Annotated in this window: 38 protein-coding genes and 1 pseudogene (1 of these 39 running past the window's edge); 19 read left to right on the plus strand and 20 right to left on the minus strand. The window is 71.3% G+C overall.

The genetic code is table 11. The annotated features are described in order from the left end of the window. Positions 1 to 69: 69 nt before the first annotated feature. The 11 genes from ACFWP5_RS08035 to ACFWP5_RS08085 are packed head-to-tail and all read right to left on the minus strand — an operon-like array spanning position 70 to position 21,384. Positions 70 to 3,798, minus strand: a complete 3,729-nt coding sequence (locus tag ACFWP5_RS08035; protein ID WP_384152009.1) for an amino acid adenylation domain-containing protein — start codon at positions 3,796 to 3,798, stop codon at positions 70 to 72. 36 nt (positions 3,799 to 3,834) lie between these two features. Further along, positions 3,835 to 5,190 (minus strand): cytochrome P450, encoded by a 1,356-nt coding sequence (locus ACFWP5_RS08040; RefSeq protein WP_384152012.1) that lies wholly within the window; start codon positions 5,188 to 5,190, stop codon positions 3,835 to 3,837. After that, positions 5,187 to 5,420, minus strand: coding sequence for an MbtH family protein (locus ACFWP5_RS08045; protein WP_384152015.1), 234 nt, complete (start codon positions 5,418 to 5,420; stop codon positions 5,187 to 5,189). The genes ACFWP5_RS08040 and ACFWP5_RS08045 overlap by 4 nt, the downstream gene beginning before the upstream one ends. Before the next feature lie 13 nt (positions 5,421 to 5,433). Further along, positions 5,434 to 6,210, minus strand: coding sequence for a thioesterase II family protein (locus ACFWP5_RS08050; RefSeq protein ID WP_384152018.1), 777 nt, complete (start codon positions 6,208 to 6,210; stop codon positions 5,434 to 5,436). 4 nt (positions 6,211 to 6,214) lie between these two features. Beyond that, complete coding sequence (locus ACFWP5_RS08055; protein WP_384152021.1) at positions 6,215 to 7,522, minus strand: MFS transporter; 1,308 nt, start codon at positions 7,520 to 7,522, stop codon at positions 6,215 to 6,217. Positions 7,523 to 7,574: 52 nt separating this feature from the next. Continuing rightward, entirely contained in the window at positions 7,575 to 8,540 is a 966-nt protein-coding gene (locus tag ACFWP5_RS08060) for a 3-oxoacyl-ACP synthase (RefSeq protein ID WP_384152269.1), read from the minus strand. Beyond that, positions 8,540 to 12,097: a beta-ketoacyl synthase N-terminal-like domain-containing protein gene (locus ACFWP5_RS08065; protein ID WP_384152024.1), complete on the minus strand. Its 3,558-nt coding sequence runs from the start codon at positions 12,095 to 12,097 to the stop codon at positions 8,540 to 8,542. The genes ACFWP5_RS08060 and ACFWP5_RS08065 overlap by 1 nt, the downstream gene beginning before the upstream one ends. Next, a complete protein-coding gene (locus ACFWP5_RS08070) occupies positions 12,094 to 17,202 on the minus strand; it encodes an amino acid adenylation domain-containing protein (protein ID WP_384152027.1) in 5,109 nt (1,702 codons plus the stop codon). Before ACFWP5_RS08070 ends, ACFWP5_RS08065 begins: the two co-directional genes overlap by 4 nt. Then, positions 17,199 to 18,110 carry a sugar phosphate isomerase/epimerase family protein gene (locus tag ACFWP5_RS08075; protein WP_384152030.1) on the minus strand — a complete coding sequence of 304 codons (912 nt, stop codon included), beginning with the start codon at positions 18,108 to 18,110 and terminating at the stop codon, positions 17,199 to 17,201. The genes ACFWP5_RS08070 and ACFWP5_RS08075 overlap by 4 nt, the downstream gene beginning before the upstream one ends. After that, positions 18,107 to 19,561, minus strand: coding sequence for a condensation domain-containing protein (locus tag ACFWP5_RS08080; protein WP_384152033.1), 1,455 nt, complete (start codon positions 19,559 to 19,561; stop codon positions 18,107 to 18,109). The genes ACFWP5_RS08075 and ACFWP5_RS08080 overlap by 4 nt, the downstream gene beginning before the upstream one ends. Then, positions 19,558 to 21,384: a non-ribosomal peptide synthetase gene (locus ACFWP5_RS08085; protein WP_384152036.1), complete on the minus strand. Its 1,827-nt coding sequence runs from the start codon at positions 21,382 to 21,384 to the stop codon at positions 19,558 to 19,560. The genes ACFWP5_RS08080 and ACFWP5_RS08085 overlap by 4 nt, the downstream gene beginning before the upstream one ends. A 344-nt stretch (positions 21,385 to 21,728) precedes the next feature. Between ACFWP5_RS08085 and ACFWP5_RS08090 the strand changes: the two genes are divergently transcribed. From ACFWP5_RS08090 to ACFWP5_RS08100, 3 genes are all read left to right on the plus strand, one after another. Beyond that, positions 21,729 to 22,226, plus strand: a complete 498-nt coding sequence (locus ACFWP5_RS08090) for a cobalamin B12-binding domain-containing protein (RefSeq protein WP_384152039.1) — start codon at positions 21,729 to 21,731, stop codon at positions 22,224 to 22,226. Continuing rightward, complete coding sequence (locus ACFWP5_RS08095) at positions 22,226 to 23,644, plus strand: methylaspartate mutase (protein ID WP_384152041.1); 1,419 nt, start codon at positions 22,226 to 22,228, stop codon at positions 23,642 to 23,644. The genes ACFWP5_RS08090 and ACFWP5_RS08095 overlap by 1 nt, the downstream gene beginning before the upstream one ends. Positions 23,645 to 23,953: 309 nt before the next feature. Beyond that, complete coding sequence (locus tag ACFWP5_RS08100) at positions 23,954 to 25,204, plus strand: ATP-binding protein (RefSeq protein WP_384152044.1); 1,251 nt, start codon at positions 23,954 to 23,956, stop codon at positions 25,202 to 25,204. A 136-nt stretch (positions 25,205 to 25,340) separates the two neighbouring features. On the opposite strand, the gene ACFWP5_RS08105 is transcribed toward ACFWP5_RS08100, so the two are convergent. Next, entirely contained in the window at positions 25,341 to 25,799 is a 459-nt protein-coding gene (locus ACFWP5_RS08105) for an integrase core domain-containing protein (protein WP_384152047.1), read from the minus strand. 93 nt (positions 25,800 to 25,892) lie between these two features. Between ACFWP5_RS08105 and ACFWP5_RS08110 the strand changes: the two are divergent. Further along, positions 25,893 to 26,303 (plus strand): annotated as a pseudogene (locus ACFWP5_RS08110) (radical SAM protein); the annotation flags it as partial. Between the two features lie 593 nt (positions 26,304 to 26,896). Here ACFWP5_RS08110 and ACFWP5_RS08115 read toward each other — a convergent pair. After that, the gene (locus ACFWP5_RS08115; protein WP_384152050.1) at positions 26,897 to 27,376 is read right to left on the minus strand and encodes a recombinase family protein; all 480 of its coding nucleotides are present in this window, start codon (positions 27,374 to 27,376) and stop codon (positions 26,897 to 26,899) included. A 65-nt stretch (positions 27,377 to 27,441) separates the two neighbouring features. Between ACFWP5_RS08115 and ACFWP5_RS08120 the strand changes: the two genes are divergently transcribed. The 4 genes from ACFWP5_RS08120 to ACFWP5_RS08135 all read left to right on the plus strand — a co-directional run bounded on the left by ACFWP5_RS08120 (position 27,442) and on the right by ACFWP5_RS08135 (position 33,955). Further along, a complete protein-coding gene (locus tag ACFWP5_RS08120; protein ID WP_384152053.1) occupies positions 27,442 to 29,115 on the plus strand; it encodes an FAD-dependent oxidoreductase in 1,674 nt (557 codons plus the stop codon). Beyond that, positions 29,112 to 30,569: an ATP-binding protein gene (locus tag ACFWP5_RS08125; RefSeq protein ID WP_384152056.1), complete on the plus strand. Its 1,458-nt coding sequence runs from the start codon at positions 29,112 to 29,114 to the stop codon at positions 30,567 to 30,569. The genes ACFWP5_RS08120 and ACFWP5_RS08125 overlap by 4 nt, the downstream gene beginning before the upstream one ends. Next, positions 30,566 to 30,916: a UBP-type zinc finger domain-containing protein gene (locus ACFWP5_RS08130; protein ID WP_384152059.1), complete on the plus strand. Its 351-nt coding sequence runs from the start codon at positions 30,566 to 30,568 to the stop codon at positions 30,914 to 30,916. The genes ACFWP5_RS08125 and ACFWP5_RS08130 overlap by 4 nt, the downstream gene beginning before the upstream one ends. Positions 30,917 to 30,991: 75 nt before the next feature. Then, a complete protein-coding gene (locus ACFWP5_RS08135; RefSeq protein WP_384152062.1) occupies positions 30,992 to 33,955 on the plus strand; it encodes an AAA family ATPase in 2,964 nt (987 codons plus the stop codon). A 3-nt stretch (positions 33,956 to 33,958) separates the two neighbouring features. On the opposite strand, the gene ACFWP5_RS08140 is transcribed toward ACFWP5_RS08135, so the two are convergent. The 4 genes from ACFWP5_RS08140 to ACFWP5_RS08155 are packed head-to-tail and all read right to left on the minus strand — an operon-like array spanning position 33,959 to position 40,599. Next, positions 33,959 to 35,185: an SGNH/GDSL hydrolase family protein gene (locus ACFWP5_RS08140; RefSeq protein WP_384152065.1), complete on the minus strand. Its 1,227-nt coding sequence runs from the start codon at positions 35,183 to 35,185 to the stop codon at positions 33,959 to 33,961. Continuing rightward, positions 35,182 to 37,548, minus strand: a complete 2,367-nt coding sequence (locus ACFWP5_RS08145) for a glycoside hydrolase N-terminal domain-containing protein (RefSeq protein ID WP_384152068.1) — start codon at positions 37,546 to 37,548, stop codon at positions 35,182 to 35,184. The genes ACFWP5_RS08140 and ACFWP5_RS08145 overlap by 4 nt, the downstream gene beginning before the upstream one ends. A 22-nt stretch (positions 37,549 to 37,570) precedes the next feature. Next, a complete protein-coding gene (locus ACFWP5_RS08150; protein ID WP_384152071.1) occupies positions 37,571 to 39,370 on the minus strand; it encodes an alpha-galactosidase D in 1,800 nt (599 codons plus the stop codon). A 56-nt stretch (positions 39,371 to 39,426) separates the two neighbouring features. Next, positions 39,427 to 40,599, minus strand: a complete 1,173-nt coding sequence (locus ACFWP5_RS08155; protein WP_384152074.1) for an ROK family protein — start codon at positions 40,597 to 40,599, stop codon at positions 39,427 to 39,429. A gap of 135 nt (positions 40,600 to 40,734) precedes the next feature. On the opposite strand from ACFWP5_RS08155, the gene ACFWP5_RS08160 reads away from it, so the two are divergent. Next, the gene (locus ACFWP5_RS08160) at positions 40,735 to 41,475 is read left to right on the plus strand and encodes a hypothetical protein (protein WP_384152077.1); all 741 of its coding nucleotides are present in this window, start codon (positions 40,735 to 40,737) and stop codon (positions 41,473 to 41,475) included. Positions 41,476 to 41,548: 73 nt separating this feature from the next. On the opposite strand, the gene ACFWP5_RS08165 is transcribed toward ACFWP5_RS08160, so the two are convergent. Beyond that, positions 41,549 to 43,351 (minus strand): M4 family metallopeptidase, encoded by a 1,803-nt coding sequence (locus ACFWP5_RS08165; protein ID WP_384152080.1) that lies wholly within the window; start codon positions 43,349 to 43,351, stop codon positions 41,549 to 41,551. A 321-nt stretch (positions 43,352 to 43,672) separates the two neighbouring features. Between ACFWP5_RS08165 and ACFWP5_RS08170 the strand changes: the two genes are divergently transcribed. The 9 genes from ACFWP5_RS08170 to ACFWP5_RS08210 all read left to right on the plus strand — a co-directional run bounded on the left by ACFWP5_RS08170 (position 43,673) and on the right by ACFWP5_RS08210 (position 54,541). Then, positions 43,673 to 44,956, plus strand: coding sequence for a serine hydrolase domain-containing protein (locus tag ACFWP5_RS08170; RefSeq protein ID WP_384152271.1), 1,284 nt, complete (start codon positions 43,673 to 43,675; stop codon positions 44,954 to 44,956). Between the two features lie 153 nt (positions 44,957 to 45,109). Further along, positions 45,110 to 46,570: a CAP domain-containing protein gene (locus ACFWP5_RS08175; RefSeq protein WP_384152083.1), complete on the plus strand. Its 1,461-nt coding sequence runs from the start codon at positions 45,110 to 45,112 to the stop codon at positions 46,568 to 46,570. Positions 46,571 to 46,636: 66 nt separating this feature from the next. Further along, the gene (locus ACFWP5_RS08180; protein ID WP_384152086.1) at positions 46,637 to 47,314 is read left to right on the plus strand and encodes an AIM24 family protein; all 678 of its coding nucleotides are present in this window, start codon (positions 46,637 to 46,639) and stop codon (positions 47,312 to 47,314) included. 201 nt (positions 47,315 to 47,515) lie between these two features. Beyond that, positions 47,516 to 48,562, plus strand: a complete 1,047-nt coding sequence (locus ACFWP5_RS08185; RefSeq protein WP_384152089.1) for a tetratricopeptide repeat protein — start codon at positions 47,516 to 47,518, stop codon at positions 48,560 to 48,562. Next, the gene (locus ACFWP5_RS08190) at positions 48,559 to 49,587 is read left to right on the plus strand and encodes a polyprenyl synthetase family protein (protein WP_384152092.1); all 1,029 of its coding nucleotides are present in this window, start codon (positions 48,559 to 48,561) and stop codon (positions 49,585 to 49,587) included. The genes ACFWP5_RS08185 and ACFWP5_RS08190 overlap by 4 nt, the downstream gene beginning before the upstream one ends. Before the next feature lie 82 nt (positions 49,588 to 49,669). Further along, entirely contained in the window at positions 49,670 to 50,629 is a 960-nt protein-coding gene (locus ACFWP5_RS08195; RefSeq protein WP_384152095.1) for a threonine/serine dehydratase, read from the plus strand. A 340-nt stretch (positions 50,630 to 50,969) separates the two neighbouring features. Next, positions 50,970 to 52,622, plus strand: a complete 1,653-nt coding sequence (locus ACFWP5_RS08200) for a protein kinase (protein WP_384152099.1) — start codon at positions 50,970 to 50,972, stop codon at positions 52,620 to 52,622. A gap of 137 nt (positions 52,623 to 52,759) precedes the next feature. Next, entirely contained in the window at positions 52,760 to 53,782 is a 1,023-nt protein-coding gene (locus ACFWP5_RS08205; protein WP_384152274.1) for a hypothetical protein, read from the plus strand. A 111-nt stretch (positions 53,783 to 53,893) separates the two neighbouring features. Continuing rightward, on the plus strand, positions 53,894 to 54,541 hold the full coding sequence (locus tag ACFWP5_RS08210; protein ID WP_384152277.1) for a DUF2238 domain-containing protein: 648 nt from the start codon (positions 53,894 to 53,896) through the stop codon (positions 54,539 to 54,541). On the opposite strand, the gene ACFWP5_RS08215 is transcribed toward ACFWP5_RS08210, so the two are convergent. Beyond that, a complete protein-coding gene (locus tag ACFWP5_RS08215; protein ID WP_384152102.1) occupies positions 54,474 to 54,959 on the minus strand; it encodes a DUF6328 family protein in 486 nt (161 codons plus the stop codon). The two genes, ACFWP5_RS08210 and ACFWP5_RS08215, sit on opposite strands and share 68 nt — an antisense overlap. A gap of 46 nt (positions 54,960 to 55,005) precedes the next feature. Continuing rightward, positions 55,006 to 55,989 (minus strand): aldo/keto reductase, encoded by a 984-nt coding sequence (locus tag ACFWP5_RS08220; RefSeq protein ID WP_384152105.1) that lies wholly within the window; start codon positions 55,987 to 55,989, stop codon positions 55,006 to 55,008. 136 nt (positions 55,990 to 56,125) lie between these two features. On the opposite strand from ACFWP5_RS08220, the gene ACFWP5_RS08225 reads away from it, so the two are divergent. Then, positions 56,126 to 57,671: the 5' portion of a cholesterol oxidase substrate-binding domain-containing protein gene (locus ACFWP5_RS08225; protein WP_384152108.1), read on the plus strand. 188 nt of this gene lie beyond the right edge of the window; only the first 1,546 of its 1,734 coding nucleotides appear in the window; the start codon lies at positions 56,126 to 56,128; the stop codon falls past the right edge of the window.

The following is a 57,671-nucleotide window of genomic DNA, read 5'->3' on the forward strand; positions in this document are numbered from 1 at the left end:
TGGCCGACATGGCGGACGGTCATGTCGACAACGACGAGTTGATCGCCGGGATGTTCACCGAAGTGAAGGTCACGAAGTCGGACGGTGCCGGGGTCCGCCGGCCGGATCGGCGAAGTGCGCGACGACGTCGCCGAGCAGAACGCGCAGGGAAAACCCGTCCATCACCAGGTGGTGCCAGACGAAGAACAGCAGGCGCCGCTCGCGGCTCACGGTGATCAGCACGCAGCGGAACAGCGGCCCGTCGGGCACCTGGATCCCGGCCTCGATCTGCTCCTCGACGAGGGCGGCGAGACCAACCGGGCCCGGCGGACTGTCGCAGAGCAGGTGCTCGACCCTGATGGTGTGCCGGCCCGGCAGCAGCGCCGGAGCGCCGCCGCCGACGGCCAGCGCCGCGCCGATGCCCGGATGGTCAGCCAGCGCGCGTTCCACGGCCCGGCCGAGGTCCGCGCTGTCCACCGGTCCCCGGATCTCGTAGCCGATGTGCTCCCGGTAGAGCGTCGGATCTCCGGTGATCTGCTGTTGGGTCCAGATCGCCCGCTGCATCGGCGTCAGCGGCACGCCGTCCTCGGATGCGGAGAGCCGCACCGCGCTGGACGGATCGGCGACCAGCGCCACCAAGGCATCGTGGTGGTGACCCCACAAGCGGGTCAGCTCGACCTGGTCCCAGACACCGGCGTCGCCGGCCAGGTCCAGCCGCAGCTCGCGGGACGCCGCGTCGGCGATCACCTCGACCAGCAGCGGTTGGCTGGACTTATCCCACATGCGGGAACCGCCGATCCGCAGGCCGGTGTCGGCGAGCCGGTTGCGGACATGGAAGTGGACGTAGTTGAGGACGGTGTCGAACAGCGGCCGTCCGGCCATCTGGCGCAGCGCAGGATACGGGTAGCGCCGATGCGGGAGCATCGCCGTCTCGGCCTCGAAGAGTCTGCGGGCCAGCACAGCCCAGCTCGGCGCATCCAGGTCCGCGTCCATCGGCATGACGTTGAGGAACAGGCCCATCAGCCGATCGCTGTCGGCGGTCTCCGGGCGGCCGTTGAGCACGATCCCGGTCACCGGCCGCGCGGTGTCCCGATGCCGGCCGAGCGCCGCCAGGTGGGCGGCCAGCACCAGCGACTTCACCGGCAGGCGGAACTCGGCCGCGACCGCTTCGAGCCGCGAGCGCAGGCCGGCGGGCAGTTCCGCGCCGGCCCGGACCCGCTCGACGCTCCGCGAGTGCGGCTGCGCCGACGGCGGGGAGTCCGATCCGATCCGCGCCAGGCGCCCGCGCCAGAACTCGCGGCTGTCCTCCGACTCCGTGACGGCGGCCTGGAGCCGGGCGAACTCGGCATGCCGTCCGCCGTCCGCCCACGCGGGTCGCTGAGGCGGCGGGGCGCCGTCGCGAGCGCGGGCATAGGCGGTGAGCAGGTCGACCAGGAAGACGGACTCGCTCCAGCCGTCGATGATCGCGTGGTGGAAGCCGTAGACGAGCCAGAAGGACGCGTCGTCGACCACTGCCGCGTACACCCGCATCATCGGTCCGGCCTCGACGTCGAAGGGCCGGCCCGCCTCGGCGGCCAGTTCCTCCAACGCCGCGGTGAGCGTCGCGTCGGCGCGGTCGCGCCAGTCGAGCACGGTCAGCGGCAGCCGCGGTTCGCGTTCGACGAGCTGGCGGGGACCGGCCGGGTCGGCCAGATCCAGGCGGGTGCGCAGCGTCGGATGTGCCGCGGCGACGTGATGCAGTGCGGTCCGCAGCGCCTCCGGGTCCAGGGCGGTCTCGACGCGGTACGCGGCCACGTCGTGGTAGAGCGACTGATCCGGGCTGCCGGCGGCCTCGTAGACCAGGCCGAGTTGCAGGAGTGTCGCGGGATAGCTGCGCTCGACGTCGGCCGGCAGGTCGACGGACGGCTCAACGGCTGACGCGGCGCCGGCGGAGGCGGCGGCGAGGCCGTCGGATGCGATATCCCGGCGCCCGCCGCCGTCCGTGGCCGTGTCATCAGAGGCGCTGCCGGTCTCCGGGCCCCTGGGGCCGGCACCGCCCGAGCCCGGACACAGATCCCGGACGGTCGGCGTGGCGAACATGTCGGTCAGCGAGATCTCCAGACCGCGGTCTTCGGAGTCCGCGATCGCCCGGATCGCCAGGATGGAATCGCCGCCGAGGCCGAAGAAGTCGTCGTCCAGGCCGACTTCGGGCACGTCCAGGACCTGGGCCCAGATCTCGGCGAGCAGCCGCTGGTCCGCCGTCGGACCGGAGGCGGGCGCGACGGGAGCGGCAGTCGGTCCCGGCTTGGCGCCCGCGGCCAGGGCGGTACGGTCGATCTTCCCAGAGGGGCTCAGCGGCAACGCGTCCATCAGCGCGACCTTGGCCGGGATCTGGTGCGCGGGCAGGACGTCTGCCAGCAGCGTCCTGATCCGCTCCACCGTCAGCCCGCTTCCGGATCGCGGCACGGCGAACGCCGACAGGCGCTTGGCACCGTCCGCGTCGGAGACCACCACGACTGCGGCGTCGGCGACGTCGGCCAGAGACAGCAGCGCGTGCTCGGTCTCCCGCGGCTCGACCCGGAAGCCCCGGATCTTGACCTGGTCGTCCTGGCGGCCGAGGAACTCGACGGTTCCGTCGGGCCGCAGGCGGCCAAGGTCACCGGAGCGGTACATCCGGGCGCCCGGCGGGGCCGGCTCGGGCTCGGGCAGGAAGCTGCGCGCGGTCCGGGCGGGCCGGCCCAGATAGCCACGGGACACCCCGTCGCCGGCGATCCAGAGGGCGCCGACCTGGCCGGGTCCGACCGGCCGCAGCCGGTCGTCCAGCAGATGGATCCGGACGTTCCGCAGCGGAGTGCCGATCGGGACCGGGCCGCCCTCGGCGGGCGCGGTGCGGACCTGGTGGGTCAGTGCGAACGTGGTCGTCTCGGTGGGACCGTACCCATTGACCAGCACCGGTCCCCCGGTCCGGGCCGCGTACTCCAGGAACTGGGCCCCGCGCGCCGGAGACAGCACATCACCGCCGACGACCACCTCGGCCAGGCCGTCGAAGATGTCGGTCCGGCCGCGGACCAGCTCGTGGAAGAGCGCCGGGGTCAGGAACAGGGTGCTGACGCCGAACTCCTTGATCGTCGCGCCGAGTTCGTCGACGGCCTGATAGCTCGGAGCGGCGACCACGAGCCGGGCGCCGTGCAGCAGCGCACCCCAGATCTCGAACGTCGAGGCGTCGAAGGCCGTCGGCGACATCTGAAGGACGGTTTTGGCCGGGCCGAAGGCGACGTAGTCCTGGTCCAGCACCAGGTTCAGAACGCCCCGGTGGGTGACGACGACACCCTTGGGCCGCCCCGTCGAACCCGAGGTGTACATGACGTATGCGGCCGACAGCGGCCCGGCGGCGCCGGTCGCTGAGGCCGGTGCCGACGCCGAGCCCCGCGGCGGACCGTCGACCGCGACCGCGGCCAGCCCGGCCAGCGCCGGGTCGCGCCGGAGCCCGTCGGAGGTGAGGACCAGCGACGCGCCGCTGTCCGCCAGCAGAAGGCGAACGCGCTCGGCCGGGTACTCCGGCGAGACCGGCACGTACATCCCGCCGGCCTTCAGCACCGCCAGCATCGCGACGATCAGGTCGACCGAGCGTGGAAGGAACAGCGCGACCCGGGTCTCCGGCGCCAGGTCACGGTCGAACGATGCCGCCAGCACCTCGGCCCGCCGCCGTAACTCGACGTAGGTGACGCTCTCGTCGCGGTCCTGGAGCGCGACGCAGTCGGCGTGCGCGGCGGCGACCGCGTCGAAGCGGGCGGTGATCGTCGAGTGGACCGGGATACGGGCCATGTCCGATATATCCATGGGTAACCCTCGCAAGGCTCGATGGCGACAGCGCGCTCAGCCGGCTCGGCCGGCGGCGGATCGCAAGGCGGCGGCGCTGGGTGTCAGGCGGACCGGCAGTGCGGAATACCCGGCGACGAAGGCCGAATACACCGGCTGCGGCGGACCGTCGGGCGTCATCTGCTCGACCGCGTAGCGCATGCCCTCCAGCACCGCCGTCACCTCGATCCGGGCCAGGTGCGCGCCCAGACAGAAGTGCGGCCCGAACCCGAACGTCAGGTGCCGGTTGGGGCGGCGCGCCGGATCGAAGTGCCCGGGGTCGGCGAACTCGCGCTCGTCCCGGTTCGCCGACCGCGGCCACAGGGTGACGATGTCTCCGGGCCGGATTCGCCGACCGTGCAGGTCGATCTCGGCGACGGCGGTGCGCGCCAGGTGGACCACCGGCGTGGTCCAGCGCAGAACCTCCTCGACCGTGGACCCGATCTCGACCTCGCCGTCCCGCACCCCTTTCCACAGCGCTGGATCGGAGGCCAGCGCGAGGACCCCGCCGACGATCGACATCCGGGTCGTCACGTCGCCGCCGAGGATGAGGCTGTAGCAGTTGAGGACAATTTCGTCGCGGGTCAGTGGGACGCCGTCCAGCGCTCCCTCGGTCAGCACCCGCAGCATGCCGCTCGGCTCGTTCCGGGCCAGCCGCGAGAAGTACAGGAGGATTTCGGCCTGCGCCAGCCGCGACGCGTCCCGCACGGGTGTGGCCAGGTCCGAGCCGAGCGCTGCCGTGGTCCGTTCGCCCACGTGTTCACGGTCCGTCTCCGGGACCCCGAGCAGGTCGCAGATCGCCGCCAGCGGGATCTTCGCGGCGATGTCCGCCGCCACGTCGCAGTGTCCGTCCAGTGCGGCCCGGATCCACAGGTCACGTGCGACCCGACGGATCCGCTCGGCGAGGGACTCGAGCGCGGCCGGCATGAACCCGGACTTCATGAGACCGCGCAGCGCGGCGTGGCGCGGCGGGTCGCTGACCACGAGCATGCGGTCCCCGCCGGGATCGCCACCGTCCAGCAGTGTCTCCAGCATGTTGCCGCGCGCCGAGGACAGCCGGGCCGTGTCCCGGGCCAGGGCCGCGACGTCGGCGTGCCGGCCAGCCACCCAGAAGCCCTGTCCGCCGGCGCCGGGCGGCTCGTGCCAGGCCAGCGGACGATCCCGACGCAACTCGGCGAAGTAGGGGTCCAGCTCGCCGGTGACGAAGGCACGCGGCTGTGTCAGGTCGAGCCCCGCGCCGGTTCCAGATTCCGCGGCGGATGCGACGGCCGCAGCCGAACCGGACCCGACGGTCGCGGCGACCTGGTCCGCGCCGACCGTCTCTCCCGCCGCGGCTGACCCGCCTGCCCCGGCCGCCCCGTGTGCGATGGTCATACCGTCCCCGTGGTTCCTGTCCGCGTAGCCGCGATCGCCTCCCGGACGGACCGCGGCCGGATGTCCGGCCAGTGCTCCTCGACCCAGCGCTCGCAGGCGTCGACGCCGCCGACGAACCCCGTCTCCCGCCAGCCGGCCGGGGCCCGGAAGTCCTCGGGGACGATGGCGTGCTGTTCCTCGTCGTTGACCAGGACCCGCATCCGCTGATCGTCGGTCCGTGTGTCGGTCATCGTTCTCCAATCGTCAGGTCGACAGGTCGGCGAGGATCCCGCGCAGACCGACCGGGGCCTGCTGCTGGAGGAAGTGGCCGCCGGGCAGGGAGACGGCCTGGAAGGCGCCTGTGGTCCAGTCGGCCCAGGCCGCCGATTCGGCCGCGCTCACCTGCCGGTCGCCGATGCCGTGCACCGCGAGCACCGGACAGCGGACGCGGTGCGGCTTGGCGTACGCGATGTGGTCGTCACCGATCGCGAGATCCGCCCGCACGATCGGCAACAGGGCCTCCCGCAGCGCCGGATGCTCGAACACCTCCAGGTCGGCGCCGCCGAGCTCGTGCAGCCGGGCGAGCAGATCGTCGTCCGACTGCTGGTGCCACCAGTCCCGGCCGGGCTGGCCGGCGACCGCATCCGGCGGACCACCGATGTCGCCCAGCGCCCGTACCGACACCACGACCAGCGCCCGAGGCGTGATCCCGGCTGCCTCCAGGGCCGCGGTGAACTCCTGGGCCACGTAGCCGCCCAGGCTCTGCCCCAACACCAGCGGCGGTCGTCCGTCGTCCACGGCGAGGAAGTCGGCGAACGCGGCGGCGGCCAGGTCGGCCACCGAGGCGGCGAACGGCTCCCGCGAGCGCGATCCCCGGCCCGGGTACTGCATGACCAACGGCCGCCACTCGGGCTCGAGTTCCGCGATCCACTCCCGCATCGAGTGCGCCGCGCCGCCGGCGAAGGGGAACATCAGCACACGGGGCTGGTCCGGCGCGGCCACGTCGTCCGGACTCCACCAGTTCGTGGTGATCATCGCCATCGGGTCAGCCCCCCGCCTTGGCGCCGCGGGCCCCGCCCAGCCGACGCAGCGGCCGCCATGTGACCGCCGCGAGCAGCAGCAGCGCGGTCCCGCTGACCACGAACGGCGTCCAGACCTCGGTCTGCCCGGCGACCAGGCCGGCGCAGACCGCGCCCAGCGGCGCGCCCCCGGTGCCGATCAGCCGGTAGACACCGTTGATGCGGCCGATCACCTCTCGCGCGACCGTCGTCTGGCGGAACGCGACGGTGAGCGCCTGGTACACCACCGCGGCCAGGTTGAGGGCGAAGAAGCCCGCCACCCCGGCCACCAGGTTGTGCACCAGGCCCATGAGCAGACAGGCTGCGCCGAGCGCGGCCAGGGCCGTGGACACCACCGGGAACGTCCCGAACCGCTCCCGCAGCCGGGAGGCGGTCAGCCCGCCGACCAGCCCGCCGAGCGCGGCGACGGCGAGGAAGAACCCGTACGCCGTCTCGCCCAGGTCCAGGACTTCCAGGACGTAGAGCACAAGGATCGCGCTGACCCCCGCGAAGAAGAAGTTGAGCCACCCGAGCATCACGGCCAGCAGCATCAGCAGCCGGTCGCCGCGCAGGTAGCGGAATCCGTCCCGGACCATCTCGCCCCAGCCCGGCGGCTTCGGGGCCGAGCCGGTGCCGGTGCCGTCTGCAGGTTTCGCCGCGGGCTTCGCGGCGGTAGCGGACAGCGAGTGCACGGTCAGCAGGACCATGACGCCGATCGCGAACGACGCGGCGTCCAGGAGGAACGGCAGCGCCGCGGACACCGCGAACAACAGACCGCCCAGTGGCTGCCCGACGGTGTCCAGGAAGATCAGTTGCACGGCCTGGAGCCGGCCGTTGGCCGATGTCAGCCGCGCCTCGGGCACCACCTCCGGCAGGTAGGCCTGCGCGGTGATGCCGAACGCTGTCTCGCCGACGCCCAGCAGGAAGGCAGCCGCGTACAGCACGGCCAGGTCGGCGGACTCGGTCCAGATCAGGAGGGTGAGCAGCCCGACGATCACCGCGCGCCCCACGTCCAGCCACACCATCAGGGCCCGGCGCGGCCAGCGGTCGGCGGCCACCCCGGCCAGCGGCGACAGCAGCATCGGCACGGTGCCGGCCACGGTGACCAGCGCGAGCAGCACAGGCTTGGTGGTGTAAGTGACCGCCAGCAGCGGTAACGCGGTGGCCCGCAGGCCGTCGCCCAGCGCTGACACGCCCGCTGCCGTGATCAGCCGGTTTCCGCCGCCCCAACCGCGCGCCTGTTCCAGCACGACAGTGTCCGCGGGCGAACCCGCCGCGTCGCCCACCTTGCTCACCGCGTCCTCCTCGGCAGTCTCCGGACCGTCACTGGGGCGGCATCTGGCCGCATCAGACCTCCCAAAGGGTCACGGCCCAAGCCGCCACCTGACTGTTATTGAGGACCAGCACGAGGTCGCCCCGCGCCAGGTCGCCGCCCGCGAGCAGATCGCGCAGGTTGAGCACCACATCCATGGCTCCGAGGTGGCCATAGCGACGCAGGTTCGCGCGGCAGACGTCGTGGATGTCCAGGGAGAGCAGGCTTTCATAGAAGTCGAAGGCGCCCGCCGTGACGTTCTGCATCAAGGTCGCCGCGACCCGGTCGGCGTCGACGCCGGCGTCGACGAGGACCTGGTCGACCAGCCGCTTGAGTCTGTCCCGGCTGTGCAGCGCGAGCTTGAACTGGTACTCGTCGACGTTGTCGCAGACCTCGCGCCACTCGTAGGCCGGGCCGGCCTTGTAGTCCACCCGGAACAGGTCGTGGAACTGCCCGTCCATCTCGGCGCGGTGCGCCCGCAACACCGGGCGCTCGCCGGGCACGAGCGTCATCGCGCACGCGCCGTCGCCGACGACGGTGACCGGGAAGCGGACCCGGTCCGGTCCGGTCGGCCTGCTGGCGTGCGCGATCACCACCGACGATCGGGAAGGGTCGGCGCGCAGCAGGTCGGCGCCCAGCGCCCAGGCCGCACTGGACCCGACGCAGCCCAGGCCGTCGACCGTGAAGCCGAAGGCGCGGCGCAGTCCCGCGGCGGCCTGTACGGCGGCGACGTCGGATCCCAGCAGCACATCCGGTGACCTCGGTGCGGCCAGCACCAGCACGTCCGGGTCGGCCCCGGTGTCCGCGACCAGCGTCCGGACCGCCCGGGCAGCCAGGACGCGGGCCTCCTCGTCCAGCACGCCGACGGTCTGGATGCCCGTGCGCTCCACGAACTCCCGCTGGCCGCTGTCCAGTTGCTCGGCCTCGGCCAGTTCGGCGGGGGTGACGAAGCGGTCAGGCAGCAGAATGCCGATCTCGCCGATGCCGATGGGGGTGTCCATCACACGACCTTCCTTCCGAGCGCCGCACCGACGGCGTGGCGCGGGAAGTCCTCGTGCCCGATGACGCCCGCCAGCACTTCCCGGTACGTCCCGCCCTCGGTGTCGGCCAGCCACCGGATGCTGCGGGCCAGCGCCGGGCCGTCCACGGCGGAGCTCAGTCCGCTTCGGGTCAGCCAGCCCTTCCACGCCTCCGCCTCGACCCGGACCAGGTCGCCCAGTTCCTCAGTGAAGCCGAGCAGCGCGACCGGGGCGAGTACGTCGTCGCCGGCGTCCAGTGCCCGCTCGCGGACCAGTTGCTGCCACCGTGCGGGCGGAAGCGGCGCGGTCTGCAGCCCCGCTGCGGACAACTCCGCGAAGAGGCCACGTATGGACAACGGCTCGTGGTGGACCAGGTGTTGGGCCCGGCCCACGGCGCCGGGCTCGGTCAGCCCGGCCACGATCGCCTTGGCCACCACGTCCACCGGGGCCGAGTACAGCAGCCGGTCGTCGGCCGGGTGCGCGCCGACGGCCAGGCTGGCGACGATCAGCCGCCACGTCATGTCCTTGGGATTGCAGGCACCGCTGCGCGAGTCGCCGAGGATCAGCCCCGGTCGCCAGATCCGGATCCGCATCCCGTCCCGTTCGGCGCGCTCGGCCAGCCGTTCGCTGACCCATTTGCCGGTGCCGTATCCGCCGGCCCGGTCGGCCAGCGGCTGTGCGCGGGTCTCGGCGATCGACATGTCGGGGCCGGTCGGCGAGCACGCCGCCAGCGAAGAGATGTAGCCGAAGTCCTGGACCCCGTTCTCCCGGGCCCACCGCAGCAGGTCGGCGGTGGCCACCGCGTTGCCGGCGCGCAACGTCCGGTAGGTCTCGGTGAAGACGACGCTCGCCGCGCAGTGCAGGATCTGGCCGACGGCCTGCCCGAGCCCGCCGTCGGACCCGCGGCCAGGCCTGTCCAGTGCCCGCCGAACGTCGGTCAGGTCACCGGGCACCATCCGGACCTGCTCCGGGTCCGGCGCGGGCAGGCCGTAGGCGGCGGCCGCGGCCCGGACCCGCTGCCAGGCGTGTGCCTCGTCGCGGGCGCGCACCAGGCAGCGGATGTCGTCGTGGCCTGCGAACTGCGCTTCGTGCAGAAGAAAGGCGCCGACGTAGCCGGTCGCACCGGTCAGCAGCACCGCGCGGCGCGGATCCGGCCGGGTCGGGCGCGCCGTGCCCAGCGGCAGGTCGAGGTCGGCGTCGACCAGTGCGCCCTCGGCGTCGGCGGAGCCGTAGGCGGCGGAGCCGAGCCCGCGCGCGCGAAGTACGGAGGCGATGCGACGCACCGTCGTCCGGGTTCCGCCGACGCGGTGCAGGTTCACCTGGAAGCCGTCGTGGCGCTGCGCGATCTCCAGCGCCATCCGGGTCGCGGTGAGGGAGGTCCCGCCGAGAGCGGAAAACTCGTCCGTCACGCCCACCGGGGCGAAGCCGAACATCTCCTGCCACAGCCCGACCAGATCGGCTTCGACATCGTCGGCCGCGGGCACGGCGGACGGCAGGTGTTCGGGGCGGGTTCCGTCCGCTGCGGCCGGGGCGCCTTCGACAGAGCTGCGGGGCACAGGCGCCCCGCCGGCGGCGAAGACGTGCCGGATGCGGTCGAGGGCCCAGAACCGACGCCTCTGGAACGGATAGGTCGGCAGCGGCACGCGCCGGGCACCGGCCACAGCCGGTGTCGACGTCGCCCAGTCGACGTCGACGCCGTCGAGCCTCGCGGCGGTCAGGGCCGCGTCGACGAGGTCGGCGATCTCGTCGTCGTTCGCGTCGGCCGCCGACTGGGTGACGTGGCAGTGTGCGGCGGCCGCGCCGGGGCCGACGACGATCACGAACGCGCGCTCGGAAGGCGGCATCTGCTCGGCGGCCTCGACCGCGACGGTCGCCGGACATCCCAGCGCCCGGGCCACGGCGTCGGCGATCAGCGTCGGCCGAGTGCCGTCGGCGGTCCGGACGACCAGGGCCGAGTGCGGTTCGACCAGCGCGGTCCGCGCCGCAGGCGGCCGGGGGACGCGGAGCGCGGCGACGAGTGCCGGCCGGTCGCCGTGCACCACCCGGCGATGCGCGAAGTGCCGCCGCCCTACGCGCAGGGTGTGTGCGACGTCCCGGAGCCGGTGCCGGCCGGCCGCCAACTCGTCCGCCAGCTCGCGGGAGGCCGCGTCCAGGGCGGCCCGGGTGCGCGCCGACAGGATCAGCCGAACCGGTGGCTCGACCGTATCGGCCGCGTCCGACGGGTCGGTCCGGACCGCCCCTGGCGCCGGCTCCAGCACCACGGCGACGTTGGTGCCCCCCTGCCCCATCGAGTGGACCAGCACGGCCCTGTCGCCGACCGCGTTCCGCCGGGCCACGGTGTCCAGGACGAACGGGCTCTCGGCCAGCAGGCCCGGATCGCGAGGGGTGCGCAGGTGTGGAAGCGGCGGGATCTCGCCGGTCTGCACGATGTGCAAGGCCTTGATCATGCTGACGATCCCGGCCGCCGAGCCGCAGTGGCCGATGTTCGCCTTGACCGAGCCCAGGCCGCAGAACCCGGTGCGCGCGGTGGTCTGGCGCAGCCCGCGGGTCAGGCCGAGGAGTTCCACCTGGTCACCCAGCGGCGTGCCGGAACCATGCGCCTCGACGTAGATCAGGCGGTCGGCCGGGACGTCGGCGGTGCGCAGCGCGGTCGACACCACGTCGGCCACCCCGGCCGGACTGGGCGCCGTGAACCCCGGCCGGTCGGGGCCGTCGTTGTTGACCGCGCTGCCCTTGACGACCGCGAGCACGGGGTCGCCGTCGGCGAGCGCGTCTGCCAATCGGCGGAGCACCACGACGCCCACCGCAGCGCCGGCCACGGTGCCGGTCGAGGCTGCGTCGAAGCTGCGGCACTGGCCGTCGTCCGACATGATCCCGGCCGGGTCGCGCCGGTGGCCGTCGGGCGGGTGCACCGTCGAGGTTCCGCCGGCCAGCGCCAGGTCGCAGTCCCCGGCGAGCAGCGCGTTCACCGCTTGGTGCACCGCGGTCAGCGACGACGAGCAGGCCGTCTGGACCGAGATCGCCGGGCCGCGCAGACCGAGGCGGTAGGCGACGGTTGCGGGGAGGAAGTCGGGGAGGCTCCCGCGGCGGATGTCCCCGTCGGAGAAGGCCGAGAACCCGGTCTTCATCGCCCGCGCGAGGTACTGGGCCATCGCGTAGGTGCTGAAACTCGCCCCGGCATAGACGCCGGTGACCAGTTGTTCGCGGCTCCGGCCGGCGTGCCCGGCTGCCTCCAGCGCCTCCCAGCAGGCTTCGAGGAACAGTCGCTGCTGTGGATCGGTGACCTCGGCCTCGGCCGGAGTGATGCCGAAGAAATCGGCCGCGAACAGGTCGTAGCCGGGCAGCGGCGTACCGGACCGGATGTAGTCCGGCGCGGCGATCATGTCCTCGCTCACTCCGGCCGTACGGAGTTCGTCGTCGTCGAGTTCCCGTACGGAGACCCGTCCTTCCTGGACGTTCTGCCAGAACCCCGCCGGCACCCAGGCGTCCGGGAACCGGCCCGCGACGCCGATCACGGCGATGTCGGTTGATGAAGTCATCGCTCTCGCACCCCGTTGTCTTGACTTGTCCCCGCTCGCACCCGGCTCCGCCGGGCCGCCAGGCTGTCGCGCCGCCCCATCGTGGTGGGTCGCCCACCGTCGGCCTGAAGGTCGCCCCGGGCCAGCAGGGCGGCCTGCGCCCGCACGGTGACGTGCGAGAACAAGTCACCGACGGCCACCTCCCGGGCACCCAGTCCGCGAAGCCGCTCCAGGAGCGCGATCAGCAACAGCGAGTTGCCACCGGCTTCGAAGAACGGCTGGTCGAGCCCTACATCCGTCCGGTCCAACAGTGCACACCAGATGGCGCGGACCCTTTGCTCCAGACCGGATTCACCGACGGCCGGGCCGCACACCCCGGCCGGCACGGATGTCCGGTGCTCTCCCACGGGCACCGCGCCCGGTCCGCCGGCCAGCAGGGCCCGCAGAGCCGCCCGGTCCACCTTGCCGGTCCGGGCCAGGGGCATTTTCGGGACGGGAACCAGGAGTTCGGGAACCAGGTGGCTGGGCTGTGCCGAGCGCAGCCGGTCGAGCACGTGCCGGCCGGCTGCGACGTCGGGCCCGCCGTCCGCCCCGGATCCCGGCTCGCCGGCCCGGCCGCCGTCCAGCACGGCGAAGGCGACCAACCGGCCCTCGTGGCCCAGCACTTCGGCCTGCCGTACCTCCGGCAGGGCCAGCAGCGCGGCGCGGACCTCGCCCGGCTCGACCCGGAAGCCCCGGATCTTGACCTGGTCGTCCACGCGTCCGTGCAGGCGGATGGTGCCGTCGGCCGACCGGACCGCCACGTCGCCGGTCCGGTACATGGGTCCGGCCCCGACGTCGGCGGCCAGGAGGCGGTAGGCACGCGCCGTCTCGGTGGGGCGGCGCAAGTAGCCGGCTGTCACCTGCGGGCCGCCGATCCAGAGCATCCCGGCTTCGCCGTCCGGCAGCGGACGCAGGGCCTCGTCCAGGACCAGGACCCTGACGTCCGGCAGCGGCCGGCCCACCGGAGGCGCCTCGGGAACGCGCGGGTCCAGCACGTGGGTCACGGCGCCGATGGTGGTTTCGGTCGGGCCGTAGTGGTTGATCGTCAGCGTGCCCGGCGGGCGCGCCGCGGCCAGCTCCCCGACCAGCGTGGCGGTGATCGGCTCGCCGCCGAGCACCAGCACGTCCGCATCGCGCAGCGCGGCGCCGAACGGGGTGTTGAGCAGCCGCGCCGCATGCGAGGGCGTGAGCTTGACGACCTCGATCCGCTGCCGTCGGACCAGGTCGGCCAGCAGGCGGCCGTCGAGGCACTCGGCGTCATCGGCGATGACCGTGGACCCGCCGGTGGCGATCGGGGCGAGTACCACGGTGCCGGAGAAGTCGGTGTCGGCGGTGCTGGCCAGCAGGTGCCGGGTGCCAACCAGGCGGGGGTACGTCCCGTGCATGGCCGCGATGTACGACGTCAGGTTTCCGTGGGTGACCACGACGCCCTTGGGGTTGCCGGTGGTTCCCGAGGTGAACAGGACCGCGGCCGGATCCGCCCCGGTGACCGACGGCGGCGCGAGCGCCGGCCCGCTCAGGCCGGTGATGTCGATGGCCGCCAGGCCGTCGACGGCGGCGCGGGCGCCGTCGTCGACGAGGACCACGCGGGCTCGGACCTCCTGGGCGATGTACGTCAGCCGGGGCGGCGGGACGTCGGCGGAGACCGGCGTGTAGGCGGCTCCGGCGCGCAGCACGCCCAGCCAGCCGGCCACCATCCCGGCACCGCGGGCGGCCACGACCGGTACCACGTCACCGGGGCCGATCCCGGCCGCCCGCAGCCGCGTGGCCACGCCCCAGGCCCAGGCGTCGAGCTCGGCGCGGGTGAGCTCGGTGTCGCGGTGGATCAGCACCGTGCCGTCCGGGGCCCCGGGCAGCGCGTCGAGCGCCACCGGCAGGGCCGGGCCGGTCTCGGGAAGCCCGAGCCCGGCGGTCGGGTCGGTGACCAGGTCGGTCAGCGCACCGCCGAGGTCGGTGGCGATCCGGGTGGCGGTGGCCGCGTCGAACAGCGCGGTCACGTAGCCCAGAGCGAGGTCCAGCCCGGCGCCGGTGGTCCGGGCGTCGACGACGAGTTCGTACTTGGCCCGTGCGAACCCGGTGGGCAGCCAGCGGGCCGAGACGTCGGGGCCGAGATCCATCGGCGGCAGGACGCCGTCGGACAGCGAGATCTCGACCGGGGTCAGCGGCGGCCGGCTCAGGTCCCGCTCCGGTTGGAGCCGGGCCACCACGTCGTCGAACGGCACGTCGGCGTGCCGGTACGCGGTCAGCGCCGAGGTCCGCACCCGGGCCAGGGCGTCGGTCCAGGTCTGCGCGCCCCTCAGGTCCGCCCGGATGGCCAGGGTGTTGACCAGCATCCCGATCGCCTCGGCGCGGTCCGCGTCCTCCCGGCCGGCCCAGGGCGAGGCGAGGAGGAAGTCGCGTTGTCCGGAGCGGCGCGCCAGGGCGACCGCCACCGCCGCCGTCAGCACCATGAACACGCTCACGTCGTGGTCGGCGGCAAAGCCCGCGATCCGGGCGGCCACCGCGGCGTCCAGCGGCACCGGACAGGAAGCAGCGGCGGTGTCGGCGGTCTGCGACCGCAGCCGGTCGTGCGGCAGCAGCACGTCGGTCGGCGCGCCGCGCAGCGACGCGACCAGGTCGTCGGTGCGCTCTCGGGTCGTCGCCGGCAGCGCCGGCAGCCGGGTCGGGGTCGGCGCCGCGTCCGGCGTACCGGACCGACGGGCCCGGTACGTGGCGGCGATCTCCCCGAGCAGCAAGCGATGCGACACCCCGTCCACGGCGATGTGGTGCGCGCACAGCACCAGGAGCGTCCGGGTCCCGTGGGTAATCACCTCGGCCCGCACCGGTGCCTGGTCGCGGAGGTCGAACGGGTCGCCGCACAAGACGTCGAGGTGGGCGGCGAGCGCCGCGTCATCCAGGCCGGCGGCATCGAGGCGGCCGACCTCGGGCGGGGGCCCGAGCCGGCCTTCGACGGCGCGGCCGTCGGCGGCCAGCCGGAAGCGGGCGCGCAGCATGGGATGCCGTTCCAGCACCCGCCGCACCACCGAGCACACCGTCTCCGGATCCACCGGTCCGGTCAGCTCCAGCACGCCGGGAATCAGGTACGCGGTCTGATAGGAGGGGACCTGGTTGAGGATCCAGAGCCGCCGCTGGGCGCTGCCGGCCGGGAATGTGTCACCGGCTGCGTCGGAGTGTCCGGCGTCCGGCGGAGCGGCCAGGGACGATGCGATTCCCGGTGCCGCGGCCTCGGGTGACGGGGACGCCGCGGCGGCCAGCACCTTGGCGAACCCGCCGACCGTCGGGTCGGCGAGGAAGTCGCGCAGTGCCAGAGCGGGGCGGTCCGGGGTCTGGGCCTCGGTGATCATCCGCGCGGCGACCATCGACGTGCCGCCGAGGGCGAAGAAGTCGGCGTCCGCAGCGAAGTCAGCGGTCTCCTCGTTCCGGCCCAGGGCTTGAGCGAAGAGCCGCACGGACAGACAGTGGTCGGCGGAGCGGTCCGCCGGGTCCGGCCCGTTCTCATCGGCCGCTGCGGCCAGTTCCTGCCACGGGGCCGAGCGCAGCGCAGCGACGTCGAGCTTCCCGTGCGCGGAGCGGGGCATGGTCGCGACGACCCGGACCGACGCGGGGACGACGGCAGCGGGCAGCCATCGGCGCAGGGCGGTGCGGATCTGCCCGGCGGTCGGTGGGGCGGACCCGTCGACCTCGACGTAGCCGACGAGCCGGTCGTGGTCGGCCTCGCGGTCGGCGAGCACCGCCGCGCTGCGCACGCCCGGCACCGCCTCCAGGATCGCCTGGACCTCGCCGAGTTCGACGCGGTTGCCGTTCACCTTGACCTGCTGGTCGGCACGGCCCCGGTATTCGAGGCCGCCGTCCGGCCGCAGGACCGCCAGGTCGCGGGTGGCGAACATGCGGGCGCCGGGGATCTCGGACCAGGGGTCGGGGAGAAAGCGCCGCGCCGTCAGGGAGGGGCTGCCGACGTATCCGCCGGCGACCCCGGCGCCGGCGATGTAGAGCTCACCGACGGCTCCGTCCGGCACCGGTTCCAGGTGCGGGCCGAGCAGGTAGACCCGCGTGTTGGGGACCGGCGTCCCGATGCCGGTCAGCTCCGGGTCGGTGTCCGGGTCGGCCGTGTGCGTCGTGGTGATCGCAGGGGCCTCGGTGACGCCCCAGACGTTGGTGACGCGGCAGCCGAGCTTGGCGCGGACCTCGCGGACCCGGCCGCCCGTGAGCACCTCGCCGCCCATGACGACGTGCCGCACCCGGCCGGAGGCGGGGGCGACATCGGCCAGCGCGGCATGCACGGCACTGGGGGTCCCGAACAGCGCGCTCACGCCGGGCTCGGCGGTCAGCAGCGGAGCCAGCAGTGCCGGGTCGCGGCGCTGCGCGTCGGTCGCCAGGACGAGGTCCGTGCCGGACACCAGCGCCGCGGCCACGTCGGCGTTGCCGGCGTCGAAGGACACGGAGGCAGCCGACAGGACGCGGTCGCCGCGCTCGAACGGGAACAGCCAGCACCAGCGCAGCGCCGCCTGGAGCAGGGTCCCGTGATCGATGACCACACCCTTGGGCCGACCGGTGCTGCCGGAGGTGTAGAGGACGCACGCCGGGTCGCGCTCGGTCAGCTCGGGGCCGGCGGCACACGTGTCGGCCGATCCGGTGCCCGCGGCGGGCTCCGGGTCCACCGACGGAACCGGCATCGGCAGATCGTCGATGCTGAGCACTGTCACGCTGGAGTGGAAGGCCGTCGTCAGCGCGCCCGGGGACGCGTCGACCAGCGCCACCCGCGCCTTGCTGTCGGCGGCCAGATAGGCGATCCGCTCGTCCGGCAGGTCGATGTCGATCGGCAGGTAGGCGGCCCCGGCGCGGAGCACGCCGAGCCAGCCGGCGACCATGGCGGCGCCCCGGCCGGACGCGACGGGCACGATGTCGCCGCGCCCGACGCCGACGTCTCGCAGAGCGTCGGCGACCTCCCGGGCCCAGACGTCGATCCGGCTGTAGGGCGTGAACCGGCCGTCGCAGGTGATGCCCGCGGTCGCCGGGGCGGTCGCCAGCTGCGCGACGATCAGTTCGAGCAGTTGCGTACGGGAGTCCGGTGCGCCTGGCGTCACAGACCCGTCCCGCCGCCGACCGGATCCAGGGGCACACCGAACAGCCGGCGAGTGGCGCCCAACGACGCGGCCACCTTCTCGTAGGCGTTCTCCGGGTCGGCGAACGGGCCGACCACCACCGCGACCAGCGCGTCGTCGGACCGCCGGGCGCTGCTCACCTCGGCGGCGAAGGCCGCCATGTCGCTAACCCCGGTGCCGGGCGGCAGGTGCTCGTGCCAGCGGCCGTTGGAGTCGGAGAAGTTGACGGTGTCCAGTCTGCCCTTCAGGAGTCTGATGCCACTCGGGTGGATCGCGCGGACCACCAGGTGAGAGGTGTCGACGTTCGCCGACAGTACCGGCGAGGCCACATCGTCCAGCATCTGCACGAGGGAGTACGTGTCGTTGATGTACGCGTTCTCCAGCGCCTCCGGCTCAAGGCTCACCATGATCGAGTACTGCTCCGCGTAGTCGCACAGGCGGCGCATGTTCTCGACGACCAGACTCCACTGCAGCTCGTTCGACCAGTTGCCCTTCCAGACCCACTCTCCCAGCAGGACCTTCACCCGGCGCGCGCCGACTCCTCGGGCGAAGTCCACCTGGGCCTTGGCCCATTCCAGGTTGAAGTCGCGGACCGCGTCGCGTGGGTCGGCCAGCCCGAAGGCGGGACAGGCGACCAGGTGGATCGGGATGCCGGCCTTGTCGGTATCGTCACGCAGTTGGCGGATCCTCTCCTCGGGGAGTCCGTACGCCTCTTCGACGACGCTGAGCCACTCCGCGCCGGCCTCCGCCGCCGCGCGCCACGCGTCGATACCGGTGTACGGCGAGCCCAGGTACGCCTGGTCGACGACCAGGCCCACGCTGGCCTTCCAGGGCTCGGCAATCACCTCGGGGACTGTCTCAGCACCCTGGTCGACGGTCTGCTCGGTCATCGGAGTCCTTCCTTCCCCGTGGCCGCCACGCGGCCACGAACCATGGTCACGAGATCCATCCGCGGCCCGATCAGCGTTCCCTGAGATCCGCCGTCGCGGCGGGGAGACAGCGGCAGCCGGGACACCGGAACACCCGGGTCGGCCAGGGCGGCATCCAACAGAGTGGTGAAGTCGTCATGCAGTGCCGCGACCGTCTGCCGCGGATAGACTGCCGGGTCGAACTCGATCACCCCGGTCGGTCGGCCGCTGCCCGCGGCGACCAGCACGGTGAGGTCGAACGCCGCCTTGCCGAGCGGCGGGACGGGCAACTCACGCCACGGGCCCACGGATTCGACCGGCCCGGTCGGCAGCACACTGAACGCGAGCTGCGTCAGCGGCCGGCCGACGCGGCTCACGGAAAGACCCCGGACCAGGCGGTCGAACGGCGTTGCCTGGCACCGCATGCCCTCGGTGAACTCCTCGCGGACCACGGCGCAGAGCTCCGCGAAACTCGCGGACGCCCGGACCCGGCAGCGCAGCGGCACCGTGTTCAGGAAGTAGCCGACGGTCCGGTCCAGTTCGGCGCCGGAGCGCTGGGTCAGCGTGGTGCCGATCAGGAACCGCTCCTGGCCGGACCAACGCCGCACAGTCTCCTGGAAGGCCGCAAACGCCAGGAGGAACGGCGTCACCCGCAGCTCCCGGGCCCGACGCGGCAACAGTTCGCCGACGCTCTGCGGGAACACCAGGTCGATCAGCCCGCGCTCGCTGTCCGGTCCGGTCGGCGCGGCGTCGCCGGGCGGCGGCGCGCCGAGCCGCAGCTGGTTCGGATAACGGCGCAGGTCCGCGATCCGCTCCGACTCCGTCCGGCGCGCCTGATCGGTGTCGAGCGCTTCCCTCTCCCAGGCCGCGAAGTCCGCGAACTGGAGCGGGACCTCGGGAAGCCGAACGTCGGCCCCGGCCTCGACGGCGTCGTAGGCCGTGGCCAGGTCCTCGACCAGAATCGCCAGGGACCACTGGTCGATGGCGATGTGGTGGACACAGAGCAGTACCGCGTCGCCGGAGGCCGGTCCCCGCCACAGGACGCAACGGAGCGGCGGCGCGTCCTCCAGGTCGAAGAAGGCGGCGGACCGGGCCCGGGCGTCGCGCAGTACGAAACTCTCGGCATCAGGGCGGTCGCGCACATCGACCACCTCGACGTCGATCGGGACGGGATCCCCGATCTGCTGTACCGGCCCGCCGTCCCGCACGGGGAAGGTGGTGCGGAGCATCTCGTGACGCGCTGCGACCGCGGTCAGGGCGGCGCGCAGGGTGCCGACGTCGATACCCTGCGGTCGCTGTATCAGCGTGGGTATGTGATAGGTCGTCGCCTCCGGATCGGCGGCCCGCAGGAACCACAGCGACTCCTGGGCCGACGACAGCGGCGCCGTCCTGGCCGCGCGACGCGTCGGTACCGGCCCGAACTCGCCCCTCACCGTGCGGCGTCGGTCGGGTCGAGGAGGCTTCGGCTCAGGTCTCTGAGACTGTCTGCGAACAGGATCTCCGCCGGGTTCAACAGGACGTCGGACACCAGTGCCTTGCGCAGCCGACTCGCCGCCTGCAACGCCAGGATGGAGGTGCCGCCGAGGTCGAGGAAGTTGTCCTCGGGCTTGACCTGCGGGAGGTGGAGCACGCCGGCCACGACCTCGCACAGGAGGGCGCAGAGTTCTGACTCCGGCTCGGTGAGATCTGTCGTGACGTCGGCTGCGGTCGCGATCGCGGACTCCGGGAGCTCGGCCAGCAGCCCGGTCCGGTCCACCTTCCCGGTGGAGTTGATCGGAAGCGTGGGGTACAGCCGCCACCGGTGGGGGACCATGTACTCGGGCAGGGTCTGACTCAAAGCCTTGATGAGACCGGCGATCAGATCGGTGGGACCGGCCTCGGCGGTGGGCGCCGCGAAGCCCACCAGGTGCGCCTCCGGTCCCTCGCCCACCCGCTCCACGACCACGGCTGCCACCAGACCGGTGCGCAGCGCGGCCGCCTCGACCTCGCCGAGTTCCACCCGGAAGCCGCGCACCTTGACCTGGCGGTCGACACGGCCCTGGAAGTCGAACGTGCCGTCCGGGAGCAACCGACCCAGGTCACCGGTCCGGTACACCCGCTCGCCGTCCGCCAGGACCACGAAGCGCTCCGCCGTCAGCTCCTGCAGGCCGAGGTAGCCCAGCGCGACCTGGGGCCCGCCGATGCAGATCTCGCCGACCTCGCCGGACGGCACCGGTCGCAGGTCCGCGTCACGCAGCGACAGTGTCGTCGACTGGACCGCCTTGCCGATCGGGACCCGCTGGGGGTCGCGCAACTCCTCGCCTCGGCACACGTGCGAACTGGCGAAGGTGGCCGTCTCCGTCGGGCCGTAGACGTGCACGAGCTCGCGCGGCGGCTCCGCCGCGCAGATCGCACGCAGCGCGCCTGGGTCCACGACGTCTCCGCCGAAGATCACCGACCTCACTGAGGCGAAGGCCCCGGGATTCTCCAGGACGATCATCTCCAGCAGCGCCGTGGTCAGGAACAGGACGTCGATCCGCTCCCCGGCCAGCACCTCGGCCCAGTCCGCGATCGGGATGTCGACGGCATCCGGCAGGACCACCGCGGTCCCGCCGCCGGCCAGGGTGGTCCAGACCTCGAAAAGGATGATGTCGAAGGCCGGATTCCCCAGGCACGCGACCCTCAGGCCCGGTTCGAAGCGGATGTAGTCCGGTGCGGTGGCGAACCTCTCGACGGCGCGGTGCGGAATCATGACGCCCTTCGGGCGGCCCGTCGAGCCCGAGGTGAAGCCGATGTAGAAGACGGATTCCGGGTCGGGGAAGGTGTCCGGGGCCGGGGTGCCCGGGTCCCGGTCCGGCAGACCGGTGACCACCGCTGTCCGTGTCGGGGGCAGAGCGGGCAGCGGATCCGGCGCGGCCAGGATCACGGCGGGCTCGGCATCGGCGAGGATGCCTTCCACCCGCTCGGGCGGGGCCATCGGGTCCAGCGGGACGTAGGCGGCTCCAGCACGGATCACACCGAGCACCGCGACCACGAAATCGACCGAGCGCCCGAGGGCCAGCGCGACACGGTCACCGGCACCGATCCCGCGGCTGGCCAGATCGCCGGCGAGCCACCCGGCCCGCTCCCAGAGTTCGGCATAGCTGAGAGCCGCGCCGGCGACGTCACAGACCGCCAGGGCGTCCGGATGGGCAGCCACCCGCTCCTGGATCAGAGTGCTGATCCCACGCGGAGACCAGAGGCCGCCGGACAGGTCAGAAGCATGAGCAGAAGTCATCGTTACCACTCCCCGTTGCCACTCCCCGCGCTGTGGGCCGGCTCCGCCGAGCAGCCTCCGAGCGCGTCGAGATCAGTGATTCATCGCGAAGATCCTGATCCGACATCGTTCGTGAAGACGATGAGGTCCGTCGTTGTCGATCCGCCCGCCCCACCCTCCTGCGAACACCTGAGTCGCGTGGTTCACAACCATGCTCGTCCCGGCCACGGCGGCACCAGGAAACTCGGGCGGCAAACTCAGCCGGCCGGAAGGCCGAATTCCCGCCCATGCCGCGTCGAACGTGCCTGTCAGTTGCCGTGTCCATGCCTGGTGCACCCAATCCGGCACGGGCATCATCGGGCTGCATGGGGAACGAACCGCCGCTGACGCGACTGCTCGCCAGACGGTCTGCACCACCGGGACCCGCGCAGGCACCGACCGGGCAGAAGCGGCTGAACGTGGTCGTGTCGGGGACCGAGTCCGATGCGCACACCTGGAACCTGGTCTTCCTCCAGTTGCTGCTCGAGGAATCGGGGCATCACGTCCGCAATCTCGGTCCGTGCGTTCCCGCGACGGTTCTCGCGGAGGAGTGCTCACGGCTCCGTCCCGACCTGCTCGTCCTCGGGACCGTCAACGGTCACGGGACGGAGGACGCGCTGACAGCCATCAAGCAGTTGCGGGCACCGGGCGCGCCCGTCGGGATGCCTGTCGTCATCGGCGGCAAACTCAGCACCTCCGGCCGAGACCGACAGGACGTCGAGCGCCTGCTGTCCGCCGGGTTCGACGCGGTGTACTCCGACGACCCGGACGTGATCAGCGAGTTCACTTCCTTCGTCTGCACGCTGGCCGCCGGGAAGGTCTGATGGTCCGCGCCGGCCGGCCCTCCGCCCTGTCTTCGTTCGGCGCGTACGTCGCGGCTGCACACGCCGCCGGCCGGCTCGTGGTCCAGCCGAGAACGGGATTCAGCGATCCGGTCGAGATGCGAGCCGCGCTGCTGGCCACGAAGTCTGCGGCGGCGACGACAGCGGGCACGATCACCGTCGACAGCTACACGCGGCTGGGCCAGCACGAAGCCGCACGGAAGGCACTGGAGAACGGTGCCCTGCTCAACGGATACCCGATCGTGCTGCACGGACCGGCGACGACGGAGTCCGTCCTGCACGGTGTCATGGCCCCGGATTTCCCGGTCCAGATCCGCCACGGCGCACCCGACCCCCGTGCGATCGTGTCCACACTGATCGCCGCCGGGCTCGACGCGACCGAGGGCGGCCCGGTCTCCTACTGCCTGCCGTACAGCAGGACGCCACTCGACGCCTCCGTCACCGCCTGGTCGGCAGCCTGCCGGGAGCTTGCCGCACTGGCCGAGACCGGTCGAAGGCCGCATCTGGAGACCTTCGGCGGCTGCATGCTCGGCCAGCTGTGTCCGCCGAGCATGCTGGTGGCGCTCAGTGTCCTGGAGGCGTGCTTCTTCCGCCAGCACGGCATCACGGATGTCTCCTTGAGCTACGCCCAGCAGACGAGCCCGGATCAGGACTTCGAGGCCGTCAACGCTCTGGTGCGCATCGCCGAGGAGCGCCTGGGCGACATCGATCGGCACATCGTGGTGTACGCGTACATGGGCGTCTACCCGCAGACGGCAACCGGTGCGCGCCTGCTGCTGCGTGAGGCGGTCCGGCTGGCGGTGCGGACCGGGTCGGCGCGGCTCATCGTCAAGACGGCTGTGGAGGCATCGCGGATCCCCACGGTCGCCGAGAACGTCGACGCACTCGAAATCGCCGCGGCCCATGCCGAGGACCTGCGGCGCGACACGTCGAGCCACGGTGGCGTCGTGCCCGCCGAGAGCACCGTCGAGCGAGAGGCGCGGGCCTTGGTGGACGCGGTGCTGGAACTTGATCCTGACGTCGGCCGAGCGCTGCTCACCGCATTCCGTCGCGGATACCTGGACATTCCGTTCTGCCTGCATCCTGACAACGCCGGACGTACACGCGCTGCCATCGACTCCGACGGTCGTCTGCGATGGACCGCTCTGGGCGCACTTCCGATCGGCGATATCGCCGACATCAACGGTGCTCGTCCCCTGCATTCGGCGGAACTCATGACCGCGCTCACGTATGTGCGGCGCCGATACGACGGGGAATCGCCGCGAGAGCCGACTCCCCCGATTCCGTCCGGTCGTGCGCGCCCGCCGGCACAAAACTGGATTACACCAGACCAAACCAACTGCTACCCGCCTAGAACACGTGCCGACATATTCACACTCCCGCCACACGACGCCATGTGATCAACGTCATATCGGGGCCCTCGCCGCCATCCGGTCGTTGATTACCGAATGAAGTCATCCCTGACGGGAGAGTGTCGAAGGGGTGGTCGAGTGGGCGCCGAGCTTTGCTAACGCCCGGTGAGCAAGGTCCCGCCGAGGGTTGACGCCTGGGGTGCAGACGGGAAGCCTGGATAGCATGCCTGTTCGTGATCAGCACGTTTGCGAAGCGACATGCCGGGGGCCTGTGAGTACTTCTGATTCTCGATGTTGGATGGATTGCGCGAGCCGGCGTGTGCTCGATCTCAGGATTTGGGGCCAAAGGTCTGAATGATGAGGCATGGCAGTAACCTCGGGGGATTACTTGCCCGGCAACGCATGGACGCGGGTTGGTCCCAGGAGGAACTCGCTGATCGCTCGGGAGTGAGCGTACGGACTGTCAGGAACATCGAGACCGGTGCGGTGCAGTCACCCCGGCACTCGTCGCTGTCGCTCGTGGTGGCGGCCTTTCAGGCGGCGGGTCTTTTCGAGGCGGAGTACGTGCTTCGGGATTTCACCGACAGGAACGGGATGGAAAGCTCCGTAGCCCTGTCCGGTCGGTCGGTCGGGGTGTCGACGTCGAACGGCGCGCCTACCGGAGACGATCACGACCGGCTGGTCGGCCGGAAGAACGACATCTCCCGTATGTGCGACAGTCTGCACCGAAACCGGTGGATCACCTTGGTCGGACCCGGGGGCGTCGGCAAGACGAAGCTGGCGTTCGCCGTCGCGGACCGTTTGCGAAGTCAGTTCACGGGAGGCGTCTCGGTCGTCCATCTCGGAGAGACGTCCGTGGACCACGACGAGACGGCGATCTGGCACACGGTCTGCGAGGCTTTGCTGACCGGGGGATCGCCGGGCGACAGTTCCGAAGTCAAGCGGCGACTGGTGGTCATCGACAACATCGAGCATCTCCAGACGCCTGCGGTCCGGGTGTGCCAGCGGCTACTGGCGGAGTTCCCTGATGTATGGATTCTGATCACTTCTCGACATGCCGTGGCCGCGGCCGGGGTCAAGACCGTGGAGGTTCGACCGCTGTCCGCGGTCGATGCCGAGCGGCTGTTCCTCCACCGCGCCCTGGCCGCGTGCCCGGACCTGGACCTGACCGACCGCGGGTCCGCGGTCACGGAGATCTGCCGCAAGCTGGACGGCCTGCCGTTCGCGCTGGAGCTGGCGGCGCTGCGGCTGCGCTCACTATCGATCGACACACTGCTCGAAGCGCCGGTTCGCCAGATCGTCGCCCAGCCGAGCGTTGCCGGCCTTCCTCATCAGCGAACCCTCGTCGAGAGCGTGACCTGGAGCTACGGGATGCTCGGGGAGGAGCAGCGCCGCCTTCTGCACTGGCTGACGGGCTTCCTCGAAGACTTCACGATCAAGGATCTCCTCGGCCATCCGGATCGGAAGGCCGTCGCCGACGACTTCCCGCAGCTGTTCGACATCGTCTCCGATCTCGTCGATCGGTCCATGCTCCAGGTCTATCGTGGAGCGGAGTACCGATACTCCATGCTGGGGTCCATCCGTAAGGTGATCGGCATTCTCCAGTGATCGGACGCGGCCCTGTCCGGGCCGACGCGACGCCGCCATCGCATGCCGTCCGGCCGGCAGGCCGCACGGACCGGTGAACTGCCCCTGCGGGACAAGCGGTTCGCCCTGCCCTTGCCGGAAACCTCATCCGGCCTGGTCACGCAGCATGCTGGTACTCGTGAAGGAGGCCGCCGGGTCGGTCGGTTCGATGTATGTCGAGGCGGGCGATTTCGTCCGGATCGGTGATCGGTTCGGGGAGCGGGTGCAGCGGGCGGGCGTTCGCGATGCCCTGGTGCGGCCGGTGCGCGTTGTAGAACTGCTCGAACTCCCGCAGTGCGTGGAGGAGATGCCGCTGGTTCCAGATCAGGGTGCGGTCCAGCAGTTCACGGCGGCAGGTCTGCACCCATCTCTCCATGATGGAGTTCATGCGGGGGATCCGGATGCCGCTGAGCACGACCTCGATCCCCGCGTCGGCGGGGATCGTGTCGCACAGTTCGGGGGACTTCCCGTCCCGGTCCCGGATCAGGTAGCGGGCCTGGCAGCCGGCGTCCTGGAGGTCCATGACGGGATTCCTCGCCGCCTGCACGACCCAGGAGGTGGTCGGGTGCGCGGTCACACCCAGGATCCTGATGCGCCGGTCGGTGTGCTCGATGAACAGGACTTTGAAACGACCCTGCCCATGCCTCCCGCCTCGGGCACGAGAAGACACCGCGGGAAAAGCGGTACCTGCGTGCACTGCTTCGCCCGCAAGTCGCACAGCTACCTGGACCTCGACACCGGCCTCGGCTTCGGCTTCGACTCGCAGATCGTGGTCAAGGTGAACGCGCCGGACCTGCTGCGCCGCCAGCTCGGCTCCCGGCGCTGGCTGGGCGAGCACCTGGCGATGGGCACGAACGTCGACTGCCACCAGCGCGCGGAGGGCCGCTACCGGCTGATGCCGGGCATCCTCGGCGCCCTGCGCGACCACGCCAACCCCTTCTCGATCCTGACGAAGGGCACGCTGATCCTGCGCGACCTCGACCTGCTGCGGCAGGCCAACGAGGTGACCGACGTCGACATCTCCATCTCGATCGGCTTCACCGACCCCGAGCTGTGGCGCACCGTGGAACCGGGCTCCCCCAAAACCAGATGGGCCACCAAGTCGCGCGCGCCCGTTGTGCTGGAGGCTCTCTCGGAGATGGTGGCCACTGCTGGCCTACATGTCGCCAACGAGGCCCGCGCCCAGCGCACGTTCCGGCTGCCATCTCCCCTGCACGCGGTGCTGACGAGCGGCGAGCCGGTAGTGGACCTTCGCCTGGCGGCACCGGCCGTCGGCACGCTCGCCCGTCTCGCCGGCACCGACTGTGTCCACCGCGCGCCGGCTCGCGCCCTGCTCGATGCGCTCACCACGCACGACCGTCGCACGTGGACCGCGCAGCCCCGGGCCATGGCCCCTCGTATCCGCGCGCGACGGCTGGCTCACGACGAGATCACGGCCGAGCAGGCCCTCACCGGTGACTTGCAGCGTCTGGAGGAGGCCCTCGACGCCTTCGCCTGCGCGCCAAACACTGTTGCCGACGTCCTGGTCACGCTGTCCCAGAAGGCCATCGCATCCGACGAGGTCACGGTGCTTCTGGCCCTGTGGCCGCGGCTCGTCCGCCGATTCCTCCCGCCAGGAGGGCGGACCACCGCGGCCCTGCGCCGGGCACTGCTCCCCTTGCCGCCCTCCGGTGTTCACTGAGCTTCTTCGAGTTGGCCAGCGATCAGGTGACGGTCCACGAAGCGCAACGAGCGAGGCCCCCGAGCTGTTGATCGAGATGTCTGACTGATCCCGGAGATCAGGCTGTGCCGGTCCCCGTAGTTCCGTGGGTTGAACGTGCGCTCCAGGCTGGTGACGTGGATCAGGTATCCGCCCGCCTCCGCCGCGTCCACCAGGGCCACGCCCCGGCCGGTCTCACGGGCAAGCCGGGACACCTCGCACAGCACCAGCACGTCGCCCGGCCGTCCGAACGCGCCGGTCTCCAGGTCGGACAGCAGCTTCTCGAAGTCGTCGCGGATCCTGGTCGCGAACTTGGAGGCGCTGCCCGTGTCCTTGTACGCCTCGCCCCCACATCCACGGCCCGTGCTCCTCCGCGGCCGTGAGGTTGTCGCGGTGCCGGTCGGTGATCGATCGCGCCGCCTTGCCCTTGCCCTTGCTGACCCGCAGGTACTCACGTGCTGCCCGCGCCGCGACCACTATTGCCATGGCCTGCCCCTCCGTACGCCGTTAGGGTCGTCGTATGGCCCCTTCCAAAGCCACCGCAGGTGTAATCATGACCGTGGACGACGATCCGGGAGTCTCCCGTGCCGTCGCCCGTGACCTGCGGCGGCGCTACGGCGAGTCGTACCGGATCGTGCGCGCGGAGTCCGGCGAGTCAGCGCTGGACGCGTTGCGGGAGTTGAAGCTGCGCGGGGATCTCGTGGCGGTGATCCTGGCCGACTACCGGATGCCGCAGATGAACGGCATCGAGTTCCTGGAGCAGGCCCTGGATGTCTATCCGGGCGCGCGCCGGGTGCTGCTGACCGCGTACGCGGACACGGACGCGGCGATCGACGCGATCAACGTCGTGGACCTCGACCACTATCTGCTGAAGCCCTGGGACCCGCCGGAGGAGAAGCTCTATCCGGTCCTGGACGACCTCCTGGAGGCCTGGCGGAACAGCGACTACCGGCCCGTGCCCGCCACGAAGGTGGTCGGGCACCGCTGGTCGGCGCGTTCCTCGGACGTGCGGGAGTTCCTGGCCCGCAACCAGGTGCCGTACCGCTGGTACTCGGCCGACACCCCGGAGGGCCTGCGGCTGCTGTCCGCCGCCGGGCAGGACGGGCAGCGGCTGCCGCTCGTCATCACCGCCGACGGGTCGGTGCTCATCGAGCCGGAGGCGCCCGAGCTGGCCGCGAAGGTGGGGCTGGCGACGACGCCGACGGCCGACTTCTACGACCTCGTCGTCATCGGCGGTGGTCCGGCCGGGCTCGGCGCGGCCGTGTACGGGGCGTCGGAAGGGCTGCGGACCGTGCTCGTGGAGCGGTCGGCGACCGGTGGGCAGGCCGGGCAGAGTTCGCGGATCGAGAACTACCTCGGCTTCCCGGACGGTGTGTCCGGGGCCCAACTCACCGACCGGGCGCGGCGGCAGGCCGCCAAGTTCGGCGCCGAGATCCTCACCGCGCGCGAGGTCACGGGGCTGGAGGCCAACGGGTCGGCGCGGGTGGTGCATTTCGCGGACGGCTCGGCGGTCGCCGCGCACGCCGTGATCCTGGCGACCGGTGTGTCGTACCGCCAGCTGGATGCGCCCGGCACGCCCGACCTGACGGGCTGCGGGGTCTACTACGGCTCGGCGCTGACGGAGGCCGCCTCCTGCCAGGGGCACGACGTGTACATCGTCGGCGGCGCCAACTCGGCGGGCCAGGCGGCGATGTACCTGTCCCGGGGCGCCAAGTCGGTGACCCTGCTGGTGCGCGGGCCCTCGCTGGCCGCGTCGATGTCGTACTACCTGATCCAGCAGATCAACGAGGCGGCCAACATCTCGGTGCGCACCGGCACCGTCGTCGACGCCGTGCACGGCTCCGACCATCTGGAGCAGGTCACGCTGCGCGACACCGACAGCGGGAAGACCGAACTCGTTGACGCGCAGTGGATGTTCGTGTTCATCGGCGCGGCCCCGCTGACCAACTGGCTGGACGGCTCGGTGCAGCGGGACGACCGCGGGTTCATCCTGTCCGGACCCGACCTCACGGCGGACGGAAAGCCGCCCGCCGGCTGGGAGTTGGACCGGCCGCCGTATCACCTGGAGACCAACATTCCCGGCGTGTTCGTGGCGGGCGACGCGCGCGCCGAGTCCGCGAAACGCGTCGCGTCCGCCGTCGGAGAGGGAGCCATGGCCGTGATGCTCGTCCACCGCTACCTGGAGCAGTCATGAGCGGGCAGGTGCTGCCGTGCAGCCCGCAGGAGATCGGCACGCTGTTCCTGTTCGAGAAGCTGACGCCGGAGCAGCTCGGCAGGCTGTGCTGCGACGGGCAGGTGGAGCTGTTCGAGGCCGGGCCCGTCTACACCGAGGGTGACCCCGCGACCTGCTTCTACGTCATGATCGAGGGCACCGTGGTGCTGTCGCGGCGGGTCGGCGGCGACGACGTGGAGGTCAGCCGGACCTCGCAGCGCGGCGTGTACACGGGCGCGATGCAGGCCTACATCGGGGACCGGGTGCAGCAGGTGTACCTCAACTCGATGCGGGTGACGGAGCCTACGCGGTTCTTCGTGCTGCCCGCCGAGACGTTCGCCGCCATCATGAGCGAGTGGTTCCCGATGGCGGTGCACCTCCTGGAGGGCCTCTTCTTCGGTTCGAAGAGCACCCAGTTGGCGATCAGCCAGCGTGAACGGCTGCTGGCGCTGGGCTCGTTGTCGGCCGGGCTGACGCACGAGCTCAACAACCCGGCTGCCGCGGCCGTCCGGGCCACCTCGACGCTGCGGGAGCGGGTGGCGAAGATGCGGCACAAGCTGCGCGTCATCTCCTCCGGCCCGTACTCGCGGGAGGCTCTCGCGAACCTCATCGACATCCAGGAGCGCACGGCCGAACGCGTCGCCAAGGCGGTGTCGTTGAGCCCGCTGGAGGCCTCGGACCGCGAGGACGCGCTCACGGACTGGCTCGACGACCACGGCATCATGCAGGCCTGGCAGATCGCGCCCACCTTCGTGCAGGCCGGTCTCGACATCGACTGGCTGGACCAGGTCGCGGCGGCCGTGGACGAGGACGTCCTGCAGGCGGCGGTCGGCTGGCTCAGCTACACGGTCGAGACCGAGCTGCTGATGACGGAGATCGAGGACTCGACGACCCGGATCTCGAACCTGGTCGGCGCCGCGAAGCAGTACTCGCAGCTGGACCGCGCGCCCTACCAGGTCGCCGATGTGCACGAACTCCTCGACAGCACCCTGCTGATGCTCGGCGCGAAGGTCGGCGACCGGATCAAGGTCGTCAAGGACTACGACCGCGCGCTCCCGAAGATCCCGGCCTACCCGGCCGAGCTCAACCAGGTGTGGACCAACCTGATCGACAACGCGGTCTCCGCCATCAACAGCACGGGCGGGGAAGGCACGTTGACGGTGCGGACGGCGCTGGTGCGCGATCAGCTGATGGTGGAGTTCCGTGACACCGGGCCGGGTGTGCCGCAGGAGATCCGCGGCCGTATCTTCGATCCGTTCTTCACCACCAAGCCGGTGGGCGAGGGCACGGGGCTCGGTCTGGACATCTCCTGGCGGATCGTCGTCAACAAGCACCACGGCACCCTCCAGGTGGAGTCGGTGCCGGGCGACACCCGCTTCCAGGTCCTGCTCCCCCTCACCGCCGCCGACAACGAGACGCCCGAGGAGCCCGCATGAGCGACATCACCGGAATCGACCCCACCGTCCCGCCGAGCGGCGCGGGTTGCGTGGAGTGCGACGCGGCCGACGGCTGGTGGTTCCATCTCCGGCGGTGTGCTCAGTGCGGTCACGTCGGCTGTTGCGACGACTCCCCCGCCAAGCACGCCACGGCCCACTACCAGTCCACGGGACACCCGTTCATGCAGAGCTACGAACCCGGCGAGGACTGGTTCTGGAACTTCACCACCTCCGAGCTGTACGACTCCGGTCCCGAACTCACCGCCCCGGTGAGCCACCCGAAGGACCAGCCGGTGCCGGGTCCCGCGGGCCGCGTTCCGACGAACTGGGCCGAGACACTGCGCTGAACCGGTCTGCGGGCGGGAGGCGTCTCCCGCCCGGTGGCCAGGTGCGTTGTCGGTGGCGCGTGCCAGGATGGGGGCATGTCGTCATCCGTGGCAGCAGCGCCGCTCATCGGCCGGGACGAGGAACTCGCCCGCCTCGCCGGTGTGCTGGAGCGCGCCCGCGCGGGTACGGCCGGGGCCGTGCTGATCGCCGGGGACGCGGGCGTCGGCAAGACGCGGGTCCTGGACGAGATCGCCGGGCGGGCCGCGGGCGCCGGGATGACCGTCCTCACCGGGCACTGTGTCGATCTCGGTGACGTCGGTCTGCCGTATCTGCCGTTCACCGAGATCCTCGGGGTCCTCGCCGACGACGAGCGGTTCGCGGGCGCGCTGGCCGCGCATCCGGCGGTCGACCGGCTGCTGGGCGCCGGTTCGGACGCGGCGCGGGACGCGGGCGGCCGGCTGCGGCTCTTCGAGGGCATCGCCGGACTGCTCGCCGACCTCTCCGACATCGCGCCCCTGCTCCTGGTCCTGGAGGACCTGCACTGGGCCGACCAGTCCTCCCGAGACCTTCTCCGCTTCCTGCTCAGCCGCGGCATCCTCCAGCGCCCGGCGGGCGGCGCGCCCACCCACCGCCTCGCGGTGTTCGCGTCGTACCGCGCGGACGACCTCCACCGCCGCCATCCCCTACGGCCGCTGCTGGCCGAGCTGGTGCGGCTGCCCGCCGTGGAGCGCCTGGAGCTACGGCCCATGGGGGACGCGGAGGTCGCCCGGCTGGTGCGCGCGCTGCGCACGGGTCCGGTGCCGGACGGCACGGTCCGCCGGATCGTCGAGCGCGCCGAGGGAAACGCCTTCTACGCCGAGGAGTTGCTCGCGGCGACCGACCTGGAGGCGGGCGGTGTGCCGAGCGGTCTGGCCGACGTCCTGCTGATCCGTTTCGAGCAACTCTCCGACACCGCCCAGCAGGTGCTGCGCACCGCCGCCGTCGCCGGGCGCCGTGTCGAGTACGACCTGCTGCGTGACGCGGTCCAACTCCCCGAGGACGAGCTGGAGTCGGCGCTGCGCGAGGCCGTCGAGCGACAGCTCCTGGTGCCCGGGCACAGGGACACGTACTCCTTCCGGCACGCCCTCGCCCGCGAGGCGGTGTACGCCGACCTGCTCCCGGGTGAGCGCTCCCGGCAGCACGGCGCGTTCGCCCGTCTCCTCGCCTCGCGCGGGCACCCGGCCGAGAGCGCGGCGGAGCGCGCCCATCACTACCGCGAGAGCCACGACCTGGCCGAGGCCCTGGCCGCCTCCCTGGAGGCCGCCGACCACGCCCAGCGGGTGGGCGCGCCCGCCGAGGAGCTACGGCATCTGGAAACCGTCCTCGACCTGTGGACGTCGGTCGACCCGGCGGCCCGGCCCTCCGGCGAGGGCATCGGCAGTGTGACCCTCACCCTGCGCGCCTCGGCGGCGGCGGCCCATGCCGGGGACTCGCACCGTGCGGTCTCCCTCACCCGGTCCGCGCTCGCCGGGATCGGCCAGGACACGGACTCCGAGCTGGCCGCCCGGGTCCGCTACACCCTGGCCGGCAATCTCATGGGCGTCGACAGCCTCACGGCCGCGTTCGCGTACAGCAGCGAGGCCCTGGCGATGATCCCCGCCGAACCGCCCTCGCGGACGTGGGTGTGGGCGGCGGCCACGCATGTGCTGGCGGCGCGTCAGGTCGGCGAGGACGAGATCGCGCTGCGGGTCGCCCGCCAGGCCCTGCGCACCGCGGAGGAACTCCAACTGGACGACGCCCGGGCCGATCTGCTGATCTCGCTGGCCACGCTCGAAAAGGGCGGCCGGCGCACCCGGGAGGGCCGGGAGCGGCTCGCGGAGGCACGCGAGCTGGCCCGGCGGGCCGGGCACGCGCCCGTGGAGATGCGCGCCCTGTTCCACCTCGCCATCGGCAGTTTCGAGTCCGGGGAGCTGGAGGAGTCGCTGCCCTGGCTCACCGAGGGGCTGGACCGGGCCCGTCGCGCCGGGTTGCTCTCGTCGCCGTATCCGCTGGAGATGCGCTATCTCCAGCTCCTGGTGCTGTACACGCTGGGCCGCTGGGACGAGTGTGTGAAGGCGGCCGAGAGTGACGCGGAGGTGCTGCCGCACGCGGGCGGCTTCACCATGGGGCCCGCGCTGTATGTGGCGCTGGCGCGCGGCGACTTGAGGGCCTTGGAGCGAGCCCGTGCCCTGCTGGACGGGCCGTTCGACTGGATGGCCGCGATGGTGGCGGCCATCGTGCTCACCGACGCCGGCGCCTTCCAGGGCGACCCGGCGACGGCCGTGGAGCAGCTGCGTACCGCGGTCGCCGCGCTCACCGACGACTCCGGCCGGCGTCCCGATCTCGCGGTCCGGCTCTCCGCCCTCGCCCTGGCCGCGGTCGCCGACAGGACCGCCGCGCTACGGCTGACCGGCGACGAGGCGGGGGTGCGCCGCTGGACGGACACCGCGACGGAACTCGTCGAGCTGGCCCGGTCCGTGACCGACGCGGGTGGCGACGACCGGCCCCAGGGTCCGGAGGGACTGGCGTGGCTGGCCCGCGCCGAGGCGGAGTGGATACGGGCGGCCACCGGACCGGACGCGGCGGCCTGGGAGAAAGCGGTGTCCGCGTTCGACTACGGCGATGTCTACGAACGGGCGCGCTGCCAATTCCGTTTCGCCGAGGCCCTGTTGGCGGCCGACCGCCGCGAGGAGGCGGCCGACCAGGCCCGTGCGGCACGGGAGACGGCCGCCCGGCTCGGTGCCGCTCCCCTGCTCGCACTGCTGGACACGCTGATCCGCCGCGGCCGCCTCGGCGACCCGGCGCCGGACACCGGGGACCGCCCCTCGCCGCTGACGGCCCGCGAGCGGGACGTGCTGCGGCTGCTCGCGCTGGGCCGCAGCAACCGCCAGATCGGCGAGGAGCTGTTCATCACCGGCAAGACGGCGAGCGTCCACGTCTCCAACATCCTCGCGAAGCTGGGCGCCGCGAGCCGTACGGAGGCGGTGGCGATCGCCTACCGCCAGGGGCTGATCACCCCGGAGGCGACGGCGTCCGGCTGAGGTTCACTTCGCGCAGTCGAGGCTCTTGAGGTCGACGGCGTCGGCCATGGCCGCCATCCCCTTGTCATTGGGGTGCAGATGGTCACCGCCGTCGAAGAAGGGGAGGATCCTCTCCTGGTCGTAGGGGCTGCGGAGGATGTGGTCGAAGTCGGTGACGGCGTCGAACTCCCCGCTGTCCCGGATGAATTGGTTGACCTCCTGGCGTAGCGCCTCGGCCGCCGGGTCCCATTCGGACCAGCCCTTGAACGGTCCGACGGTGGCGCCGACGACGCACTTCCCGGCCGCGTGCGCCCGGTCGATGATCTCGCGGTAGCCGGCGATCATGTCCTGGGCGGTGACGCCGGTGTGGGCCTTGATGTCGTTGACGCCTTCGAAGAGGAACACCGTGCGGACGCCTGGATGCGACAGGACGTCGCGCTGCAGCCGGTTGAGGGCGCTCTGTCCGGCGCCGTCGGCGAGGACCTTGTTGCCGGAGATCCCTTCGTTGGCCACTCCCTTGACAGCCGTGTCGGAGCGCTGGAGCCGTCGCGCGAGATAGTCGGGCCAGCGCCGGTTGAGGTCCGACGTGGACGCCCAGCCGTCCGTGATGGAGTCGCCGAGCGTCACCACGGCGCCGGTGCCCGCGCTCGGCCGTACGGAGACGGCGTCGAGGTAGTACCAGGAGCCGATGCTGTTTGTCCAGGCGGTGGCGCCCTCCTCGCCGGTGTGGTCGCCCTGGGTGGCGTACGACGTCTGCATCGCCATGCCGTGGCCGGTGGCCGGGCCCGCCGCGTCCGGGGTGTGGATGCTGACCACCAGGTTGGTGGCGGCGGGCAACTTGCCGGAGAGCGGGTCGCTGTAGGCGACCGCGCCCGCGGGGATCGTGACCGACCGCTCACCGCCGAAGGTGAGCCGCCGATTGGAGCCGGGCACGAGCGCGGCGCCCGCTTGTTGCACACCGGCCCAGACGTTGTCGAAGGTCACCGGCCGGTCGCCGAAGGCGTTGGAGAGCCGGATCCGCAGATCGCTGCCGGCCACGCTGGTGTGCACGATCAGCCGGTAACCGCGGTCGGCGACGCCGTCGCCCAGGTGGTCGGCGCTCGATCCCCAGGTGATGACGGGTTTCGGGTCGTTCAAGGCCTTCACCTGTGTCTGTGCTTGCGGTTGTGCGTGTGCGGGTCCGGCCTGGAAGGCGGCGGCGAGCAGGAGGAGTGCGGCCGTACGGCGCAGTCGTGCCGGTCCGGCCGTCACCGGGCGAAGTCCCGCAGCGTGACGGACGCACCCGGCGCCAGGCGCACCGTCCGGGAGGTGGAGCCGTGGACGACCGTCGTGGTCCGGCCGCTGATGCTGCGGATCTTCACCTCGGTCGGTTTCCCGTTCCGCCAGTGCAGGTCGACGACGAAGCCGCCGCGGGCACCGACACCCGTGACGGAGCCGGACTCGGCCCAGGCGTCGGGGAGGGCGGGGAGGAGTTCCAGGTGGCCCGGGCGGGAGTAGAGCAGCATCTCGATCATCGCGGCGGGGGTGCCGAAGTTGGCCTCGATCTGGAAGATGCCGCGGCCCACTTCGACCTGGTAGATGTCGAAGAGGTTGGAGGCGGTGCCGTTGCTGCCGTCGGTGGACGGGCGGAGGTTGTTGACGACCAGTTGGTAGGCCTTGTCGGCGTTCTTCAGCCGGGACCAGCACAGGCTGCGCCAGGCGTTGGCCCAGCCGAAGCTGTCCATGCCGCGGGCCGTGAGCAGGGCGGTGGCGCCGTCGACGATGTCCTTCGGGGTGGAGCCGTCGGGGCGGATGCGGTCACCGGGGAAGAGGCCGATGAGCGGGGACAGGTGCCGGTGGGTGGTCTCGCCGAGGTTGTCGGGCGACATCCACTCCTCCAGCCAGCCCGTCTTGGGGCTGACCACCGGGAGGTACAGCTTCTTGCGAAGGCCCGCGATCGTACCGGCGTAGCCGGTGTCCTTCTTCAACTCGGCTGCCGCTACGCAGTAGTTGCCGAACAGCGCCCACACCAGTTCCTGGGCGTAGGTGATGCCCTTCGCGTCGAGCGGGCCCTGTTCGGGCGACCAGTCGCTGTCGGCGATGAGCACCTCCTTCGAGGTGCCGGGCAGCGTGGTGGTGAGCAGCCGCGCCTCCCAGAACTCGACGGCGCCCTTCAGCAGCGGGTAGATCTTGGCGAGATGGGCGCGCGAGCCCGTGTACTCGTAGTGCTCCCAGAGGGTGTTGCTCAGCCAGGCGCTACCGGCCGGGTGCCACCACCAACCTCCGCCGCCGTACGGGTTGGTGGAGATGGCGATGGTCCAACCGGCGTTCTTTCCGCTGGAGTTGCGGTAGCGGTTGCGCGAGTCGTTGAAGAGCCTGCGCGTGAGGTCGGTCCAGTCCGGGAGCTGGGCGACGCAGTAGTCGGTGAACGCGTCGAAGCACTGGGACAGTCCGGCGCGGTCGGCCATCCAGTAGTTCATCTGGATGTTGATGTCGGTGTGGTAGTCGCCCATCCAGTCGGGGTCGTTGCCGTCGAGCCAGTTCCCCTGGAGGCCCATCGGCAGACTCCCCCGGGAGCCGGCGATCATCAGATACCGGCCGAACTGGAGGTAGGCGGCTTCGAGTTCGGGGTCGGGGACGCCGTCCCGGGCGCGGGCCTGAATGCGCTCCCAGGTGTCCAGGGCACGCTGGTCGGCGGACGAGGTACCGAGCGAGACGTCCAGCTGCCCGAACAACGCGCTGTGGTCGGCGACATGGGTGTGCAGCAGGGTGTCCGCCGTGTGCCGGGCCGCGGCGGCGACCTTGGTGCGGGCCAGCTTCTGCGGGTCCAGGGACGGGTCGCGGTAGTGCGCGGCGGCGTTGGGCGCGTAGTTGGTGCCGCCGCTCACCACGACGGTGACGTCCTTGCAGCCGGAGAAGGCGACGCTCGAGCCGTTCACCGTGACGCTGCCGCCGGTGCCGTACGCCGTGACGGCGGCGCCGTAGCGCAGGCCGTTGGCGAGGGTGCCGCCGAACGAGCGGGCGTCACCGGTCCCTTCACCGTGCGTGCCCGCCAGGTCGACGGTGCCGGTGTAGCGTCCGCCGCCGCTCTGGGTGAAGTGCAGGACGATCACGTCGTCGGGGCGGCTGGCGAACACCTGCCGCTTGTACGTCACTCCGGAGCGGACGTACGAGGTGGTCGCCAGGCCCTGTTCCAGGTCGAGGGTGCGGCGGTAGCCGGAGACCGCGCCCAGGTCGTGGTCGGGGATGTCGACGGTGAGCCGGGCGAGCAGGGTGAGGGAGCCGAAGTCGTCGCGGCCGTAGGGGAATTGGCCGTCCGAGTCGAGGGTGTCGTTGAGGCCGCCGGTCCACATGGTGGCGTCGGTGATGAGGAGGACTTCGTGGCCGGGGTCGTTGCTCGCGAGGGCGCCGAGCCGGCCGTTGCCGACGGGGAGGCCCTGTTCGATCATCGAGTTGTCGTCGGCCGGGGCCTGCCACCACAGGGTGTTGAGTGAAGTGCCGCTGCTGTACGAGGTGTTGGTGGGGCGCTGCGGTGCGGCCGAGGCGGTGAAGGCGGGCAGGCCGACGAGGGCGCCGGTGGCCGCGGCGAGGGCGAGCAGATTGCGTCTGGGCAGGTCGGACAGTGCACTGGACATGGCGGTCTCCGAAAAGGTCGGCTCAGGAGGAGGAGTTGGGCACGTCGATCCGGTCGATGTCCGGTGCGTAGCCCGAACCGCTGTCGAAGGTGATCGTGTTGGCGCCCGCCTTGAGGGTCACCGGCACGCTGACCGTCCCGACGGTCCCCCAGTCGCCGGTGGACGGGAACTTGTGACTGGTGGCGCCGTTGCCGTTCGCGGAGATGCTCGCCGAGCGGGAGTCGCCGCTGACGTAGGCGATCTTCACCTGGTAGGTGCCGGCCTTGGCGGCGACGACGTTGTTGATGGTGAGCTTGCCGCCGACGTAGAGGTTGCCGACCTTCTTACCGTCGGAGCAGGCCGAGCAGTCGGCGACGGAGGCGTTGCCGGAGAGGGTGTTGGTGGACGCCTCGGCCTCGTAGGCGGTCGAGGTGACGGCGCTGCCGTGCGGGGTGACGGTGAAGAGGCGCGAGCCGTGGGCGGGCAGGGCCTGGGTCACCTTGTTGGTGTAGGTGCCGAGGTCCTCGTGGTTCCAGAGGTCACGGACGGCGGCCTTGCCGGTGAAGCCGAGGGTCGTCCAGTTCGCGGAGACGGCGGCGGGGGCGTCGGCGAGGTTGAACAGGGCGACGGTGTAGGTGCCGTTGGGGTTCTTCGCCGCCCACACCTGCTGGGCGTCGGACGGGGTGACCGGGCGCGCGGGCGGCGCGTCGCTCTGGTCCACGCCGATGACCTCGCGGTTGGTGAGCAGCGAGAGGCCGTAGTCGTCGAGGCGGGTGAGGTCGTCGCCGGTGAAGAGCGGGGACTTGGCGACCGCCCAGAGGGTCGCGTAGCTCTGGCGCTCCGCCTTGGTCAGGCCGTCCATCGCGCCGCTGCCGACGTCGAGGGAGTCGAGGTCGTTCCAGCCGCCGGGGCCTGCCTGGCCGGTCCACGCGGGGGTGTCGTCCCAGCGGTCGTCGACCGAATTCTCCCAGCTGACAAGGGTGTTGCAGTAGCACTCGACGTCGGTGTCGATGCGCCAGCCGTTGGAGTACTTCTTCCAGTCGGCGGCGTGCCCGTAGTCCAGGGACCAGGACAGTTCCAGGTGGATCGGGCGTCCGACGGCGGTGATGGCCTTGTTCCAGGCGGCCACATCGGCAACGTTGTCGTATTGGTCACCGCTCTTTCCGGAACCCGGACCGACACCGTCGAGCTTGAGGTAGTCGTAGCCCCAGTCGGCGATCAACTGGGCCTGGGAGTCGATGTACTTCTGGGTGCAGGGCCGGGAGAAGTCGAGTTTGTAGGAGCTGTCCCAGCCGTTGGTGGTGCGCAGGTCGCTGTAGACGATGTCGGCGGTGGTGCAGCCGTCGGCATTCCAGATGGGCGTCTTGCCGCCGTTGTAGGCCTCCTTCTCCAGGCCCGCCGGCAGGTAGATGCCGGCCTTGAGGCCCTTGGAGTGGATGCGGTCGGCGACGGCCTTCATGCCGCTGGGGAAACGTTTCGGATCGGCCTTCTGGCGGCCGTACTGGTCGTACTCGGGCGTCCAGTCGTTGGCGCGCCACCAGCCGGCGTCGATGTTGACGTAGTCGTACCCGTACTTCTTCAGCTTGCTCGCGAGTGCGTCGGTCTGCTTGTTGACGTTCGCCTCGGTCAGGTAGCTGTAGTCGCCGTCCGGGTTGAGGCCGGGGTACTTGGACGACTGCATGCTCCAACTCGACCAGCCCATATAGGGCTTGGCGGCGACGGCCGAGGCCGGGTCCGCCGTGGGCGTGGCCGCCTGTGCGGCGGGGAGGTAGGTGGCGAAGCCGGCGGTGAGGGCCAGGACCACCATGGCTCTCACTGCGCGGACAGGCGTGAGGGAGTACATCGTCGGGCTCCTCGTGCGGGTAGGAGTGTGGCGGGGGTCGAGTGTGGTCGTGCGGGCTAGTCGGCGGCTCGGATGAAGGACTGGATCGCGGTGGCGGCGGCCCCGCGCGCCCATTCGTCGAAGGGCAGGGGACGGGTGTGTACGTCGCACCGGGCGGCGGAGCCGAAGGCGGCGGCGGCGAAGGAGTCGCGGATCTGCTCGGCGAACAGGTCATAGGCGGCCAGGCCCTCGCCGGAGATGATCACGCGTTCGGGGCCGAGCAGGTTGGCCACCGTCGCGATGCCCCGGCCGATCGCCTCACCGGCCCGCGCGTACACCTCGCGCGCTCCGGCGTCGCCCCGGTGCGCGAGGGCCAACGCCTCGGCGGTGTCGGCGACCTGGACGCCGGTGACCTCGCGGACGCGGGCGACGATCGCGGCGTCCCCGGCGATCGCCTCGACGCAGCCGCGGTTGCCGCAGTGGCACAGGGGCCCGGCGGGGTCGACGACCACATGCCCGATCTCACCGGCCACGCCGTGGGCGCCGGCGACGACCTGGCCGTGCACGACCAGTCCGCAGCCGATGCCCGCGCCGACGGTCACCACGGCGAAGTCCGTGAGGCCCGCGCCGGCGCCGAACCACTGCTCGGCGACGGTCAGCGCGCGCACGTCGTTGTCGACGGTGACCGGCAACCCCGTTGTCATGGCGGCCAGTTCGGCCAGGCGTACGTCACGCCACTCCAGGAACGGCGAGTAGCGGACGACCCCTTCGCCGCGGTCCACGTCACCGGAGACCGCGAGGCCGAGGCCGAGCACCCGGATGCCCAAGTCGTCCGCCTCGGTGCGGAGTTCCTGGGCCAGGTCGGCGATCGACGACAACACCGCCTTGGGGTCGCGGTCGGTCAGCGGCACATGGCGGGCGACGCGGATGCGGCAGCACAGGTCGGCGAGGACACCGATGATCTCGTCGCCGGTCACCTTGACCCCGATGAACAACGCCCGCCCGCCGTCGACCCGTACGAGGTTCGCGGGCCGCCCGAGTGCCGGGGGCGCGTCCTGGTCGGCGCCCTCCGCCAGGTACCCGGCCTCCATCAGCGGCCGGACCGCCTTGGTCACGGCGGCCGCCGACAGCCCTGCCCGGCGGGCCACCTCAAGCCGGGTGAGGGGGCCGTGGGACAGCACGGTCGTGAAGACCTGCGAGACGGCCGGCGTGTGGGCCGGGAACGACTCGGTACGGGGGATCGAGCGCATGGCGGGAACCTAGATCCCTTCTTTTCCGCCGTCAATAAAAGAAGCAGGATTTGTCGAAGCGAAGTTGTGAGTCGCCTGAGCCGAGTCGATGGCGGCCGAGGCCGCGTTGTCAGTGCCGGGCGGCACAATCGCCGTATGACGACAATCGATTGGCCCGAGCTGACCCACGCCTACGGCAGCGCCGAGAACATCCCTGGCCTGTTCGCGCGACTCGGCGGCAGCGAGGACGACGCCGTGTGGCAGGAGTTGTGGGGTTCGCTGTGCCACCAGGGCTCGGTGTACGACGCGAGCTGGGCGGCGATGCCGGTGCTCACCGACATCGCGCTGGGCCGGGCGCCGGGCGGGCCGATACAGGCGGTCACCATGGCCGGGCTGATCACCACGGACCCGGACGAGGAGTGCCGTGAGCGGTACACCCACGAGATAGGCCAACTGCTCGATGTGGCACGGGCGTTGCGCGCGGATCCCGGGCAGGACGCCCACACCTTCGTCTATCTCCAGATGGCCGTGCTCGCCTTCGAGGAAGGTGGAGTGTGGGCCGAGGCGCTGGAAGGGGTGAACAGCGAGGAGTACGACCTGGAGTGCCCCGAGTGCGAGGACGGCCTGTTCGTCGCGTTCGGCTCGTACGGCGTCTTCACCTCGGCCGGCGACTACGTGACCGGCGTCGGCAAGGAGGACACGGAGGGGCGCACGGAACTCGTACCGGCCACGCCCGACCGGCTCGACGGCATCGGGGCGCGGCTGCACGGCGAGGCGGTCGAGTTCGGGCAGACGGAGGTCGCGACGGCGTTGACGTACGTGTTCGGGAAGGCCAGTTGCCCTTCCTGCGAGGCCGAGTTCACCGTGTCCGAGGAGATCGAGAAGCAGTGGATCTGAGGAGGTCGAGAAGCAGTAGGCCTGCGGCCGGGCGGCCGGGCGCCCCGCTCGCGGCAGGGCACCCGGACGGTCATCAGTGCCTGGCGGCAGGGGTGTTGGCGACCGTGACGTTCACCGCGGCCCAGGCCTGGTCGACGGTCTTGTACGCCGTGCTGCTCGCGCCGTAGAGGTCCGCCGCCGCCTTCAGTGTCGCGGTGCGCGCGTCGTGGAAGTCGGTGCTGGACACCATGTAGCGGGTCAGCGCGCGGTAGAAGATCGCCGTGGCCTTGGCGCGTCCGATGCCGGTGACCGTCGAACCCTCGTAGGTGGGCGAGTCGTAGGCGAAGCCGCCGATCGTCTTGCGGCCGCTGCCCTCCGCGAGGAGGTAGTACGCGTGCGAGGAGACTCCGGAGCCTGCGTGCACCTCGGCGTCGTACGTCTGCGGCGCCCAGTAGTCGATCGTGCCCTCCAGCTTGTCGAGGGAGGGGTGGTCGAGGCGGCGCAGGAACTTCTGGGCGAGGCCGAGCTTCTCGCCGATCAGGTAGTTCGGCGGGTTCTTCGCGTTGTTGGCGCTGAACTCGACGTTGGAGCCGAAGATGTCCGCGAGGGACTCGTTCAGCGAGCCCGCCTCGCCGTACTGGTTGCCGTCCGCGTCGACGCGGGTGGGCTCCAGCTTTGCGGTGGCGTCCACGACGCCGTGGGTGAGTTCGTGGCCGGTGACGTCGAGGACGACGAGCGGCTTCTTGAACATGTCGCCGTCACCGTCGCCGTAGAGCATGCAGCCGCAGGTCGAGTCCCAGAAGGCGTTGGCCACCTTGTCGCCGAAGTGGACCATGCCGCGGGCGGCCTTGCCGTTGTTCGCTATGCCCTTGCGGCCGAAGGTCTTCTTGTAGAAGTCCAGGGTCTTGGTGATGCCGTACTGGGCGTCGACGGCGGCGCTGTCGCGGTGCGAGACGGCGCCGTTGCCCCACTTGTCGGTGGTGCTGGTGAACTTCTTGCCCTGCGCGAAGTTCTCCAGTTCCTTCCCCTTGGCGTCGCGGGTCTCGGTGCCCCAGCGGGTCGGGTCCTTGAGGAGGTAACTGGTGCGCGCCGTACGGGTGGTGGTCAGCGGCACCTTGCCGACGAAGAGGGAGGTGCCGGTGCCCGAGGCGGTGACCGGGTAGTGGACCGCGCGGGTCGCGGCGGCTGCCGTGAGGGGCCTCGGCTGTACGGCGGTACCGGTGGCGGGATCCAGGGTCTCGCCGCGCTCGCGCAGGGTGTCGAGCAGCTTGGGCGAGAGGAACTCGTCGCTGTCGGGGGTGTTGCTGCGGACCTTGCCGGTGACGGCGTCGATGACGACCGTGCGGGTGCCGGCGGCCTCGGCGGTGCTGCTGTCGCTGACAGGTATTCGGTAGGCGAGGGCGGCTCCCCCGTCCCGGGCGTCCACCACGAGTTCGGCGGTGCCCGCGTCGCCCTTTCCTACGGCGGCGGCCTTCGCCTCGGCCTGACCTGCGGTCAGCTTGGCCCGAGTGGTCGCAAGCTTGACGCTCCGGTCGGCCGCCCGGGTGACGCCGGTGTAGGCCAGCCGGTGGGACAGATGGACGACGAGGTCGCCGCCGAGGACCGGCATGCCCTGGTGCGTGCGTATGAACCGCACGTGCCGTGCGCCCTCGGGGTCGATCATCACGTCCTGGGCCCGGAGTTCATCGCCCCGTGTGACACCGGTCGCCGACGCGTGCGCGAACGCGGCGGCACGCGCGGCCGTGACGACCGAAGCGGCGGTGGTGCCGGTCGAGGCCGCCGCACGATCCGCCCCCGTGGCCGTGGCCGGTCCCGCGAAGGCCGTTCCGGCCAGCCCCGTGGCGGCCGTCGTCACCGCGACGGCGACCGCCAGGCTGCGTATGTGGGGTCCACGCATGGATGAGGGCTCCTCCGTTCGAAGACGGCCGGGATCACCAACCGCCTTGGTACAGGGCGCGGTTGACCGCACGAGCGGTCGGCCGCACCAAGGGGCTGGTCGGGCCCCGAACCGAAACCCTCACGTATCCACCATGTACATGTAAAGCCGAAATGAACGGTTTTCGAACAATTCATGGCAATACTTTGCGCATCCACATCGCTCAGTGATCAGCGAATGACCAACTGTGCGTCAGCTGTGGAGATGTGACGGGGTGCGAGAAGGTTGCCTAGCGCGACTGTGATCGATCTCGCATACAGAGAAAAAATGGGAGAGAACCGGATGGTCTCAAGATCGGTGCGCAGGGCCACGGCGTCGGCGGCGGCACTGCTGGCGCTCACGGCGGTACCGGCGCATGCCGCGACCCACGAGTCGGACACCACGAGAACCAACAGCGCAGACGCAGTTCCGGCCCCCGGCCTGGCGGGACTTCCGGCCCCCGACCTGGCAGGGCTCCGTGCCGTACTGCGCACGCTGACAACGCAGGGCGCGCCCGGGGCGATCGCCCGCATCGACGACCACGGCACCGTCCACACGGCCGCCGCGGGCATCGACGACCGCTCGACACGCCGGGCCATCGGCAACGCCGACCGCTTCCGCATCGGCAGCATCACCAAGTCGTTCTCGGCCGTCGTCCTGCTCCAACTGGCCGACGCGCACAAGCTGAACCTGGACGCCTCCGTCGACCGCTACCTGCCCGGACTGCTGCCCGACAAGCGGATCACCGTGCGCCACGTACTGAGCCACCGCAGCGGTCTGTACGACTACACGAACTCCATGTTCGCCAGCTCGGTCTCCGGCTTCGAGGCCGTACGCAACAAGGTCTTCACCTACCGCCAGCTGGTGCAACTGTCCCTGAACCATGCGCGCACCAACGCGCCGGGCGCCGCCTACTCGTACTCGAACACCAACTTCGTGGTCGCCGGGATGCTCATCGAGAAGCTGACGGGCCACTCCGTGGGCACCGAGTACCGCGACCGCATCATCAAGCCGCTCAAGCTGCGCGACACCTTCTACGTCCACCCGGCCACGACGATCCCGGGCCGGTACGCCCACGGCTATCTCACCCCGGACCGCGCGGGCGCGAAGCTCATCGACGCCACCGACCAGACGGTCTCCTGGGCGCAGAGCGCCGGAGCGGTCATCTCCACCACCCGCGACCTGAACACCTTCTTCTCCGCCCTGCTCGGCGGCAGGCTCACCTCCGCCGCCCAGCTCGCGCAGATGGAGCGGTGGACCCCGGTCAACAGCACGACCCGGTACGGGCTCGGACTGCGGCGCCGCGATCTGTCCTGCGGTGTCTCCGTGTACGGCCACACGGGCGCGGTCCAGGGTTTCTACACCTACTCCTTCACGTCCAAGGACGGCCGCCGCAGCCTCACCGCGCTGGCCAACACGTCCAACAACGGCACCGTCCTCAACACGATGGCGCGCACCTTGGAGTCGGCCTTCTGCGGCAAGCGGACGAAGGCGATCCAGAGCTCACCGCTCACGGGCCGAGGCTCCTACGTCACCGAACGGAACGTGGCCTACGAGGACATCGCGCCGGGGGTCGCACGGGACTGAGGACGCGGTGCGCGGTGGGGGCCGGAGAGCGAGGCTGTCCGCCCCCCACCTCCACGCGCGGGAACCCCCGTGCCCCGGCGAGACGTTGAGTGGAGGACGAAGTCCCCCCACCGGGGAACTCCCCCACCGGGCGCGAACAGCAAGGGCGGTGCCGTGAACGAGCTGGTGCCGGGCGGCAATCTGCCCCTTCCTGGCGGTGCCCTGACCCTGCGCGTGCCCGGTCCCTTCGACGTGTCGGCACTGATCACGGACGAGAGCGGCAAGGTCGGCGGCGACGCGGACTTCGTGTTCTACAACCAGCCGACGGCGCCCGGAGCGCGGTTGCGGGACGACACCCTGACCATCGACCCGGCCCGCCTTCGCGCCGGCGCCGACCGGGTCACCGTCGTCATCAGTCCCGCCGATCCCGGCACGCCCTTGGGCCGCCTGCCGGCCCCGACCCTCCACGTGACCAACACCGGCGGCCAACCCCTCACCCGCTTCACCCCACCACGCCCCCAGCGGGAAACCGTCCTGCTCCTCGCCGAGCTGTACCGACGGGGCACCGGCTGGAAGCTGCGCGCGCTGGGGCAGGGGTACGCCGACGGACTCGCGGGGATCGCGCGGGACTTCGGCGTGGACCTCGTCGAGGACTCGGCTCCAGCGCCGGGACGAGGGGCGGGAACGGGAGGTGCGCGCTCCGCGACGCCACGCCCGACACCGGCCACCGCTCCTCGGCCCACGACCACACTGCGACCCGCATCCGCGCCCGACCCGCGACGATCAGCGTCCGTCCCCGCGCCCCGAACGGTGTCTCCCACCGGGCCGCACCCAGGCTCTCCCGCCGCCCGGACACCCGACCCCACCGGCTTCCTCACCCTGGCCAACTCGGCTCGCGCCAAAGCCGGTTCGCCACCGGTCTCCCCGGACCCTCGCCTCACCTCCGCCGCGCAGGCCCACGCCTCCGACATGGCCGCCGCCGGACACCTCGGCACCGAGAGCCGTGACGGCACCTCCGTGTACCAGCGCGTCACCCGCGCCGGTTACACCTACCTCACCATCGGCGAGCACCTGGTCTCCGGACCCCGCACCCCCGCCGAGTTCGTCGACTACTGCCTGCGCACCGAACAGGCCCGCCGGACGCTGCTGGACCGGGACTTCACGCACGCGGGTCTCGCCCAGGCCGTCGACCCCCGCTCCGGTGACGTCTACTGGACGGCGTTGTGGGCAACGCCGCTCACCGCGGGCAATCTGGCCCGCACGGCGGAGAAGGTCGCCGCGTTGACCAACGCGGAGCGCGCCAGGGCCGGGCTGCCCGCACTCGCCGTAGACCCACTGCTGGCCGCCGCCGCGCAGGCGCACAGCAGCGACATGGTGGCCCGCGCCTTCTACTCGCACACCTCCCCCGACGGCTCCCAGCCCTGGGACCGGGCCGCCGCCGCGGGTTCGCGCAGGCGCACGATCGGCGAGAACATCGCCTGCGGTCAGCGATCGGCCGCCGAGGTCGTGGAGGGCTGGATGAACAGCCCCGGCCATCGCGCCAACATCCTCAAGCCGGACTTCACCCACATAGGCATCGGTTTCGCGGGCGGCGGACAGACGGGGACGTACTGGACGCAACTCTTCGGCGCCTGACCGCCAGGGACAGCCGACCCGTCCACGATCTTGTCGGAATGAGATCCTCCGGGACAGGATGCCCGCATGAAGGGTGATCTGTTTTCCAGTGAGCACATGGTGCAGCCGGCCACCGCGCCGGGCATGACCGTAGAGAACGCCAAGTGCGTCAGGTACGCGGTCAACGGCGAGATGCTCGCCCGCCAGGGGGCGATGATCGCCTACCGCGGCAACCTCCAGTTCGAGCGCAAGGGCCAGGGCGTGGGCGGCATGCTCAAGCGTGCGGTCACCGGTGAGGGTCTGCCGTTGATGGTGGTGCGCGGCCAGGGCGAGGCGTGGTTCGCGCACGAGGCGCAGAACTGTTTCGTGGTCGAGATCGACCCCGGCGACGAGTTCACCGTCAACGGCCGTAACGTCCTGTGTTTCGACGCCTCGCTGTCGTACGCGATCAAGACGGTGAAGGGTTCCGGTATCGCGGGCGGCGGTCTCTTCAACAGCGTCTTCACCGGGCAGGGCAAGCTGGGCCTGGTCTGCGAGGGCAACCCGCTGGTCATTCCGGTCTCGCCGCAGTCCCCGGTGTTCGTCGACACGGACGCGGTGGTCGGCTGGTCGGCCCACCTCCAGACCTCGCTGCACCGTTCGCAGTCCATCGGGTCGATGCTGCGCGGCGGTTCCGGCGAGGCCGTCCAACTCATGCTCCAGGGGGAGGGGTTCGTCGTCGTACGGCCCAGCGAGGAGACGCCGCAGAAGGCACAGCAGCACTGAGGTCCCGGCGAGTGATCTACGCCTCAGAGGCAACCTCGCCGCGCACATCGACGTCTTGATCCGCATCAGCAGATGACGCCCTGGCCCCCACGGCCGGGGCTCATTTCCAAGGCTCTATACACGGCATGTATACATGCGATGTATAGGCACTATGTATACACACAGTGTCTACATGCGGTGTATAAGGATCGAGAGGCATCGATGTACGGCAAGGCATTCGCTCCGGAGTACCAGGGCGCCCTCACCACCCTGTCCGTGAACTCCTCACTGGTCGACGTACTGGCCGCCGGCACCGAGCAGTTGGCGGCGGCCGAGCGGTCGGGGCAGCGCGCCGAGGCGGCCCGCTCGGGCCTCGCCGTCGCCGAGGCGCACCGGCGGCTCGGGCAGGTGCGGGAGGCGGACCGGGCGTGGAAGGCGAGTTACCGCGCGGCCCGTGAGGCCGGGGACACGGCCGCGATGGCCTGGGCGATGTGGAGCGGCGGCACCCTGGCCCGGCAGCGCGGCGCGTTCCCGCTGGCATGGCGGCTGTTGGGGCTCGCGGCCGAACTCGGCGAGCGCGGCGGGGACATCGTCGTCCGGGGCTACTCACTGGCGGGCCTCGCCGAGACCGGCCGCATCCAGGGCGACTACGAGGCCGTGGCCCGACTGCACGAACAACTCCTCGCCGAGGCCCGCAAGCGCGGCGAGGCCCGGCACACGGTGTGGGCGCTGGAGGGCATCGCGCAGATCCACCGCAACAGGGGTTCCTACGACACGGCGTTCGCGATGTTCCAGGAGGCGGCCGAGATCGCGGCGGGCGCCGACGACAGGCGCGGGCACGCCTGGGCGCTGCGCGGACTCGCCGACATCGTCTCCGTGCGCGACCAGGACACCGAGCGGGCTCTCGACCTGCTGTCCGAGGCGGAGGACAGCTGCCGTGCGATGAAGCTCTCCAGCGCGCTCGCCTACAACCACAAGATGCGCGGCAACGTCCTTTACCGCGCCGGGCGTTACGCCGAGGCGCGGAACCTCTACGAGCAGGCGCTCGCCGAGTTCCGCGCGATGAGCGAACCGCGCGGCGAGGCCCTCTCGCGGCTGGGCCTGGCCAAGTCCCTGGCCCGCCTGGGCCGCGACCGTGCCGAGACGGCGGCCGAACTCACCGAACTGGCACGGATATTGGAGCGGATAGGCCTGCGGCACGCGCGCGAGATGGTGGCCCGGGCGCAGGACGAGTTGGGCGTCGGCGTCACGGCGGAGGTCGTACGGTGACGGCGCGCTCCTCGACCGTAGCGGCACCGTCCGTACCCCAAGTCCTGACCCGTTGCCAGGACTTGGTGCGGCCCGCCCTCGCCGAGGCGGTCGGGCGGCTGCATCCGTGGATGGGCGAGATGGCGGCCTACTCGTTCGGCTGGTGCGAGGTGGGCGGCGCTCCCGTCGCCGCGCCGGGCGGCAAGGGCGTACGGCAGGCCCTCGCCGTGCTCGGGGCGGAGGCGGCCGGTGCCCCCGGGCGGGCCGGGGTCGCCGCGGCCGTCGCGGTGGAACTGGTGCACACCTTCTCGCTGTTGCACGACGACATCATGGACGGCGACCCGACCCGGCGCCGCCGCCCCACGGTCTGGAAGGCCTACGGCACGGGCCCGGCCGTCCTCGCGGGCGACGCCCTGTTCGCTCTGGCCGTCGAGACGCTCGCCGCGGCCCCGGGTGGAGCGGGCGGGCTGCGCCTGCTGTCGACGGCGCTCGGCGATCTGGTGCACGGCCAGGCGGACGACCTGCTGTTCGCGGCACGCCCCTGGACCGGGCCGGAGCGGGTCCGCCCGGACGAGTACCGGGCGATGGCCGAGGGCAAGACGGGTGCGCTGCTGGGCTGCGCGGTCGCGCTCGGTGCCGTACTCGGTGGGGCGCCCCCTGCGACGGTCGCCGCGCTCGACCGGGCCGGACGGCAGCTGGGCATCGCCTTCCAACTGGTCGACGACGTCCTGGGGATCTGGGGCGACCCGGCGGTGACCGGCAAGCCCGTGCACGGTGATCTGCGGGAGCGCAAGAAGACCTTCCCGGTCCTGGCCGCGCTCTCCGCCACCGGCGACCGACACCTCGCCGCCCTCCTTGAGTCGGGCGCCGAACCTGCCGTAGCCGCCGGACTGATCGAGGAGGCCGGTGGCCGTGCGGCGGCGCTGGCAGAGGCCCGTCGGCACATCGGCGCCGTGGAGACGGCGCTCGCCGGGGTGCCATTGGCGGCCGGGCCCGCGGACGACCTGCGGTCCCTGGTGGAGTTCCTGGTGCGGCGCGAACTCTGAAACGTGTTGACCTGCGCGTCCTTTCCGCGTCAGGGTCGGATCGGCACGGGTCACCTGTCCCCGTGCCGGAAGGATGACTGCCTTGATCGGCATCTCGGACATCGAAGCCGCCGCCGAGCGGATCGCCGGACACGTCGTACGCACCCCGACCGTGGAGAGCTTCGGGCTCTCCGAGCTGCTCGGTGTCCCGGTCACGACGAAGCTGGAGCTGTTGCAGCGCACGGGTTCCTTCAAGGCGCGCGGGGCGACAGCGAAGCTACTGTCCCTGAGCGAGGGCGAATTGGCGGCCGGAGTGGTGGCGGTCAGCGGCGGCAATCACGGGATCGCGCTCGCGGTCATGGCGGCGGCGCTCGACGTGAAGGCGACGGTGGTCATGCCGCGTTCGGCGCCGACGCGGTCCATCGCGCTGGTGGAGGCGGCGGGCGCGTCGCTGCGGCTGACCGACGACATGCCGAGCGCGTTCGAGCTGGTGAACCGGTTGCGGGACGAGGGGCTGACCCTGGTCCACCCGTTCGACGACCCGGTGGTGATCGCCGGACAGGGCACCGTGGGGCTGGAGTTCGCTGAGGACGCCGGTGAACTCACCGACGTCGTGGTCAGCATCGGCGGCGGTGGTCTGATCGCCGGGATCGCCGCCGCCCTGCACGCCCGGCGGCCCGGGATCCGGGTCTGGGGTGTGGAGACCGAGGGCGCCGAGGCCATGTCCGCGGCGCTCACGGCGGGCGGCCCGGTGCCGGTCACGCCGTCGTCGATCGTGACCACGCTCAGCGCGCCGGCCGTGTCGCAGCTGACGTACGACCATGTGTCGGCCCTGGTCGCCGAGGTGCTGACCGTCCCCGACCGGGACGCCGTGCAGGGGTGTCTCGACCTCGCCGAGCATGCCAAGGTGTGGACCGAACCCGCCGCGGGCTGTCTGCTGCCCGCCGCCCGGCAGGTGCTGGAGCGGGTCGGCGAGGGCGCCCGGCTCGGTCTCGTGGTCTGCGGGGGCAACGCGACCGTCGGGGAGATCGCGGGCTGGTCGGAAGAGTTCGGACTGCGCTGACTTCCCGTCAACTCACTTCGTTGACAGATTCGTTGACGAATCCCTCGACGAAGTTGTCGACAAGCACCGTGTATTCGCGGTCTTCACGTCTGCGTTTACCGCCGGTTACCACCAGGTAGGGCGGCAGCATTCCGCCACGGAAGCCCCCGGGGCGAATTCACCCGCCCCGGGACACAAGCGCCGACCTGGGACCTCCCCCCGCGACTCGATTTTCTCGCACACCTGCTCGCCGCCGTTGAATAAAAGGCAAGAAACACCGGGGAATTGGGCTTCCATTGAACGCAGCCCATCACACCCGCCGTACTTCTGGGAAAGGTGAGAGCCAGCGGTTCAGCGAGGGATGGCCATGGTCGAGACGCACGTCTCCGTACACGAGTTGGTCGCCGGCAGATACCGGCCCATGGAGGTCGCGCACCGCGAGACCAACCGCGTCTCCTGGTACGGCGAGGACACGATCGCCGAACAGCCCTGCCTCCTCACGCAGGTGACCCTCCCCGTCGTCCCGGACGGAGAGGGCGCGGGACGGATCACCGCAGGCATCCGGCGCACCACCGACGTCATGGTGCTGCTCTGTCCCACCCGGGTCGCCCCGGTCGTCGACGCCGTCGAGGAGGCCGGCACGCTGTGGACCGTCACCGACTGGATCGACGGCACACCGCTCGGCCAACTCCTCGCCCAGCAGGGCACGTTCCACTACGTGCGGGCCGCCCGCATCGGACTCGAACTGCTCGACATCCTGGAAGCGGCGCACAGCGAGGGCATCACCCACGGCGAACTCAGTCCGGGCCAGGTGTTCGTGCGGGACCGGGGCGGTGTCGTCCTCACCGGCTTCGGGCTCGCGGGCGCCACCCTCGCCCCGCGGATCACCGCACCGTCGTACGCCTCGCCGGAACAGGCACGGGACGAACGCATCGGTCCCGCCGCCGACCTGTGGGCGCTCGGCGCGATCCTCTACACGCTGGTCGAGGGACACCCGCCGTTCCGCGACCGGGGCCGCCCCGAGGCGACCATGAAGGGCGTCGACCGGCTCCCGATGCGCGGCCCGTCACGCGCCGGTCCGCTGGCACAGGTCGTGCAGGGGCTGCTGCGCAAGAACTCCCGGGAGCGGCTGACCCGCCCACTGGTCCGCGAGTCCCTCACCCGCATCCTCGACGAGGACCCGTACGCCGACCGCGAGCCGGTTCCCCTGCCCCGGTTGCGGAGGGCCTACGACGTCGTGCGTGGGGCGGGGACCACCTGGAGCGGCCGGGGCATGGCCGCCGGGACCGCCCTCGCCGTCGGCACCGTCACGGTCGCCGTCCTCGCCGCCACCCACCAACTCCCCGGCACCGAGACCTCGGCGGCCACCTCCCCCTCGCCGCTCCCGTCCGCGTCCGCCTCGGTCAGCACACCCGGCGAGAACATCGACGGTCACGCCTACTCCCCGTCCGCAACTCCGTCGGCCACGTCCCCCGCCTCTCCTTCCGCTTCCGCGTCCGCCTCGCCCTCCGTCACCGCGTCCCCCTCCCCCACTCCCACCGCCTCGGCGCTGCCGGCCGGCTTCCGCGTGTTCAGGGCGCCGCAGGGGTTCTCCGTCGCGCTCCCCAAGGGCTGGAAGGTGGTGGAGACCCAGCAGGTGTCCGACGCCTATCGGGTCACCTTCGGCGCCACGGGCGACCCGCGCACGCTGGCCGTGACGTACAGCACTCAGGCGGGCCCGGACCCGGTCGCCGTCTGGCGTGACGACGTCCTGCCGGGGCTCAAGCAGACCGAGGGCTTCCAGCAGATCGGCACCATCCAGGCCACCACGTACCAGGGCGACAAGGCCGCCGACATGGAGTGGTTCTCCGGCACCGGCGAGGACCGGCTGCGTACCTGGGGGCGTGGTTTCCTGATCGGCGGCGGGCGCAGCTTCTCGTTGCGCTGGACGACGCCGGCCGACGAGTGGAACGACACGGCCAACCGGCAGGCGCTGCAGGCCTTCCTGAAGACCTTCCGCAGAGATGCCGGCTAGGAGGCCGGTCGGCGACGCGAGGGCCGGGCGCTCAAAGCAGCGGCAACGGGTGGAATAGGCTGCCTGCCTGTCTGCCTGAGCCACCGAGGCAGGCCCCCCACCGACCAGCCCAGCCAGGAGAGTCCGCCTTGACCGTAGTGATCGACCAGGCCGAGACGTCTTTCACCGCCCTCGACGACGCCGGCCTCGTCGCCCGGGACGCGCACGAGTTCGGAGCCTACGCCCGCACCGGCGGCTGGGCGTTCGGCCTCAAGGTGGCGCGCAGCGTTCGGCCCGGCGGGCAGAGCGCGGACGAGACGCCGAAGGTGTCCGCGAAGGAGTTCGCCGAACTCGCCGACTGCTCCCCCGAGCGTGTCATGCGCTTCTACAAGGCCTGGGACCGGGCCGCGGACGACGGTCTCGTCCCGCACTTCGAGGAGCTGGCCCCCGGCCAGGAGGTCGAACTCCCGGACGCCGACGTGTGGTTGAACTACTACGTCTCCCGTTCCAGTGCCACCTCGGAGCGCGGCACCGCCATCTCCGAGGCCGCCGAGGCGGAGGGCATCCGGCCCACCAAGGCGCTGGAGGTCGCGGAGAACCCGACCGCGCTGCGCGCCGCGATCCTCGCCGACCCGTCCACCGCGCGGGCTGCCCGGCAGGCGCTGCTCGACCGGGTCCGGGAGGACCCGGAGCTGCAGTCCGAGCTGGCCCGGGACGTCGTGCGCACCGACGACCTGAAGAAGGCGGTGGCGACGGAGAGCCGCTCGGCGGACCGGATCGGGTATGTGCGCCAGATCGCCGAGTCGGGCCAGATCAAGACCCCGGCCGGCCAGACCGTCGACGCGCCCGTCGACCTGCGCCAGGAGGCCGAGCGGCACCTGTCGCTCCTCGACGAGCTGGAGGACGGCGAGGACACCGGCGGCTGGGCCACCGAGGCGTACGACACGATGAAGAACCTGGTCGTCGAGGCGGTGGAGGCCGACCCCGAACTGCGCGTCCAGGAGAAGCGGACGAAGTTCTACAGCAGCCTGCAGAAGGCCACGAAGGCGTTCGAGGAGCTGACCTTCGACGACGCCCAGGACTTCTATGAGGACGACATGGTCCAGCGTCTGGAGGAGCTCCAGCAGGCCATCGACAGCTGCCTCAGCGCGTTGCGCGGTTCCACCACGCGCGCTGAGTAGCCGTACTCATGTAGCGGCCCGGCCCTTCGGACACGATGAGGCTCCCCACGACAAGGGAGCCTCATCGTGTCCGTTCCTGCTTCCGCACCGCGGCGCCGGCTGCCCGCCGCCATGGTCGCGCTGGTGGTCGTCGGCATGGCCCTCTCCGCCTGGCATCCGCACGATCGCACGACGTGGTTCCTGGAGACCGTGTGGGTCTTCGTCGGACTCCCGGTGATCGTGCTGACCTGGCGCCGCTTCCCCCTGACCGGCCTGCTGTGCTGTCTGCTCGCCGCACACGCGCTGGTCCTCGCCGTGGGCGGCCACTACACGTACGCACAGGTGCCGGCGGGCGACTGGGTCCGTGACACGTTCGGACTGAGCCGAAATCCCTACGACCGTCTCGGGCACCTCATGCAGGGCTTCGTACCGGCGGTCCTGGTACGGGAGGTGCTCACCCGCACCTCACCGCTGCGCGGCAGCCGCTGGCTGGCGCCGCTCACGGTGTGCGCGTGTCTCGCCTTCAGCGCCCTGTTCGAGCTGTTCGAGTGGGCGGCGGCCGTGATCGGCGGGCACGGCGCGGACGCCTTCCTGGCCACTCAGGGGGATGTGTGGGACACACAGTGGGACATGTTCTGCGCGCTGATCGGGGCGACGGTCTCGGTGCTCGTGCTCAGCCGGGTCCACGACCGGCAGATGGCTCGGCTCGGTGTCATCGGGTCGTATGCCGGTGCCGTGCCCACATGGGGAGGACGAACCAGCACAGCAGGTACCAGATGACCACCCCGGAGACCAGCCACGGCACATAGCCGTCGTGGGTGGCGACCCGGAGGATCAGCAGCAGCGCGGCGGTCATGGTGGCGAGCAGCAGGACGAGGCCGACGAAGGTCAGCCGGGACGCCCAGCGCACCGCCTGGGGTTTCACGCTCCGGCCGGAGACCAGGCGGTGCAGGGAGACCGGGCCGATCAGGGCGCCGGTGGCGGTCGCGCCGAGGACGACGGTCACGATGTAGAGGATCTGGTTCGCGTGTTCCAGCTGGTCGTACTTCGGGGTGAAGACGACGGTGAGCAGGAACCCGAACAGGATCTGTACGCCGGTCTGCGCGACCCGGACCTCCTGGATGAGCTCGCCCCACATCCGGTCCGCTCTCTCCTCCTGGGTCTCGTCGCGTCCCGTCCGCCGGTCTTCCTGGGTCATGCGGTCCGTGTAACCGGACCGCCGACCGTTCAAACGGAGCCGGGGTCTACCAGCGCCCCTCGACCTGGTCCTTGATCCGGCGGTCGTAGAGGTTCCGGATCGCGGTGAGCGTGTCCTCGGACAGGGCGGGCAGCTTGGCGGCGGCCGCGTTGGCGCGGGCCTGTTCGGGTGAGCGGGCGCCGGGGATCACCGTGGTGACACCGGGCTGGTCGATGATCCAGCGCAGGGCCAGCTGCGCCGGGGTGTACCCCTCCGGGGCGAGGGCGGAGAACTCGGCGGCGGCCTCGACGCCCGTGGTGTAGTCGACGCCGGAGAAGGTCTCGCCCTGGTCGAAGGCCTCGCCGTGCCGGTTGTACGTGCGGTGGTCGTTCTCCGGGAAGACCGTGTCCTTGGTGTACTTGCCGGACAGCAGGCCCGAGGCGAGCGGCACGCGCGCGATGATGCCGACGCCCGCCTCCTGGGCGGCCGGGAGCACCTGGAGCAGGGGCTTCATGCGGAACGCGTTGAGGATGATCTGCACGCTGGTCACGTTCGGCCGGGCGATCGCGGTGAGGGCTTCCTCGCAGGTCTCCACGCTGACGCCGTACCGGGCGATGCGCTCCTCCGCGACCAGGGTGTCGAGGGCGTCGAACACCTCGTCCGAGGAGTACACCGGCGTGGGCGGGCAGTGCAGCTGCACCAGGTCGATGCGGTCGACGCCTAGGTTGCGGCGCGAACGGTCGTTCCAGGCGCGGAAGTTGTCGAGGACGTAGTTCTCCGGGATCTGGTCGACGCGGCGGCCCATCTTCGTCGCGACCAGGACATGCAGATCGGGCCGGCCGCTCAGGAAGGTGGCGATGGTCTGCTCGCTGCGCCCGTCGCCGTACACGTCGGCCGTGTCGAAGAAGGTCACCCCCGACTCCGCCGCCGCCTCCAGCACGGCGAGGGCCTCCTTGTCGTCGACGTCTCCCCAGTCGGCGCCCAGCTGCCAGGTGCCGAGACCGACGACGGATGCCTGCTGCTGCGACCTGCCGATTACACGTTCGTCCATGCCGTCAGTCTGTCATCCGCCACTGACATGAGCGGAACGGGCTCCGCCGGGTCGCGACCTGTGAATCTTTCACTCACACGAGTGAACCGGTTCGACAGGATGCCTACTCGTGTCAACTCCCGCCTAGCGTGTGCGCGTGACCGATCATGTGGCGAACAACCTCCAGTCGGGGAACGGCAGTTCCGCTCCCTGGACCCGACGGGGCTTCCTTCTCTCCGCGGCGGCTCTGGCCGCCGTACCCGTGCTCCTGACGGCCGATCCGGCCGTCGCGGCGGCCGAGCTGCCCGACTTCCCCGCCGAGGTCGGCCTCTACCGCTCGGCGTACCGGAACTGGGTCGGCGAGATCACCGCCGACGGGCTGTGGGCTTGCGCGCCGACCGACGCCGACCAGGTGGTGTCCGTCGTCAACTGGGCCTGGCAGCACGAATGGAGGGTCCGCGCCCGCGGTTCCTCGCACGGCTGGTCACCGCTGACGATCGAGTCCGGTACGACCTCCGACGCGCCGGTGCTGCTGGTCGACACCGCCCCGCACCTCACCGGCCTGACCCTGGACTCCGCCTCCGCCGTAAGGGCCGGCACGGGGGTCACCTTGGAGGCACTGCTCACCTTCCTGGAGAGCCACGGCCTTGGTCTCACCGCCTCGCCCGCGCCCGGCGATCTGACGCTGGGCGGCGCCCTGGCCATCGACGCGCACGGCACGGCCGTACCGGCGAACGGCGAGCAGCGAACTGCCGGGCACACCTTCGGGTCGCTCAGCAATCTGGTGCTGTCTCTGACGGCGGTGGTGTGGGACACGGACACCGGCGCGTACGTGCTGCGGACCTACACCCGCGACGAGGCGGACTGCGCGGCGCTGCTCACGCATCTCGGGCGTTCGCTGGTCACCGAAGTCGTGCTGCGGGTCGGGGCGAACGCCAACCTGCGTTGCGTCAGCCGTACGGACATCCCGGCCGCCGAGCTGTTCGCGGCGCCCGGGTCCGGCGGGCGGAGCTTCGCGAGCTTCCTGGACGCGTCGGGGCGGGCCGAGGCGATCTGGTTCGCGTTCACCGAGTTCCCCTGGCTGAAGGTGTGGAGCGTCGAACCGACCCGGCCGTTGACCTCGCGGCACGTCTCGTCGCCGTACAACTATCCGTTCTCCGACAACGTGCCGACACTGGTCGCGGATCTCGTCGGGCGGATCCTGTCCGACGCGGCGTGGTATCTGGCGCCGGTGCTCGGCAACGCCCAACTCGACGTGGCAGCACTGGGGTTGACGACGACACTGTCGGCGGACATCTGGGGGCCGTCGAAGAACACGCTGCTCTACATCAAGCCGACGACCCTGCGGGAGACCGCCAACGGCTACGCGGTGCTGACCACCCGGGCCCAAGTACAGCGCGTGGTCCACGAGTTCACCGACTTCTACCAGGAACGGCTCACCGCGTACGCCGCGCTCGGCCGCTTCCCCGTCAACGGCACCGTCGAGATCCGGGTGACCGGCCTCGACCACCCCGCCGACACCGAACTGGCCGGCGCCCGCACCCCGTTGCTGTCCGCACTGCGGCCGAGCGCCGAGCACCCCGAGTGGGACACGGCCGTCTGGCTGGACGTGCTGACGCTGCCCGGCACGCCGTACGCGGAGGAGTTCCTACGGGAGTTGGAGCAGTTCCTGCTGCACTCGTACGACGGCACGGACGCCCTGA

Source organism: Streptomyces sp. NPDC058469, from assembly GCF_042721125.1.
GTDB lineage: Bacteria > Actinomycetota > Actinomycetes > Streptomycetales > Streptomycetaceae > Streptomyces.

Excerpts from the sequence above, each read along its gene's own strand:
- ACFWP5_RS08035 (WP_384152009.1), bottom strand. The coding sequence starts at position 3,798 with ATGGATATATCGGACATGGCCCGTATCCCGGTCCACTCGACGATCACC.
- ACFWP5_RS08040 (WP_384152012.1), bottom strand. The coding sequence starts at position 5,190 with ATGACCATCGCACACGGGGCGGCCGGGGCAGGCGGGTCAGCCGCGGCG.
- ACFWP5_RS08045 (WP_384152015.1), bottom strand. The coding sequence starts at position 5,420 with ATGACCGACACACGGACCGACGATCAGCGGATGCGGGTCCTGGTCAAC.
- ACFWP5_RS08050 (WP_384152018.1), bottom strand. The coding sequence starts at position 6,210 with ATGGCGATGATCACCACGAACTGGTGGAGTCCGGACGACGTGGCCGCG.
- ACFWP5_RS08060 (WP_384152269.1), bottom strand. The coding sequence starts at position 8,540 with ATGGACACCCCCATCGGCATCGGCGAGATCGGCATTCTGCTGCCTGAC.
- ACFWP5_RS08065 (WP_384152024.1), bottom strand. The coding sequence starts at position 12,097 with ATGACTTCATCAACCGACATCGCCGTGATCGGCGTCGCGGGCCGGTTC.
- ACFWP5_RS08075 (WP_384152030.1), bottom strand. The coding sequence starts at position 18,110 with ATGACCGAGCAGACCGTCGACCAGGGTGCTGAGACAGTCCCCGAGGTG.
- ACFWP5_RS08085 (WP_384152036.1), bottom strand. The coding sequence starts at position 21,384 with ATGACTTCTGCTCATGCTTCTGACCTGTCCGGCGGCCTCTGGTCTCCG.
- ACFWP5_RS08090 (WP_384152039.1), top strand. The coding sequence starts at position 21,729 with ATGGGGAACGAACCGCCGCTGACGCGACTGCTCGCCAGACGGTCTGCA.
- ACFWP5_RS08095 (WP_384152041.1), top strand. The coding sequence starts at position 22,226 with ATGGTCCGCGCCGGCCGGCCCTCCGCCCTGTCTTCGTTCGGCGCGTAC.
- ACFWP5_RS08100 (WP_384152044.1), top strand. The coding sequence starts at position 23,954 with ATGAGGCATGGCAGTAACCTCGGGGGATTACTTGCCCGGCAACGCATG.
- ACFWP5_RS08120 (WP_384152053.1), top strand. The coding sequence starts at position 27,442 with ATGGCCCCTTCCAAAGCCACCGCAGGTGTAATCATGACCGTGGACGAC.
- ACFWP5_RS08125 (WP_384152056.1), top strand. The coding sequence starts at position 29,112 with ATGAGCGGGCAGGTGCTGCCGTGCAGCCCGCAGGAGATCGGCACGCTG.
- ACFWP5_RS08130 (WP_384152059.1), top strand. The coding sequence starts at position 30,566 with ATGAGCGACATCACCGGAATCGACCCCACCGTCCCGCCGAGCGGCGCG.
- ACFWP5_RS08135 (WP_384152062.1), top strand. The coding sequence starts at position 30,992 with ATGTCGTCATCCGTGGCAGCAGCGCCGCTCATCGGCCGGGACGAGGAA.
- ACFWP5_RS08145 (WP_384152068.1), bottom strand. The coding sequence starts at position 37,548 with ATGTCCAGTGCACTGTCCGACCTGCCCAGACGCAATCTGCTCGCCCTC.
- ACFWP5_RS08150 (WP_384152071.1), bottom strand. The coding sequence starts at position 39,370 with ATGTACTCCCTCACGCCTGTCCGCGCAGTGAGAGCCATGGTGGTCCTG.
- ACFWP5_RS08155 (WP_384152074.1), bottom strand. The coding sequence starts at position 40,599 with ATGCGCTCGATCCCCCGTACCGAGTCGTTCCCGGCCCACACGCCGGCC.
- ACFWP5_RS08160 (WP_384152077.1), top strand. The coding sequence starts at position 40,735 with ATGACGACAATCGATTGGCCCGAGCTGACCCACGCCTACGGCAGCGCC.
- ACFWP5_RS08165 (WP_384152080.1), bottom strand. The coding sequence starts at position 43,351 with ATGCGTGGACCCCACATACGCAGCCTGGCGGTCGCCGTCGCGGTGACG.
- ACFWP5_RS08170 (WP_384152271.1), top strand. The coding sequence starts at position 43,673 with ATGGTCTCAAGATCGGTGCGCAGGGCCACGGCGTCGGCGGCGGCACTG.
- ACFWP5_RS08180 (WP_384152086.1), top strand. The coding sequence starts at position 46,637 with ATGAAGGGTGATCTGTTTTCCAGTGAGCACATGGTGCAGCCGGCCACC.
- ACFWP5_RS08185 (WP_384152089.1), top strand. The coding sequence starts at position 47,516 with ATGTACGGCAAGGCATTCGCTCCGGAGTACCAGGGCGCCCTCACCACC.
- ACFWP5_RS08200 (WP_384152099.1), top strand. The coding sequence starts at position 50,970 with ATGGCCATGGTCGAGACGCACGTCTCCGTACACGAGTTGGTCGCCGGC.
- ACFWP5_RS08210 (WP_384152277.1), top strand. The coding sequence starts at position 53,894 with ATGGTCGCGCTGGTGGTCGTCGGCATGGCCCTCTCCGCCTGGCATCCG.
- ACFWP5_RS08215 (WP_384152102.1), bottom strand. The coding sequence starts at position 54,959 with ATGACCCAGGAAGACCGGCGGACGGGACGCGACGAGACCCAGGAGGAG.
- ACFWP5_RS08220 (WP_384152105.1), bottom strand. The coding sequence starts at position 55,989 with ATGGACGAACGTGTAATCGGCAGGTCGCAGCAGCAGGCATCCGTCGTC.